46 protein-coding genes are annotated in these 57,671 nt (G+C 68.7%); 25 read left to right on the top strand and 21 right to left on the bottom strand.

The features are described from left to right. Positions 1–38: 38 nt before the first annotated feature. Together OG205_RS17115 and OG205_RS17110 are read left to right on the top strand one after the other, a co-directional pair. Positions 39–545 (top strand): helix-turn-helix domain-containing protein, encoded by a 507-nt coding sequence (locus OG205_RS17115; protein WP_319973068.1) that lies wholly within the window; start codon positions 39–41, stop codon positions 543–545. Then, complete coding sequence (locus tag OG205_RS17110) at positions 538–1,116, top strand: SRPBCC family protein (RefSeq protein WP_330277245.1); 579 nt, start codon at positions 538–540, stop codon at positions 1,114–1,116. The genes OG205_RS17115 and OG205_RS17110 overlap by 8 nt, the downstream gene beginning before the upstream one ends. Here the strand turns inward: OG205_RS17110 and OG205_RS17105 are convergent. From OG205_RS17105 to OG205_RS17085, 5 genes are read right to left on the bottom strand one after another with little or no spacing between them, the layout of a single operon-like run. After that, positions 1,080–2,291, bottom strand: a complete 1,212-nt coding sequence (locus OG205_RS17105; RefSeq protein WP_330277244.1) for an FAD-binding protein — start codon at positions 2,289–2,291, stop codon at positions 1,080–1,082. The two genes, OG205_RS17110 and OG205_RS17105, sit on opposite strands and share 37 nt — an antisense overlap. After that, complete coding sequence (locus tag OG205_RS17100) at positions 2,288–3,820, bottom strand: ABC transporter ATP-binding protein (RefSeq protein ID WP_330277243.1); 1,533 nt, start codon at positions 3,818–3,820, stop codon at positions 2,288–2,290. Before OG205_RS17100 ends, OG205_RS17105 begins: the two co-directional genes overlap by 4 nt. Continuing rightward, positions 3,817–5,487: an ABC transporter substrate-binding protein gene (locus tag OG205_RS17095; protein ID WP_330277242.1), complete on the bottom strand. Its 1,671-nt coding sequence runs from the start codon at positions 5,485–5,487 to the stop codon at positions 3,817–3,819. Before OG205_RS17095 ends, OG205_RS17100 begins: the two co-directional genes overlap by 4 nt. Before the next feature lie 13 nt (positions 5,488–5,500). Beyond that, on the bottom strand, positions 5,501–6,496 hold the full coding sequence (locus OG205_RS17090; protein WP_330277241.1) for an ABC transporter permease: 996 nt from the start codon (positions 6,494–6,496) through the stop codon (positions 5,501–5,503). Continuing rightward, the gene (locus OG205_RS17085) at positions 6,493–7,362 is read right to left on the bottom strand and encodes an ABC transporter permease (RefSeq protein ID WP_330278173.1); all 870 of its coding nucleotides are present in this window, start codon (positions 7,360–7,362) and stop codon (positions 6,493–6,495) included. The genes OG205_RS17090 and OG205_RS17085 overlap by 4 nt, the downstream gene beginning before the upstream one ends. Positions 7,363–7,546: 184 nt before the next feature. Here OG205_RS17085 and OG205_RS17080 point away from each other — a divergent pair, with 184 nt between their 5' ends. Next, positions 7,547–8,539 carry a methyltransferase gene (locus tag OG205_RS17080; RefSeq protein ID WP_330277240.1) on the top strand — a complete coding sequence of 331 codons (993 nt, stop codon included), beginning with the start codon at positions 7,547–7,549 and terminating at the stop codon, positions 8,537–8,539. Here the strand turns inward: OG205_RS17080 and OG205_RS17075 are convergent. Continuing rightward, positions 8,529–9,311 (bottom strand): siderophore-interacting protein, encoded by a 783-nt coding sequence (locus OG205_RS17075; RefSeq protein WP_330277239.1) that lies wholly within the window; start codon positions 9,309–9,311, stop codon positions 8,529–8,531. The two genes, OG205_RS17080 and OG205_RS17075, sit on opposite strands and share 11 nt — an antisense overlap. Then, a complete protein-coding gene (locus OG205_RS17070) occupies positions 9,308–11,566 on the bottom strand; it encodes an excinuclease ABC subunit UvrA (protein WP_330277238.1) in 2,259 nt (752 codons plus the stop codon). Before OG205_RS17070 ends, OG205_RS17075 begins: the two co-directional genes overlap by 4 nt. Positions 11,567–11,658: 92 nt before the next feature. On the opposite strand from OG205_RS17070, the gene OG205_RS17065 reads away from it, so the two are divergent. Then, positions 11,659–12,438 (top strand): TetR/AcrR family transcriptional regulator C-terminal domain-containing protein, encoded by a 780-nt coding sequence (locus OG205_RS17065; protein WP_330277237.1) that lies wholly within the window; start codon positions 11,659–11,661, stop codon positions 12,436–12,438. On the opposite strand, the gene OG205_RS17060 is transcribed toward OG205_RS17065, so the two are convergent. Beyond that, on the bottom strand, positions 12,435–13,670 hold the full coding sequence (locus OG205_RS17060) for an RNA-guided endonuclease InsQ/TnpB family protein (protein ID WP_330277236.1): 1,236 nt from the start codon (positions 13,668–13,670) through the stop codon (positions 12,435–12,437). The genes OG205_RS17065 and OG205_RS17060 overlap by 4 nt on opposite strands. Before the next feature lie 93 nt (positions 13,671–13,763). Here OG205_RS17060 and tnpA point away from each other — a divergent pair, with 93 nt between their 5' ends. The 4 genes from tnpA (at position 13,764) to OG205_RS17040 (ending at position 17,301) form a co-directional block, all read left to right on the top strand. After that, a complete protein-coding gene (gene tnpA / locus OG205_RS17055) occupies positions 13,764–13,988 on the top strand; it encodes an IS200/IS605 family transposase (protein WP_330277235.1) in 225 nt (74 codons plus the stop codon). 247 nt (positions 13,989–14,235) lie between these two features. After that, positions 14,236–14,610 carry a hypothetical protein gene (locus OG205_RS17050; protein ID WP_330277234.1) on the top strand — a complete coding sequence of 125 codons (375 nt, stop codon included), beginning with the start codon at positions 14,236–14,238 and terminating at the stop codon, positions 14,608–14,610. A gap of 45 nt (positions 14,611–14,655) precedes the next feature. Further along, entirely contained in the window at positions 14,656–15,681 is a 1,026-nt protein-coding gene (locus OG205_RS17045; RefSeq protein ID WP_330277233.1) for a hypothetical protein, read from the top strand. A 72-nt stretch (positions 15,682–15,753) separates the two neighbouring features. Next, the gene (locus OG205_RS17040; RefSeq protein ID WP_330277232.1) at positions 15,754–17,301 is read left to right on the top strand and encodes an outer membrane protein assembly factor BamB family protein; all 1,548 of its coding nucleotides are present in this window, start codon (positions 15,754–15,756) and stop codon (positions 17,299–17,301) included. Here the strand turns inward: OG205_RS17040 and OG205_RS17035 are convergent. Continuing rightward, entirely contained in the window at positions 17,281–19,887 is a 2,607-nt protein-coding gene (locus OG205_RS17035; protein ID WP_330277231.1) for an AfsR/SARP family transcriptional regulator, read from the bottom strand. The two genes, OG205_RS17040 and OG205_RS17035, sit on opposite strands and share 21 nt — an antisense overlap. 31 nt (positions 19,888–19,918) lie before the next feature. Then, complete coding sequence (locus tag OG205_RS17030; protein ID WP_330277230.1) at positions 19,919–20,995, bottom strand: epoxide hydrolase family protein; 1,077 nt, start codon at positions 20,993–20,995, stop codon at positions 19,919–19,921. Positions 20,996–21,038: 43 nt separating this feature from the next. On the opposite strand from OG205_RS17030, the gene OG205_RS17025 reads away from it, so the two are divergent. Together OG205_RS17025 and OG205_RS17020 are read left to right on the top strand one after the other, a co-directional pair. Beyond that, positions 21,039–21,977 carry a helix-turn-helix transcriptional regulator gene (locus OG205_RS17025; protein ID WP_330277229.1) on the top strand — a complete coding sequence of 313 codons (939 nt, stop codon included), beginning with the start codon at positions 21,039–21,041 and terminating at the stop codon, positions 21,975–21,977. Between the two features lie 70 nt (positions 21,978–22,047). After that, positions 22,048–22,707 carry a PP2C family protein-serine/threonine phosphatase gene (locus OG205_RS17020; protein ID WP_330277228.1) on the top strand — a complete coding sequence of 220 codons (660 nt, stop codon included), beginning with the start codon at positions 22,048–22,050 and terminating at the stop codon, positions 22,705–22,707. Here the strand turns inward: OG205_RS17020 and ku are convergent. Further along, on the bottom strand, positions 22,700–23,455 hold the full coding sequence (gene ku, locus OG205_RS17015) for a non-homologous end joining protein Ku (RefSeq protein WP_442916786.1): 756 nt from the start codon (positions 23,453–23,455) through the stop codon (positions 22,700–22,702). The two genes, OG205_RS17020 and ku, sit on opposite strands and share 8 nt — an antisense overlap. A 116-nt stretch (positions 23,456–23,571) precedes the next feature. On the opposite strand from ku, the gene OG205_RS17010 reads away from it, so the two are divergent. Continuing rightward, entirely contained in the window at positions 23,572–24,066 is a 495-nt protein-coding gene (locus OG205_RS17010) for a metallophosphoesterase family protein (RefSeq protein ID WP_330277226.1), read from the top strand. Here the strand turns inward: OG205_RS17010 and OG205_RS17005 are convergent. Genes OG205_RS17005 through OG205_RS16995 form a run of 3 tightly spaced genes read right to left on the bottom strand, consistent with a single transcriptional unit; the run spans position 24,056 to position 30,246 of the window. Then, positions 24,056–24,805 carry an alpha/beta fold hydrolase gene (locus OG205_RS17005; protein ID WP_330277225.1) on the bottom strand — a complete coding sequence of 250 codons (750 nt, stop codon included), beginning with the start codon at positions 24,803–24,805 and terminating at the stop codon, positions 24,056–24,058. The two genes, OG205_RS17010 and OG205_RS17005, sit on opposite strands and share 11 nt — an antisense overlap. Positions 24,806–24,841: 36 nt before the next feature. Next, positions 24,842–27,703 (bottom strand): discoidin domain-containing protein, encoded by a 2,862-nt coding sequence (locus tag OG205_RS17000; protein WP_330277224.1) that lies wholly within the window; start codon positions 27,701–27,703, stop codon positions 24,842–24,844. Continuing rightward, a complete protein-coding gene (locus OG205_RS16995; protein WP_330277223.1) occupies positions 27,697–30,246 on the bottom strand; it encodes a glycoside hydrolase family 97 catalytic domain-containing protein in 2,550 nt (849 codons plus the stop codon). Before OG205_RS16995 ends, OG205_RS17000 begins: the two co-directional genes overlap by 7 nt. A gap of 118 nt (positions 30,247–30,364) precedes the next feature. On the opposite strand from OG205_RS16995, the gene OG205_RS16990 reads away from it, so the two are divergent. The 5 genes from OG205_RS16990 (at position 30,365) to OG205_RS16970 (ending at position 35,443) form a co-directional block, all read left to right on the top strand. Further along, entirely contained in the window at positions 30,365–30,649 is a 285-nt protein-coding gene (locus OG205_RS16990) for a hypothetical protein (protein ID WP_330277222.1), read from the top strand. Between the two features lies 1 nt (position 30,650). Beyond that, the gene (locus OG205_RS16985; RefSeq protein ID WP_330277221.1) at positions 30,651–31,946 is read left to right on the top strand and encodes a sensor histidine kinase; all 1,296 of its coding nucleotides are present in this window, start codon (positions 30,651–30,653) and stop codon (positions 31,944–31,946) included. After that, a complete protein-coding gene (locus tag OG205_RS16980) occupies positions 31,943–32,596 on the top strand; it encodes a response regulator transcription factor (protein ID WP_093587879.1) in 654 nt (217 codons plus the stop codon). The genes OG205_RS16985 and OG205_RS16980 overlap by 4 nt, the downstream gene beginning before the upstream one ends. A 64-nt stretch (positions 32,597–32,660) precedes the next feature. After that, positions 32,661–34,301, top strand: a complete 1,641-nt coding sequence (locus OG205_RS16975) for an SLC13 family permease (protein WP_330277220.1) — start codon at positions 32,661–32,663, stop codon at positions 34,299–34,301. A gap of 8 nt (positions 34,302–34,309) precedes the next feature. Then, on the top strand, positions 34,310–35,443 hold the full coding sequence (locus tag OG205_RS16970) for a glycerate kinase family protein (protein WP_330277219.1): 1,134 nt from the start codon (positions 34,310–34,312) through the stop codon (positions 35,441–35,443). On the opposite strand, the gene OG205_RS16965 is transcribed toward OG205_RS16970, so the two are convergent. After that, positions 35,436–36,050, bottom strand: coding sequence for a hypothetical protein (locus OG205_RS16965; protein WP_330277218.1), 615 nt, complete (start codon positions 36,048–36,050; stop codon positions 35,436–35,438). The two genes, OG205_RS16970 and OG205_RS16965, sit on opposite strands and share 8 nt — an antisense overlap. Before the next feature lie 19 nt (positions 36,051–36,069). Here OG205_RS16965 and OG205_RS16960 point away from each other — a divergent pair, with 19 nt between their 5' ends. Continuing rightward, positions 36,070–36,228 carry a hypothetical protein gene (locus OG205_RS16960; protein ID WP_319973040.1) on the top strand — a complete coding sequence of 53 codons (159 nt, stop codon included), beginning with the start codon at positions 36,070–36,072 and terminating at the stop codon, positions 36,226–36,228. On the opposite strand, the gene OG205_RS16955 is transcribed toward OG205_RS16960, so the two are convergent. Then, positions 36,179–36,433: a hypothetical protein gene (locus OG205_RS16955; RefSeq protein WP_442916785.1), complete on the bottom strand. Its 255-nt coding sequence runs from the start codon at positions 36,431–36,433 to the stop codon at positions 36,179–36,181. The two genes, OG205_RS16960 and OG205_RS16955, sit on opposite strands and share 50 nt — an antisense overlap. A 20-nt stretch (positions 36,434–36,453) precedes the next feature. Next, positions 36,454–36,594: a hypothetical protein gene (locus tag OG205_RS16950; RefSeq protein WP_330277217.1), complete on the bottom strand. Its 141-nt coding sequence runs from the start codon at positions 36,592–36,594 to the stop codon at positions 36,454–36,456. Positions 36,595–36,882: 288 nt separating this feature from the next. Between OG205_RS16950 and OG205_RS16945 the strand changes: the two genes are divergently transcribed. The 4 genes from OG205_RS16945 to OG205_RS16930 all read left to right on the top strand — a co-directional run bounded on the left by OG205_RS16945 (position 36,883) and on the right by OG205_RS16930 (position 45,569). Further along, complete coding sequence (locus OG205_RS16945; protein ID WP_330277216.1) at positions 36,883–38,493, top strand: glycoside hydrolase family 27 protein; 1,611 nt, start codon at positions 36,883–36,885, stop codon at positions 38,491–38,493. Positions 38,494–38,634: 141 nt separating this feature from the next. Beyond that, positions 38,635–42,570 carry a family 43 glycosylhydrolase gene (locus OG205_RS16940; RefSeq protein ID WP_330277215.1) on the top strand — a complete coding sequence of 1,312 codons (3,936 nt, stop codon included), beginning with the start codon at positions 38,635–38,637 and terminating at the stop codon, positions 42,568–42,570. A gap of 268 nt (positions 42,571–42,838) precedes the next feature. Then, positions 42,839–44,038 (top strand): S8 family peptidase, encoded by a 1,200-nt coding sequence (locus OG205_RS16935; protein ID WP_330277214.1) that lies wholly within the window; start codon positions 42,839–42,841, stop codon positions 44,036–44,038. A 160-nt stretch (positions 44,039–44,198) separates the two neighbouring features. Then, positions 44,199–45,569: an alpha/beta hydrolase gene (locus OG205_RS16930; RefSeq protein WP_330277213.1), complete on the top strand. Its 1,371-nt coding sequence runs from the start codon at positions 44,199–44,201 to the stop codon at positions 45,567–45,569. A 50-nt stretch (positions 45,570–45,619) separates the two neighbouring features. Here OG205_RS16930 and OG205_RS16925 read toward each other — a convergent pair whose 3' ends face one another. Continuing rightward, on the bottom strand, positions 45,620–45,880 hold the full coding sequence (locus OG205_RS16925) for a hypothetical protein (protein ID WP_330277212.1): 261 nt from the start codon (positions 45,878–45,880) through the stop codon (positions 45,620–45,622). Positions 45,881–45,920: 40 nt separating this feature from the next. Next, a complete protein-coding gene (locus tag OG205_RS16920; RefSeq protein WP_330277211.1) occupies positions 45,921–46,766 on the bottom strand; it encodes a Dyp-type peroxidase in 846 nt (281 codons plus the stop codon). 46 nt (positions 46,767–46,812) lie between these two features. Between OG205_RS16920 and OG205_RS16915 the strand changes: the two genes are divergently transcribed. The 4 genes from OG205_RS16915 to OG205_RS16900 all read left to right on the top strand — a co-directional run bounded on the left by OG205_RS16915 (position 46,813) and on the right by OG205_RS16900 (position 56,019). Then, positions 46,813–48,027, top strand: coding sequence for a right-handed parallel beta-helix repeat-containing protein (locus OG205_RS16915; protein WP_330277210.1), 1,215 nt, complete (start codon positions 46,813–46,815; stop codon positions 48,025–48,027). Then, a complete protein-coding gene (locus OG205_RS16910) occupies positions 48,024–48,695 on the top strand; it encodes a hypothetical protein (RefSeq protein WP_330277209.1) in 672 nt (223 codons plus the stop codon). The genes OG205_RS16915 and OG205_RS16910 overlap by 4 nt, the downstream gene beginning before the upstream one ends. A 575-nt stretch (positions 48,696–49,270) precedes the next feature. Continuing rightward, positions 49,271–49,456 (top strand): hypothetical protein, encoded by a 186-nt coding sequence (locus OG205_RS16905; protein ID WP_330277208.1) that lies wholly within the window; start codon positions 49,271–49,273, stop codon positions 49,454–49,456. Positions 49,457–49,809: 353 nt separating this feature from the next. Further along, entirely contained in the window at positions 49,810–56,019 is a 6,210-nt protein-coding gene (locus OG205_RS16900) for an SdrD B-like domain-containing protein (RefSeq protein WP_330277207.1), read from the top strand. A gap of 470 nt (positions 56,020–56,489) precedes the next feature. Here the strand turns inward: OG205_RS16900 and OG205_RS16895 are convergent, their stop codons facing one another. Then, the gene (locus tag OG205_RS16895) at positions 56,490–57,092 is read right to left on the bottom strand and encodes a hypothetical protein (protein ID WP_330277206.1); all 603 of its coding nucleotides are present in this window, start codon (positions 57,090–57,092) and stop codon (positions 56,490–56,492) included. Between the two features lie 14 nt (positions 57,093–57,106). Beyond that, the gene (locus OG205_RS16890; RefSeq protein ID WP_330277205.1) at positions 57,107–57,550 is read right to left on the bottom strand and encodes a hypothetical protein; all 444 of its coding nucleotides are present in this window, start codon (positions 57,548–57,550) and stop codon (positions 57,107–57,109) included. Positions 57,551–57,671: the final 121 nt, after the last annotated feature.

Raw genomic sequence — 57,671 nt, 5'->3', positions numbered from 1 at the left:
CGTTCCGGTATTGACAAATGATTTTGTCAAATGGGACCGTGCTGGGCGTGGAGCTGTCGCCGTTGCGCAGATCGTTGCTGGAGCTGCTGAGATCGCCCGCCTCGGCGACGCAGCTCGCGGCGGTCCTCGACCTGCCCCGGCAGCGCGTCAACTACCACGTGCGAGCCCTGGAGCAGGCAGGACTGGTCGAGCTGGTCGAACAACGCCAGCGGCGCGGCTGCGTCGAACGCGTGCTGCGTGCGAAGCCCGGCCGCGAGATCGCCGCCGACGTGCAAGATCAGTTCGCCGCCACGCACCTGGTGTCCGTCGCGGAGGACACGGCCCGCGACGTCGAGCGGATGTCGACCGCCGCGGCCGACGCGGGAAAGCGCTTGCTCACGTTCACGGTGGAGACGACGGTCCGCTTCGGCGCGCCCGGCGACGTCCACGAGTTCACCAGCGACCTGGCCGAAGCGGTGCGGCAGATCGCGCTGAAGTACGACACCGAGTCAGGCCGCCCGTACCGGGTGGTCGCCCTGGGCCACCCCGGAGTAGCTGATGAGTGACGAAGGCGTCCAGATCGAGATCACCGTGGCCGCACCGGTCGAGGAGGTGTGGCAGTCGTTCCGCGACAAGGAGAAGCTGCGCCACTGGCACGGCTGGGACCTCCCGGAGCTCGACGCCGAGATCGACCAGATCTTCTTCACGAACGCCGAGGAGGACGGCACCACGCTGATCGTCCACGGCCACGACACGTTCGCGCTGAGCGCCGTTCCGGAAGGCACCCGTGTCGTGCTGACCCGTGCGCCCCTGGGCACCTCACCCGAGTGGGACGACTACTACGAGGACATCACCGAAGGCTGGATCACGTTCCTGCACCAGCTGAAGTTCGCGCACGAGTACCACCCGGGGGAGAAGCGCCGGACGCTGTTCTGGCCCTCCGAGGTCGATCTCGGCGTGAGCGGCAAGCCGTTCTTCGAGTCGGCGAACCAGCGCGGTGTGGTGGTCGAGGAGTTCGGTCCGGGTCTGGTGATCACCAGCGCGAAGATGACCATCGTGACGACGTACGGGTTCTCCGACGCCGAGCTGGAGGTACTGCGTCAGAGGGGACCCGCCGAGGTGGCCGACCCGAAGTAGGTCGTCAGGAAGTCGTTGCGGAAGACGCCTTTCGGGTCGTGCTCGCGCAGCAACGCCCGGAAGGCGTCCCACTGCGGGTAGCGGGCGGCCAGCAGCGCCGGCGGCACGGTGAAGAGCTTGCCCCAGTGCGGCCGCGGCGCGATGGCCTCCTCCAACCTGGGCAGGATCCTCAACACGGCCGGGGTGTTCGGCACCCAGGTGAAGTGGATCGCCAGGCTGTCGCGGTCGTAGGCGGGGCTGAGCCACTGCGGTTCGCCGTTGATCGTGCGGATCTCGCAGGTCTGCACCAGCGGCGAGATCACCGTGGACATCTCGGCCAGCGCCCGCAGCGCCGTCACCGCGCGGGTTCGGGGCACGAAGTACTCGGTCTGCAGCTCCTCGCCGACCGACGGGGTGAACTCGGCGCGGAAGTGCGGCAGCCGCTCGTGCCACGGTCCCGGCACGCCGCCCTGGACCGTGCAGGAGGACGCGGGCTGGCCGGGCACCGGGTGCGCCGGTTCGGACGCGGGACGGCCGGGGAAGCGGAACTCCTCGTCACCGACGCGGTGCTTGACCCACAGGGTCGCACCGCCCTGCCAGTCGACGAACGCGCTCACGCTGTACGCGCCGTCGAAGATCTGCTCGAGCTGGACGAGCAGGGTCGTCCACGCGACGTCCTGGTAGACCGTCTGCGCGACCTGGAACGACGGCACCACGTCCAGCGTCACCGTGGTGATGACGCCCAGACCGCCCAGCGACACGGCCGCGCCACGGGAGGCAAGCTCGACGACCGAACCGTCCCCGCGCAGCACCTCGACAGACCGCACGGCACCGGCCAGCGAACGGGACCCCGAGCCGTGGGTGGCGGTCGCGACCGCGCCGGCCACGGTGATGTGCGGCAACGACGGCAGCGTGTGCAGGGCCAGGCCCGCCGCCTCCAGCCGGACGGACAGGTCGGCGAGCGTCATGCCCGCGCTGACCCGGACGGTCTGGCCGGACACCTCGAAGATCTCCGGCATGGCCGACAACGACACCAGAGTGCCGGTCGTGTCGGCGATCGTGCTGAACGAGTGCCCCGAACCGACGACGTGCACGGCAGACGAACCGCGCACGAGCGCACGCAGGTCTTCGGCCGAGGTGGGGGTCACGGCCTGGGCCGCGGTGAACGTGACGTTGCCAGCCCAGTTGGTCCTCATACAGACACGGTAAGCGCCGACGCCAGCAATCGTCGTGTGTAGGGGTCCTGCGGCGCGGCGAACACCGACGTGCCTTCCTCGACCACGCGCCCCTGATGCAGCACCGCGACCCGGTCCGCGAGGTGCTGCACGACGGCCAGATCGTGGCTGATGAACAGGCACGCGAACCGCAGATCGCGCTGCAGCGAGCGGACCAGGTCCAGCACGCGCGCCTGCACCGTCACGTCCAGCGCGGACGTCGGTTCGTCGGCGATCAGCAGGTCCGGATCCAGCGCGATGGCACGGGCGATGCCGACCCGCTGGCGCTGCCCGCCGGACAGTTCGTGCGGGTAGCGGTCGCGCAGGGTCGGCGAGAGCCGCACGGCGTCGAGCAGCGAGTCGACCTTCGCGGCCAGCTCCTTGCCCCGCAACGAGGTGTGCAGCTGGAGCGGCTGCGCGATCGACCGGGCGATCGTGGCGCGCGGGTTCAGCGACGACAGCGGGTCCTGGAACACCAGCCCGATGCGGCCGCGGCCTGCCTTGCGGAGGGTGGCGGCCTCCTGGCCGGCGACGGTGATGTGGCCGGTGTAGCGGGTGAGGCCGGTGATGGCGCCGGCGAGAGAGGACTTGCCGGATCCCGACTCGCCCACGAGACCGAGGGTTTCGCCTTGGCCGATGTCCAGCGACACCTCGGAGACGGCGCGGAACTTGCCGTAGGTGACCGACACGTCGGACAGCCGCAGCACCGGTTCCTCGGGTTCGCGCGCGGCCAGCTCGCGGGAGTCCAGCCGCAGCACCGAATCCAGCAACGTCCGCGTGTACTCCTCTGCGGGCTCCTTGAAGACCTGCTTCACCGGACCGGTCTCCACGACCCGTCCGGCGTTCATCACGACCACCCGGTCCGCCAGGTCCGCGACCACGCCCATGTCGTGCGTGATCAGCAGGATCGCGACCCCGAGCCGGTCGCGCAGGTCCCGCAGCAGCCCGAGGATCTCGGCCTGCACGGTCACGTCCAGCGCGGTCGTCGGCTCGTCGGCGATCAGCAGCGACGGCTCGTTCGCCACGGCCATCGCGATCACCACGCGCTGCAGCTGGCCGCCGGACATCTCGTGCGGATAAGCCTTGAACCGCTCCTCGGGCAACCCGACGAGCCGCAGCAGTTCCACCGCCCGTGCTCGAGCCTCGGCCCGCGAGACCGCGCGGTGCACCCGCACGGCCTCGACGATCTGGTTGCCGATGGTGAAGACGGGGTTGAGGGCGCTCATGGGTTCCTGGAACACCATGCCGACCGCGTTGCCCCGCACCTCACGCAGTTCGGTGGCGTTCAACGAGTACAGGTCGCGGCCGTTCAAGACCGCGCGCCCGGACACCGTCGCCGTGGCGGGCAGCAACCCCAGCAACGACATCGCGGTCACGGTCTTGCCGGAACCGGACTCGCCGACGACGGCGAGGACCTCCCCGGCGGTCAGCGAGAACGAGACCTCGCTGACCGCCGGGGAGCCCGAGCCGAAGTCCACCGAGACGTTCTCGACGGACAGCAGCGCACTCACTTCGAGATACCCACCTGGAGGTAGTTCGGGTAGGCGGGGAAGTCGGCGATGTAGAAGTTGCCGACCTTCGAGCCGCGGATGAACGAGTTGCGGGTGTAGATCAGCGGCACGACCGGCGAGTCCTGCAGGATCCGCTTGTCGATCGCGGCCCACTTCTTCCCGGCCTCTGCCGGGTCCACAGTGGACTGCGCCTCCTCGATCAGCCTGTCCACCTCGGGGTTGGAGTAGCGCGAGGTGTTGTAGCCGCCCTTGCCGATCTCCGAGGTCGCGAACAGCGGCTGGATGTTCGAGTTCGCGCTGGGGAAGTCCGGCTGCCACGACGACAGGATCAGGTCGTACGTGGGGTTGTCCGAGAGGTTCGTCTCGGTCTCGAACGCGTCGGCCTCCAGCGACCGGATGGTCACCTTGATGTTCGCGCGAGCCAATGCGGCCTGGATCGCCTCGGCCTTGTCCGTCTGGTTGTTGGACTTGTTGAGCACCAGCGACAGGTTCTCGACGCCGTTCGGGAAACCGGCCTCGGCGAGCAGTGCCTTGGCCTTGTCCGGGTCGCCCTCGGGCTTCGAGGGGTAGAGGTCGAACTGCTCGCGGCCCTCGATGCCCTGCGTGATCAGCGTGGAGGCGGTGTCGCCGGCCAGTGCGGCCGTGCCCGCCGACGCGACCTGGTAGGCGGCCTTGTTGACCGCGTACTGGAACGCCTGGCGCACCTTGACGTTGTTGAGCGGCGCCTTCTGCGTGTTGAGCGAGAGGAACGCGACCGCGCCCGACTTCGACGTCACCACGCGGGACTTCGCGGACGGGTTGCCCTGCAACTGCGCGAGCTGGGCGGGGGAGACGAACGACGAGGCGAACGCCGTCTGGTCGTCGCCGGAGTCGGCGGCCAGACGCTGCGAGACGACCGAGGCCTCCTGGCCGAGCTGGAACACGACGCCGTCGGGCAGGCCGGCGCGGACCTGGTCCTTCGCGGGGTCCCAGTTGGTGTTGCGCTTGAGCTTGACCTCGACGCCCTTGGTGTACGTCTCGACCTGGTACGGGCCGGACGCGACGGCGTGCTCGTGGTAGTCGGCCTCGGCGCCCTTGCCCTTCGGCACCGGTGCGAACGCGGGCGTGGAGGCGATCCACGGCCAGTCGCCGTACGGGCGGGTCAGCGTGAAGACGATGGTCTTCTCGTCCGGGGTCTTGATGGAGTCGAGCTCCTTGCCCTCGAACGGGCCCTTGTAGTCACCGCCGCCCAGCAGGTCCTTGTGGTAGCCGAGGCCACCGCCGAACGCCGGTGCGAACGAGCGCTCGACGCCCCACTTCACGTCCGCGGACGTGATCGGCGTGCCGTCGCTGAACTTCAGCCCGTCCTGCAGCACGAACGTCCAGGTCTTGCCGCCGTCGGAGGTATTGCCGGTGTCGGAGAGGTCGGGCACGACCTTCGCGGGCTGGCCGACGGCGTTCTGCCAGCCGGTCAGTCTGCGGTGCACCAGGCCGAGCGTCGTGATCGCGAGGCTCTGCGACTTGGCGGGGTCGAGGTTGAGCGTGCGCGACTCGGACAGGATGCGCAGCGTGCCGCCCTTCTCGGGCTTGGCGGCGGCGTCACTGGACGGCTTCTGGTCGTTCGCGCCACACGCCGCGACCCCCAGGGCACCGACGAGTACGACGGCAAGAAGTTTCTTGCTGTGCAACGGACTTTCCCCCTCAGGTGAGTCGTGCTCGCGGATCGAGCACGCCGTAGGACAGGTCGACGACGGCGTTGGCGACGACTACGAGAAAACCTGCGAACAAGGTGCAGCCGAGCAGGGTCGGCAGGTCGCGGGCGTGCACGGCTTCGATCAGCAGGCCGCCCAGGCCCGGCAGGCTGAACACCCGCTCGGTGATGACGGCGCCGCCGAGCAGCGACCCGAACTCGATGCCGGTCAGCGTCACGACGGGCAGCAACACGTTGCGCAGCGCGTGTTTGCCGACGACGGTCCGTTCCGGCACGCCCTTGGCCCGTGCGGTGCGGATGAAGTCCTCGCTCATCGTCTCGAGCATCTGCGAGCGGGTGAGCTTCACGTAGTGGGCGCCGTGCGCGAACGCCAGCACGGACCACGGCAGCACCAGCCCCCACGCCCAGCGCACCGGGTCCTCGCTGAACGCCGTGTAGTTGCCGACCGGCACCACGTTGAGCTGGAACCCGAGCACGAGAATCCCGAGCAGCCCCACGAGATACACCGGGGCGGACACGCCGATCACGGACCCCGCCAGCGCGGCCCGGTCGAACCAGGAGTCCTTGCGCAGCGCGGCGTACACGCCGATGGCCACGCCCACGCCGACCCACAGCACGGCGGCGCCGATCGCGAGCGAGAACGTCACCGGCAGCCGGTCGCCGATCAGCTCCAGCACGTCGGCGTTCTGCCGGAACGAGTAGCCGAAGCACGGTGCGGCGCAGTGGATCGCCGTCGCGCCGGTGCCGAACGTGCGGCCGGTGAAGATGCCGCCGAGGAAGGTGAGGAACTGCTGCCACCACGGCTCGTCGAAGCCCATGAACTCCCGCGCCAGCGCGAGGTTCTCCGGCGTGCACGGCTTGCCGCACGCCAGCAGCGCCGGATCCGACGGCACCAGGTAGAACACGACGAACGTGCAGAAGGCGACGATCAGCAGCACGAGCACCATGCCGCCGAGCCGTGCCAGGGCGTACCGGAGGGTCCTCATCGGCGGGTCACCGATCTCGGGTCGAGCGCGTCCCGCAGCCCGTCGCCGGCCGCGTTGAACCCCCACGTGACCGCGAACAGCGCGAGGCCGGGGAACAGCAGGTAGGCGGGATCGACGCGGACCCAGTCGATCGCGGCGCTGATGGACCGGCCCCAGCTCGGCGTCGGCGGCAGCACCCCGACGCCGAGGAACGACAGCGCCGCCTCCAGCCCGATCTTGCCCGGCACCGACAACGTTGCCATGACCAGCACCGGACCCCAGAGGTTCGGCAGCAGCTCGGTGCGGAACACCTGCCACGGCGACGCCCCGAGCACCCGTGCGGCCTTAACGAAGTTGCGTTCTTTCAACGTGAGCACCTGAGCCCGCACGATCCGCGCGGTCGACGGCCAGCCGAAGAACCCGATCACCACGATCAGCAGCAGCGCCCGCGGGAACTCAGGCGGCACCACGGCGCCGATCGCGATCATGAACACCAGGTACGGGAACCCGAGGAAGACGTCGGCGCTCCAGGTGATCACCCGGTCGATCCAGCCGCCCAGGTACCCGGCGGCCGCGCCGATCAGCACCCCGAGCCCGATGGACACCAGGGTCGCCGCGAGGCCGATCAGGAACGACGTCCGCGCGCCGTGCACGACGATGGCGAACAGGTCGCGCCCAGTCAGCGGCTCGACGCCGAACCAGTGCTCGCCGCTGACCCCGCCGAACGACCCCGCGGGCAGACCGCTTTCCGGGTCCAGCGCGGTCGCGTCGTAGGTGTACGGGTCGTGGCCCTCGATGGCGGTGAGGACGTCCGCGAAGATCGCGACCAGACCGATCACCAGGACGGTGACGGTGCCGGCGAGCGCCCAGCGATCCCGGGCGAGCACCGATCTGATCGCGGCGGGCACGGACCGCGCGACGGGAGTGGACAACGGCGTGACCTGCTTCTCGGGCGTGATGATCTGTCGCGGCGCACAGTAAGCCGATCGAGTGACTGAGTCGTCCACGTCCACTGGCTGAGAATGTGTTAACACTATTGCTTCAGTGTTGACCGAAATTAGGTTGCCCGCGGTGGCAGGGTGGATCTACGTGGACACCGACGTACAACGGCTCCGAGAGATGTCCGGGCTGATCACGCCGATGGCGCTCCGGGTCGCCGTGACCCTGGGACTGCCGGACCGCCTGCGTGACAACCCCGCCACCGCCCACGAACTCGCACCCGAACTCGAGGTCGACCCGCTCGCACTCGACCTGCTCCTGGCCCACCTGACGACTCTCGGTGTGGCCGAACGAACAGACGCCGGCTACCGCACCACCGGCTTCGGCTCGTTGCTCGGCGCTGACGCTGGCAACGGCCTGAACAACCTGCTGCACCACGACTCCGCCGCCGGGCGCGCCGATCTGGCGTTCATCGACCTGATCCACAGCGTCCGCACCGGCGAGCCCGCCTATCCGGTGCGCTACGGCCAGGACTTCTGGACCGACCTGGCCGAGCAACGGCATCTGCGTGACGCGTTCGACCGGCAGATGACCGACCGCATGCGGAACTGGATACCGCAGGTCGTCAGGAACTACGACTGGTCGCGGTTCAGCACGCTCGTCGACGTCGGTGGCGGGCACGGCAGCCTGCTCGCCGCGATCCTCACCGCGAACCCGGCGATGCGCGGCCACCTCGTCGAGCTCGAGGACACCGCGGCGGGTGCGCGTGCGGTGCTCGGCCTGTACGGCCTCGAAGATCGCATCGAGGTGACCGGGGCCAGCTTCTTCGACCCGTTGCCAGCCGGGGCTGACGCCTACCTGCTGTTCGACATCCTGCACGACTGGGACGACGAGCAGGCGCACCGGATCCTGGCGCGCTGCGTCGAGGCGTCACCGGACGGGCGGATCCTCGTCGTGGAGTCCCTCGGGGAGAGCACGGAGTTCGACCTCGTCATGCTCGCGCACTTCGGCGGGCGCGACCGAGGGCTCCACGACTTCGAACGGCTGGCGTCGGCGCACGGGCTCCGGTTGGAGTCCGTGACTCAGGTGACTGAAGGGCGCAGCCTGCTGGAGTTCACTCGCTGAGAGCGGCGATCCGTTCCTGGGCCTCGGCGAGGTCGTCGGTGGTCGGTGCGTCGTCCTGGGTTAGGGCGCGCCGCCAGTAGCCGGCGAACTCGATGTCCTTCTTGGACACTCCGAGGCCGACGAAGTGCCTGCGCAGCGCGCGAACGGCGGAGGCCTCGCCGCCGATCCACACCCAGGCCGACGACGGCACCTGCGCCGTCGTCACCACCGAGACCAGGTCCTCCCCGGCGCTGCGGTGAATCCATCGCACGCCGGGGATGTCCTGTTCCTCCATCGGATCCGCGACCTCGACGAACACGCGTCGTTGCTGGGAAGCAGACAGCAGTTCCAGCAGCGAGCCGATCGCGGGCAACGCCGTCTCGTCGCCCGCGAACACCAGCAGGTCCGCCGTGCCGAGCGGGCGGGCGTAGTCCCGGGACGGCCCGAACCGTCCGATGACGTCGCCCACCTGAGCGGTGGCGGCCCACCTCGACGCGGGGCCGTTGTCGCCGTGCAGCACGAAGTCGACGGTCAGCACGCCGTCGATCAGCGACCGGACGGTGAAGCTGCGCATCCGCGGCCGTTCGGACTCGGGCATGGCCAGGTAGGCCTGGTGCCAGGTGCCGACGTCCTGGGCGTCCGACACGTGCGCCGATCCGCCGGGCCGCGGGAAGAGCAGCTTGAGCTGCTGGTCCGGCCAGGTGCCGATCTCGTGCAGGCCCAGGCCGGTGAACGTCATCCGCGTCATGCGCGGGGTCAGGGGCGCGACCGAGGTGACGGTCAGCAGGCTCACGACAGGTACTCCTTCAGGTGCCGGGCGGTGAGGGTGTCCGAAGTGGACACCAGGTCGCCGGGGGTGCCGGAGAAGACGACCTGGCCGCCGTCGTGCCCCGCGCCGGGACCCATGTCGACGATCCAGTCGGCGTGCGCCATCACGGCGAGGTGGTGCTCGATCACGATCACCGTGTTGCCGGCGTCGATCAGCTGGTCCAGCAGTCCGAGCAACTGGTCGACGTCCGCGAGGTGCAGGCCGGACGTGGGTTCGTCCAGCACGTACGTCGAGGCCTTCTCCGCCATGTGGATCGCGAGCTTCAGCCGTTGCCGCTCACCGCCGGACAGCGTCGTGAGCGGCTGGCCGAGCGACAGGTACGACAGGCCGACGTCGTGCAGGCGGCTCAGCACCGCGTGGGCCTGGCCGGACGGGAAGAAGTCGCGGGCCTCGGCGACGGACATGCCGAGCACCTCGCTGATGTTCTTGCCCCGCAGCGTGTAGCGCAGCACCTCGGGCGTGAACCGCTTGCCCTCGCACTTCTCGCAGACCGTGGCGACGCCGGCCATCATCGCGAGGTCGGTGTAGACGAGCCCGATGCCCTTGCAGTTCTCGCAGGCGCCTTCGGAGTTCGCGCTGAACAGAGCGGCCTTCACGCCGTTGGCCTTGGCGAAGGCGGTCCGGACCGAGTCGAGGAGACCGGTGTAGGTGGCGGGGTTGGACCGGCGCGAGCCGCGGATCGGCGACTGGTCGACCGTCACGACGTCCGGACCCTTGCGCAGCGAGCCGTGGATGAGCGACGACTTGCCGGAGCCCGCGACGCCGGTGACGACGGTCAGCACCCCGAGCGGCAGGTCGACCGAGACGTCCTTGAGGTTGTTGGTGCGGGCGCCGCTGATCGTCAGGAAGCCCTTGGGGGAACGGAACTCCGGCCGCAGCTTGGCCCGGTGGCCGAGGTGGCGGCCGGTCAGCGTGCCGGACGCGCGCAGGCCCGCCACGTCGCCGGAGTAGCAGAGGTGGCCGCCGTTGACGCCCGCGCCGGGGCCGAGGTCGACGACGTGGTCGGCGATCTCGATGGTCTCCGGCTTGTGCTCCACGACGAGGACGGTGTTCCCCTTGTCCCGCAGGCGGAGCAGGAGGTCGTTCATCCGCCGGATGTCGTGCGGGTGCAGGCCGACGGTCGGTTCGTCGAACACGTAGGTGATGTCGGTGAGCGAGGAACCCAGGTGCCGCACCATCTTCACGCGCTGCGACTCGCCGCCCGACAGCGTGCCGGACTCGCGGTCGAGCGACAGGTAGCCGAGGCCGATCTCGACCAGGGAGTCGAGCGTGTCGCGCAGGGTGGCGAGCAGCGGCGCGACGGACGGGTCGTCGATGGCGTGCACGAACTTCGCGAGGTCGCTGATCTGCATGGCGCAGCAGTCCGCGATGTTCACGCCGCGGATCTTCGAGTTCAACGCTGCCTGGTTGATGCGCGCGCCCTTGCAGTCCTGGCAGGTCGCGAAGGTGACGGCCTTGTCGACGAACGCGCGGATGTGCGGCTGCATGGACTCGCGGTCCTTGGACAGGATCGTGCGCTGCAGCTTCGCGATCAGGCCGTCGTAGGTGACGTTGGTGCCGTTGACGTTCAGCTTCGTGGTCGGCTTGTAGAGGAAGTCGTCGAGCTGCTGCTCGGTGAACGTCGAGATCGGCTGGTCGGCGGGGTAGAGGCCGGAGTTCGCGAGGACCTGCCAGTACCAGGTGCCGACGCCGTAGTTCGGGGCGTCGATCGCGCCGTCGTTGAGGGACTTGCTCCGGTCGACGATGGCGTCCACGTCGATGGTGGTGACCTTGCCCAGGCCCTCGCAGGCCGGGCACATGCCTTCCGGCAGGTTGAAGCTGAACGCGCCGGACGTGCCCACGTGCGGCTCGCCGAGGCGGCTGAACACGATCCGGAGCATGGTGTGGGCGTCGGTGGCGGTGCCGACGGTGGAGCGGGAGTTCGCGCCCATGCGTTCCTGGTCGACGATGATCGCCGCGCTCAGGTTGTGCAGCGCGTCGACGTCCGGGCGGCCGATCGACGGCATGAACGACTGCAGGAACGCGGTGTAGGTCTCGTTGATCATCCGCTGGGACTCGGCCGCGATCGTGCCGAAGACCAGCGAGGACTTGCCGGAACCGGACACGCCGGTGAAGACGGTCAGGCGGCGCTTGGGGATGTCGAGCGACACGTCCGCGAGGTTGTTCCCTCTCGCTCCGCGGACCTGGATCACGTCATGGCTGTCGGCGACAGCGTTCAAGGCTGCTTCCCCCGTGTTTGATTCAAAACTGCTTCTTTATGCCGTAAAGTATCGACCGGCAAGGTTACTTTACGTTGTAAGGAGTCGCAACCGTGGTCGTCTACGCAGGTCAGGGCGACCCGCGCCGTTCCATTGAGCTGCTCTGGCGGGCGTCGGTCGCGGAGAAGCGTTCCGGTCCGAAGCCTGGACTGAGCGTGGACGCGATCGTCGACGCGGCCATCGCGGTCGCCGACGAGCACGGCATGGCGTTCTCGATGCGCGCGGTGGGGGAGCGGCTCGGACGCACCGCCATGGCGCTCTACACGTACGTGCCGGGCAAGAACGAGCTGGTCGACCTGATGTACGACCGGGCGATGGCCGAGCTGCCGACGTCGTACGAGCTGGACGACGGCTGGCGTGCCGCCGTCACGCGGTGGGCGACGGACATGTGGGAGTTCTACGGCCGCCACCCGTGGGTGCTGCAGGTGTCGCAGGCCCGTCCGGTGCTCGGCCCGCACGAGTTCGCGGTGATCGAGGCGCTGGCCGCGATCCTGGTGCCGACCGGGCTGCCCGGCCGGGAGCTGCGCGGCATCGTCGGGGCCGTCAACTACTTCGTGCGCGGCGCGGCCCAGACCGTCGCGGAGGCCCGTGCGGCCGGTGGCGCGACCGGGGAGGCCGACGAGGAGTGGTGGTACGCGCGGTCCGCCGTGCTGCTGGAGATCGAGCCTGACCTGGCGAAGAAGTTCCCCATGCTGCATTTGCTGGAGAACGATAGAGAGCCTATCGATCCGGAACTGCCGTATCTGGAGAACGACGCCGTGGAGAACTTTCGTGGCGGATTGAAAGTGTTGCTCGACGGCGTCGAGGGCGCTTTGACATCCTCTCCGCCCTAAGAGACGGAGATTCCCTCTACGCTGCGCGGGAGCCGCGCGGCGTCCAGGTGGGTTACCGCTTCGCAGCGCGGTGCCAGCACGGATGCTGGTCTTACCTGCGCTCCACGGTCGTTTGAGTTGTCCGCCTGCCCGGCGGCCAACACGTTCCTGGCTGCGTTGATGTCCCGGTCGTGAGTGGCACCACACAGACATGTCCACGTCCGCACGGACAGCGGCTTCGGCCCGTCGATCCGTCCGCACTCCGAGCACGTCTGCGACGTGGGCGCGAACCGGTCGATACGGGCGAAGACGCGTCCGTATCGGGCCGCCTTGTACTGCAGCATGCCGGTGAAGCTGGCCCACCCGGCGTCGTGCACGGACTTGGCGAGCCTGGTGCGGGCGAGACCAGCTACGCACAGGTCCTCGACGTAGACCGCTTGGTTGTCGCGGATGATCGCCGTGGACAGCTTGTGCTGCCAGTCTCGCCGTGTGTCGGCCACCTTCGCGTGCGCGCGGGCGACCTTGATGACGGCTTTCTTGCGGTTGTTCGAGCCCTTGACCTTGCGGCTCAGCGACTTCTGCAAGCGCCGCAGCCTGCGTGCCGCCTGGCGCAGGAACCTCGGCGCCGTCACCTTCGTGCCATCCGAGAGCACCGCGAAATGGGTCAGGCCCAGGTCGATGCCGACCTCGGACTCGACGGTCGGCAGTGCCTCGTGTTGCTTCGTCGTGACGACGAACGAGGCGAAGTACCGGCCTGCCGCGTCCTTCACGATCGTCACTGAGGACGGTTCGGCGGGCAGCTCACGCGACCAGCGCACGTCCAGGTCACCGATCTTCGGCAACCGCAACCGACCGTTGCCCAGCAGCGCGAACCGGGCGTTGCGGGTGAACCGAGCAGTCTGCCGGTTGTCCTTGCGGGACCGGAATCGGGGCGGCGCCACCTTCCGGCCCTTGCGTGTGCCCGTGACCGAGGTGAAGAAGTTGCGGTAGGCGGTGTTCAGATCCGCTAGGGCCTGCTGGAGTACCACGGCCGACACCTCACTCAGCCACGCCCGTTGCGACGTCGTCTTGGCCAGCGTGATGACCTGTTTGGAGAGCTCGCCGTCCGACAGGTACGGCTCGCCGTTCTCGTGGGCTGTCCGACGTGCGTGCAGTCCGTCGTTGAACACCACCCGCGCACACCCGAACGCCCGCGCCAACGTGTCCCGCTGACCTGGTGTCGGGTAGACACGGAAGTTGTACCGCAACTGCACAGCACGATCATATTCTGTTGGTTCCATGGAGAATCCAGCCGGTGTTCGTACTGGCTGGCACTGTGTTTTCGCGTTTTACGCGCACTGGTCTTCGTGACGAAGTACTGGCACACGATGTTCGGCAATCGGCACCTGACCCGGCTGGAAGAGATCATGCGGGCGGTCTGCGCCGATTTCGACACGGAGCTGGTCGAGTTCAACGGCGGGACCCACCACGTGTACCTGCTGGTGAACGTCCCGCCCAGGGGCGCTGTCTCGAAGCTGGCCAACTTCCTCGAAGGTGTCTCCTCCCGCCGGATGCGGCAGGAATTCCCTTAAGTCGGTCGCCACCACTGGCAGGCACAACGCCTCTAGCCGGGCTCCTGCTTCGCCGGTTCGATCGGCGGCGCCCCGATCTCCGTGCTGCGCCAGTACATCGAGCAGCGGAACGGCCCGGCCTAGAACACGCACGACCATGACCGGCATCCCGCGCAGGCCTTTGTCACCGGGCTGGAGCCGGGCGCTGTAGCAAAACCGTGACATAGTCCGGACGTTCAGCGCACACGGACTCGATGAGATCGTGCTCATGGTTTTCGGCAGAGTCCTTGTTGCCGTCGCGTGCGCCCTGGTGCTGACGGCGCAGAGCACGGCGGCCGCACCCTCGCAGGACGACGACTACCGCCCCGCGACCACGTCCACGCGCTACGAGGCCGGTTCGCTGACCGGCGTGGTGCACGCGCCGCGCACGATCGTCGGTGTGCGGCCGCTGGTGTTCCACTTCCGCGGATCCGATGTGTACGCGCAGGAACTGGCGCGGCAGGGGTTCGTGGTGGTGCTGGTGGACGACCGGTTCTCCCTCGATGGGCACCTTGAGCTGTGGCGCGAGGTCGTCGCGGGCAAGGGACCGCTGGCGGAACGGTTCGCCAGGTTCGCCGGCCATCTCGCTGTGGCAGAACCGTGACAGCTCCCTCACAGGATGACCACAAGTTCCCGATGAGATCAGCGCATGGCAATCGGAAAAGCCGCGGCCGCCGTCGTGATGGCGATGGTGCTGGCCGCGCCGACCACCTCCGCGGCCCCCGGCTCCGGCATCAGGAAGGTCGAGTACTCGCTCGGTGACCGGGCTTTCCAAGTGCCCGGCTTTCACACCGGACCGGACGGACCTCTCGCGGATCTCGAACTCACCGCGGTCGTGCACGCGCTGCGCACGCTCGTCGGCAAACGCCCGCTGGTGCTGCTCGCGCACGGCTACTGGAAGCCGTGCGCCGACGACCAGTGGAAGTGGCCGTGTCCTGGCGGGGACGCGTTCCCGAGCTACCGCGGGTACGACTACCTCGCCGAGGAGTTGGCGCGGCAGGGTTTCGTGGTCGTGTCGGTGAGCGTGAACGGCGTCAACGCGGGCGAGATGGGCGAGATCGCGGACGTGGCCAGGGCGGCGGTGATGAGCAGGCACCTGGAGTTGTGGCGCGATCTCAACGACGGCAGGGGTCCGCTGAGGCTGCCGGGGTTTCGCGGGCACGTCGATCTCACCAACGTCGGCACGCTCGGACACTCGCGTGGCGGCCGTGGCGCGGTTTACCAGGCGTCGGACAAGCACGCGGCCGAACTGCCCGCCGGTGTGAAGATCAAGGCCGTGCTGCCGCTCGCGCCCGCCGACTACTACGCGCCGGACCCGCAGGCGCCGGAGAACCTCGACTACCGCATCACGAAGACCCCGTTCGCGGTCATGACCGGCAGCTGCGACGGCGCGGTCGACGGTGGCACGTACATCGACAACGCCAAGGGCCGCAACGTCGTCCCGATCCACGCCGTCACGCCGAAGAACGCGAACCACAACTACTTCAACTCCGAATGGTCCTACGACAACGACAGCACCTGCCCGGCCACCGCGCTGACCCCTGAGCAGCAACGTGGGATCGCGACCACGTACATCCCGGCGTTCTTCCAGCGGTACCTGAACGGCCGTCAGAACCCCGTCGTCGGTCGCGGTTTTCCGGGCGTCGCGGTCGTGACGCATCAACCGATCGGCTAATTTCCACGAGACCTTCTTTGGGTGTTTCCCCCTTCCTCCGCTGACAAGGTTGGTGGTGGAAGGGGGAAACTCATGCTCAAGACCACAGCGCTGCTCACGACGGCGCTTGTAGTGCTGACCGCGTCACCCGCGACGGCGCACGCCAACGGCGACTGGGCGGGGTGGCAGAAGGACCTCAACGGCTCCCGGCACAACGCCGCGGAATGGCGGCTCCACGCGGGCAACGCCGGAAAGCTCAAGCTCAAGTGGGCGTTCGCCTATCCGAAGAGCGAGCTCAACGGCGTCCGCAGCCAGCCGGCGGTCGTCGGGGACACCATCTACTTCGGTGGCCCGGACCGGAAGTTCTACGCCAGGGACGCGCGCACCGGCAAGGCGAAGTGGGAGTTCGCGCTCCCGTCGGCCGACCGGTACGCGTACAACTCCGACGGGCCGACGGTCGCCGAGGGCAAGGTGTTCTTCGGGGACAACGCCAGCCGTCTCTACGCGCTCGACCAGCGCACCGGCCGGCTCAGGTGGCAGGTGCAGATGGACGATGGCATCGCCTCGACCACGACCAGCTCGCCGATCGTCCACAACGGACTGTTGTACGTGGGCACGTCCAGCGCCGAGAACACGCTGCCGAACTCGCACGCGTGCTGCACGTTCCGCGGCCACATCGACGCCTACGACATCGACACCGGTGCGCTGGTCTGGCGTCACTACACGGTGCCGGAACCGGTCGAGGTCGGCACGTGGCCCAACGGTGCCAAGCGGTTCGAGCCGTCCGGTGTCGGTGTGTGGAGCTCGCCGGTGATCGACCGCAGGACCGGCACGCTCTACGTCGGCACGGGCCAGAACTACACGGGCAAGGGCGGCGAGTTCGACTCGCTGCTCGCGCTCAACGCCCGCACCGGCGCGGTGAAGTGGACCAACCAGGTCACCGCGGCCGACACCTGGCGCGACGCGTGCAACCAACCCGACGCCGAGGGGTACTGCCCGGGGCTCAAGGACGGCACGAACCTCGACTACGACATCGGTGCCACGCCGAACCTGTTCGTGGTCAACGGCCGCCAGCTGGTCGGTGTCGGCCAGAAGTCCGGTGTGTACCACGTGTTCGACGCCTCGACGGGGCAGGTCGTGTGGCGTCGTCAGCTCGGCGTGCCGCTGCCCAGCGGTGGCGTGTCCGGCATCCAGTGGGGATCGAGCTACGACGGCAAGCGGCTCTACATCGCCACCTACTACGCCGAGCCGGGCACGCTCTTCGCGGTCGACCCCGGCACCGGCAAGGTGCTGTGGGAGACCCCGGCGCCCGAGGACGGTTGCACGACGGGCGGGGCCGCGGGCCAGCCGAGCTGTGCACGGGCGCACGGCCTGCCGGTGTCCAGCACACCGGGCGTGGTCTGGCTCGGCGCCGCGGACGGCAAGTTCCGCGCTTACGAAGCGAAGACCGGCCGGATCATCTGGACCTACGACACCGTGCAGGACGTTCGCGGTGTCAACGGGCTGACCGGGCGTGGCGGCACGATGTCCGGTCCCGGCACGGGCGCGGTGGTGTCGGACGGCATGGCGTACGTGCAGTCCGGCTACTACCCGGAGTTCACCAGCCCGAACGGCTCAGTGCTACTCGCGTTCGGCTTGTAGCTTTGCGCGCACGAGGTCGGTCGGAAGGCCGGCCTCGGTGCGCAGTTCGACGGCCTTCCGCCAGGCCTCTCGAGCCGGCTCGGCGTCACCCGCGGCCGCGTGGGTGTCGCCGAGCTGTTCGTGCGCACCGGCTTCGTGCGCGAGGTCGCCGCCGAGCCGGAACATCTCGGACGACCGGGTGAACGCCTCGGCGGCCTTCGCGTGCTCGCCCAGCCCGAGGTGGCCCATGCCCAGGTTGTCCCACGCCTCGGCCTGGCCGATCAGGTGGTCCATCGCCCGCCACATCCGCATCGCGCGCTCCGCGTACTCCACGGTCCTGGCGTACTCGCCGAGCTTGGCGTGGCCCCACGCGAGCCCGGTCAGCGCGTTGGCCTGCCCGTAGGAGTCGCCGCACTCCTCGAACAACGCGAGCCCGCGCCGCGTGTGCTCCAGCGCCTCGGCGATCCGGTCGTCCGGGGTCAGCATCGCGATGTTCAGCAGCACCCCGGCCTGGCCCGCCGGGTCGCCCTCGTAGACGTCGAACGCGCGGTGCAGTGCGGCCGTGGCCTCGTCGGGTCTGCGCATGCGGCTCAGGCTGCGACCGAGGTTGATCAGCGTGCGGCCCAGGCCGTCGGCGTCGTCGAGATGTTCGACCGCGGCGACCGCGAGTTGTTGGGACGTCAGCAGATCGCGGTAGCGGGCCTGGCGGTCGAGTGCGTCGGCGAGCGACCAGCCCATGAGCCACGTCTGGGTCGCGGTGCCGTGGGGCATCGCCGCCATCAGCGTGGGGTGCTCGGCCATGAGCCACGCCAGCGCTTCCTCGTGCGTGCCGAACCGGTGGACCACCACGCCCGCGGCCGGTTCCGGCGTCGCCGGGCGACGGCGGCTGGGCGTGTAGGTGACGGCCGCCTCGACGCTCGTCAGCGCGAGGTGGTCGAGCAACCGGTGCAGCGCCTCGTCCCGTTCGCCGGCGAGGGCGAGTTCGGCCGCGTAGTCGCGGAGCAGGTCGTGGCAGGTGAACCGGCCCGGTTCCGGTTCGTCGAGCAGGTTCGCCCGTGCCAGTTCCGCGAGCAGCGTGCCGGTCTCCCGCTCGTCGAGCCCGGCGAGCGACGCGGCGCCGGCGAGGCTGATGTCCGAGCCCGGCATCAGGCCGAGCAGCCGGAACAGCCGCAGTGCCGCGGGGCTCAACGCCTTGCAGGAGTGGGAGAACACCGAACGCAGGTCCGCCGTGACGTCATCGTCGTCGGCGAACGCGTCGAGGTCGGCCAGCTCGTCCGCCAGCGTCGCCAGCGGGAACTCCGGCTGCGTCGCCGCCCGCGCCCCGGCCACCGCGAGCGCCAGCGGCAGGCGGGCACAGCGGCGGACCACGGTGTCGACCGCGTCCGGTTCCGCACGCGCGCGGTCGTGCCCGATGCGGGCGGCCAGCAGTTCGCGGGCGTCGTCGGGCGGCAGCAACCCCAACGGCAACGCGTGCGAGTGCGCGGGTTTCAGCGTCGTACGGCTCGTGATCACCACATGCGCGTTCGGCGTGCGCGGCAGCAACGGCTCGATCTGGTCGGAGTCCGTCGCGTTGTCCAGCAGCATGAGCACCCGCTTGTCCGCGAGCGCGTCCCGCAGCAACGCCGACTGCCCGGCGAGGTCGTGCGGCACCTGGGCGCGCGGCACGTCGAGCGCCGAGAGGAACCGCAGCAGCGCGTCGCCAGGGCTCACCGCCGCGCCGCTCGGCCCGAACCCGTGCAGGTTCACGTAGAGCTGGCCGTCCGGGAACCGGGCCGCCGCGCGGTGCGCCCAGTGCACGGCGAGCGAGGTCTTGCCGACGCCGCCGGTACCGGTGATCACCACGACGCCGTTCGGTTCCCGGTCGAGCTCCGCGAGCTCCAGTGCCCGGCCGGTGAACGGCTTGGTCGCGGCCGGCAGCTGCCGCGGTGCCGACGCGGTCTGCAGCCGGCGGTGCAGGGTCGCGAGGTGCCGGGACGGTTCGGCGCCCAGCTCGGCGGCCAGTCGGGCGCGCACGATCTCGAAGTGCCGCAACGCCTCCGCGGCGCGTCCGCTGCCGTGCAACGCCTCGATCAGCTGGGCCGCGATCCGTTCGTCCAGCGGGCGTTCCGCCGCGAGGGCCTGCAACTCGGGTACGAGCGCCGAGTGCTCGTCCTGGGCCAGCCGGGCGTCGGCGTGGTCGAGCCGGGCGGCGAGCAGCTCGTCCGCGAAGCCCGCGCGTTGCTGCCGGGCCCACGGTGTGTCCAGTGTGGACAGGAGAGGCCTGCCGGCGAGGGCGAGCGCCTCGGTGGTGCGGCCGGTGCGCACGAGGTGCCGGAACAGGTGCAGGTCGATCTCCAGCGGATCGACCCGCACCAGGTAGCCGGCTCCGTCGCGTTCGACCAGGCCGGGCAACGAGTGCCGCAGCCGGGTCAGCCACGTCTGCATCATCGCGCGGGCACGGGGTGGCGGCGCGTCACCGAGGACGCGCTCGACCAGGTCGTCGGCGCTCACCACCCGGCCCGCGTCGACGAGCAGGACGCCGAGCAGAGCCCCCAGCCGGGTCGGGCCGAACTCGGTCACGCGGTCGCCCGTTCGTGCCGAGACCCCGCCGAAGACCGTGAACCGCACGGTGATCACCGTAGTCGGTCCAGCGGAGGCCTCACAAAAGAAACACCTCTCGCAGTTCCGCGACCATCAGCTCCGGCACCTCCAACGCCGCGAAGTGCCCGCCGCGCGCCATCTCCGTCCACCGCACGATGGTGTGGTTGCGTTCGGCCATCCGCCGGATCGGCACGCCCACGTCGTGCGGGAACACCGCGACCGAGGTCGGTGTCGCCGACGGCGGTTCCAGCTCGCCCCACGTTTCGTCGCCCTCCTGGTAGTAGCGCGCCGACGAGCCCGCGGTCCGGGTGAACCAGAAGATCGAGACGTTGGTCAGCAGCGCGTCGAGGGGTACCCCGATCTCCGGGTCGCTCCACGTGTGGAACGCCCATTCGATCCACTCCAGCTGCGCGACCGGCGAGTCGGTGAGCTGGTGGGCCACCGACTGCGGCCGCGTGCTCTGCATCGACACGTAGCCGAACTGTTCGTAGTCGTACCGGAAAGCCTTCTCCACGGACCTGCGCTCGGCCTCGATCTCCATGTCCGCCGTCTCCTGGGTGACGCCGGCGGAGAAGATCTGGTTGACGTGGATGGCTTTGACCTCGTCGCGCATGCCGAGTTCGCGCGTGAGCTTGGCGCCGAAGTCGTAGCCGTGCGCGAGATAGCGGTCGTAACCCAGGCGCCGCATGAGTTCCGCGAACACGTTCGCCACGCGGGGGATGGTCCAGCCGAGCTCCCGGGTGGGTCCGGAGAAGCCGAAGCCGGGCACCGACGGGATCACCAGGTGGAAGTCGCGGGCCAGCGGTTCGATCATCTCCTCGAACGCGAAACCCGTCGCCGGCCAGCCGTGGGTGAGCAGCAGCGGTTCGGCGTTCTCCTTGGCGCTGCGGACGTGCAGGAAGTGCACCTGTGCGCCGTCGATCTCGGTGACGAACTGCGGGATCTTGTTGAGCCGCCGTTCCTGTTCGCGCCAGTCGAAGTTCCGCCAGCGGTGCACGAGTTCCCGCAGGCGTCGTTGTGGCGTGCCCTGGGCCCAGCTCGCGCCCGCCGGGTCGGTCGGCCAGCGGGTCTGGTCGAGACGGCGGTGCAGGTCGTCGAGGTCGGACTGGGGGATGGAGATCTCGAACGGCTTCATGCCGGCGACGCTATTTCGCCTGTAGGACAGTTACGGTCCTACAGTGGCCTCTGCTCGTTTGCTGAAGTTGCTCGGTCTGCTGCAGTCGCGCCGTGAGTGGTCCGGCGCGGAGCTCGCGGACCGGTTGGGCGTCACCACGCGCACGGTCCGGCGTGACGTCGACCGGCTTCGTTCGCTCGACTATCCGGTGCACGCGTCGATGGGCACGTCCGGTGGTGGCTACCGGCTCGGGTCGGGCGCGCGGTTGCCGCCGTTGCTGTTGGACGACGACGAGGCCGTCGCCGTGGCGGTCGGGCTGCGCACCGCGAGTGGCTTCGAGAACATCGGTGAGACGGCCGTGCGCGCGTTGCTGAAGGTCGAGCAGGTGCTGCCTTCCGCGCTGCGGCACCGGGTCGCGGCGCTGGAGATCGCGACGGTGCCGCACACCTCTCCGGCTCCCGCGGTCGATGCCGGGCTGTTGACGTTGGTGGGGACGGCCTGCCGCGACCGGCAACGGATCCGGTTCGGCTACGTCGGGCACACAGGGGAGGAGTCGCAGCGGGAGGCCGAGCCGCATCGGCTCGTGACGTGGGGCCGGCGCTGGTATCTGGTCGCGTGGGACCTCGTGCGGGAGGATTGGCGGACTTTTCGGCTCGATCGGATGAGCGTGCGGACCCCGTTCGGTGCCCGCTTCACACCCCGTGAGATTCCGGGCGGTGACGCGGGGGCGTTCGTGGCGGCGCGCGTCGCCGACCGGTGGCCCGTGCAGGGCGTTGTGCGACTGAGCGTGCCCGCGTCGGCGGCCGTGGGGTGGCGCAGCTACGGCGAGGTTTTGGCTGTGGACGAAACGTCGTGCCATGTCCGGGTCGGAGGCGAGACCATGGACGACGTGGTGTTCATGCTCGCGAGCATCACGGTCGAGTTCGAAGTCGTCTCCCCGCCGGAACTGGCCACGGCACTGCTCCGAGCCGCGGACCGGTTTCGCAGGGCGGCGAAGTTCTAGAGAATTTCTCAGGGTCCTGACAGCAGACTCCTAGCTGCACGCGGCTTAGTGGAGGTCAGGGAGGTCCGCCATGCTGATCGATCGCACCATGCCACTGGCCACCATGCCGTTGGGCACCGCGCTCACCGTGACCCACGCGTCGGATCGTGGGCCGCGCAAGTACAACGCCGACGCCTTCGCACAGCACCGCCGCACGTTCGTGGTGGCCGATGGCGTGGGCGACTCCGCGTCCGCCGCCGAAGCCGCGTGGGCAGCCGCACGAGCCGCCGCCCTGCTGACGGACCCGGTCGCCGCGATCCTGGCCGCCCGTGACGCCCTCCAGGTGCACTCCGGCGACGCGGTGATCGTCGTCGCCACGGCCCGTCCGGACGGTGGCTTCGACGTGGCGTGGGCAGGCGACTCCCGCGCGTACGCCTCGAACGGCTCGGACCTGGTTCAGCTCACCACGGACCACACGGTCGCCGAGTACTTCCGCGAGCGCGGCATCAAGGCCGAACCGCGGATGGAACACGTCGTCACGAACACGGTCCGCCACGCCACGCCCGAGAACATCGGTCGTGCGATGACTCGTGCGCCGCGGCTCGCGCTCGTGTCCGATGGTGTGTACGGGCCGTTGGGGCACAACGGGATCGGGGCGATCATGTCCGGGCACGCCTCGGCGGAGCGTTTGGTGCGTGCGGCTCTCTACGCGCGCGGCACCGACAACGCGACGGCGCTCGTGGTCAGCTGACCTTCCGCTTCTTCTTGCTGGCCTCGACGCTGCGCTGCAACGCCTCCATGAGGTCCACGACCCCGGTGGCCTCGGCGGGCTCGTCCTCGACCTTGACCTTGCGGCCCTTCTGCTTGGCCTTGATCAGCTTGTTGACGCGCTCGGTGTAGGTGTCGCGGTAGTTCTTGGGCCGCCAGTCGTCGGCCATGGACTCGACCAGTGACACCGCCATGTCGAGCTCCTTGCCGCGCGGCGCCCGGCCCTCCGGGGTCACGTCCAGCACGTCCTTCGGCTTGCGGATCTCGTCCGCGAAGAACAGCGTGTGCACGGCGAGGATGCCCTTGTCCTCCGTCAGCGCTGTGAGGTACTGCTTGCCGCGCATGACGAACATGGCGATGCCCGCCCGGTTCGTCTTCTTCATCGCCTGCGCGAGAAGCAGGTACGGGCGGGAGAACTCGGGCTTGGCCGGCCCCAGCCAGTAGGTCTTCTGGAAGTGCACCGGGTCGATCTCGTCGATGTCCACGAACGCCTCGATGTCGAGCGTGCGGCTGCGGCCCGGCGCGATCTCGTCCAGTTCCTCCGGCTCCACGACCACGTACTCGCCGCTGTCGACCTCGTGCCCCTTCACGATCTTGTCGTAGGGCACCTCACGGCCGGTGCGCTCGTTGACGCGCTTGTAGCGGATGCGGTCGGACGTGCCGCGCTGGAACTGGTTGAAGTGCACGGTGTGGTCCACGGTGGCGCTGTACAGCTCCACCGGGATGCTCACGAGTCCAAAACTGACCGAACCGCTCCAGATCGCCCTCGCCATGCAGGTCAGGTACCCAGCGGAGGGCGCGGTTACTCGTCGAGCCGCGTGAGGCCTGGGTTGCTACGGTCGCGGCCGTGAGAGTCGTCGTGCTGTCCGACACGCACGCGCCGCGGTTCTGGAAGCGGTGCCCTGCCTCGGTGGCGTCACACCTGCGGTCGGCGGACCTGATCCTGCACGGCGGCGACGTCTGCGTGGCGCCGGTGCTGGACGAGCTGGCGCAGTACGCGCCCGTCATCGCGGTGTGCGGCAACAACGATGGTCCCGACGTGGTGGCCTGGGGCGCGCCGGACGTGGTCGAGACCGAGATCGGCGGGCTGCCGTTCGCGATGATCCACGACAGCGGCCAGAAGGCCGGCCGGATGGCGAGGATGCGCCGCCGGTTCCCGGCCGCCGAGCTCGTCGTGTTCGGACACTCGCACATCCCGTGGGACGAGCAGGAGGACGGCGTCCGGGTGTTCAACCCCGGTTCGCCCACGGACAAGCGTCGTCAGCCGCAGGGCACCATCGGGTTGCTGGACATCGAGGACGGCGTCCTGCTCGACGCCCGGATCGTGCCGGTCACGCGCTGACTTCGACGTCCTTCCGCGCCCAGGCCGCGAGTCGCGGGCCGAGTGCTTCGTAGACCTGCGGGTCGAAGCCCATGCCAGTGTGCGTGCTGCGCACCTCGACGCATTCCGCGCACGGGTCCTGGCACAGCTCCCACGGCACGATGCCGTCCAGCCGCGAGAAGATGGAGATCGCGGGGACCTTCAACGGTTCGGCGAGCGCCTTGATGTGGTCGTCGTAGCAAGGCCCGCGCATGCAGTCGTCGTCGAGCAGCCCAGGCACACCCGCGGCGGCCAGGCGGGTCAGGAACCGGGCGACGCGCAGGACGTTGGGATGCGCGCCCATCGGATCGAGCACGGGGCTGCCCAGCATCACCAGGCCGTGCACGAGGTCGGGACGCCGGGCGGCGGCGAGTCGCGCGAGCCAGCCGCCGCGACTCTGGCCGAGCAACACCACCGGACGGCCGGTGAGCTCGGCGTGCCTCTCGGTGCTGTGCAGGAGCTTCGTCAGCAGCTCCGCGGTGCAGCCGATGGTGAACCCGACTCCGGAGCGGCCGGGGTGGTAGCCGCGGGCCCGCAACCACGACCCCGCGGGGGACAGGCTGGCCTCACCGGCGCCGAAACCCGGCACGAGCACGACGCCGAGGCCGTTGCCCTCGTGCGGATCCGTGCTGCGCCACACCGGGTGGCGCAGCAGCCTCGGCACGTCCCACACCGCCCTGACCACGCTCTCGCGGGAGGCGGATCGCAATCCGTCGAACATGTATGTGGATTGCCGACTATTCGGTGGCTAAACCTTTCATGTTCGCACCACGATGGTGCGCAGCGAGGCGTGCCCTGCCCGCCAGCCGGTCGACACGGCGACGTACCGCGCGGTGGTGTCGGCGCCATAGGTCCTGCCGTCCACGCTGTACGTGACGGTGTGCGGTGGCACCGGCCCGACTGTCCACTGCAGATCGACCTCGCCGATCGCGCGGGTCGTGCCGAGGTCGACGACCATGCGGCCGTTCGGTCCCGGCTTCCACGCGGTGTGCTGCTCGCCGTCGACGGCGGCGGCCGGATCGCTCATGCCAGGTGGCAGCACGGAATTCGGGAACGTGACGCGGCCCAGCGCCAGGTCGTTGATCGGGAACGGCGTGGCGAGCGGCATGCTCACCGTGCGCTCGGCCCTGCCCAGCACGACCGGAAGGCTGCGGCCGTCGCGGTGGGTCAGCACGAACATGGCCGGGCCGCCGCGAAAAGTGACCCGCTGCCCGTCGTGCACGACGGCGGTGATGTCCGGCGGGATGCCACGGGCGGTGAACCAGGGCGCCTCGATCCGCGCGGTGGCGGAGGGCAGGTTCAGCGCGTACTCGGTGCCGTCGCGGGTGGTGACCTGCGTGCCCCGGTACAGGCGGGTGCCGCGCAGCCGGACGGTTCCGGTGACGTCGGCGCCGGACAGGTTGAACAGGCTGAGGAATCCGTCCGCGGTGCTCGCCCGCACTCCTGGAGGGCACTCCGGGGCCTGCTCCGCCGCGATCTTGCGCAGATCGGCTCGGACATACCCCTCGACGAGCCCTGCGGGGACGATGATCGTGTCGCCCTGCACCGTGATCGGCTCGGCGGACCGCGCGACGAACCCCGCCCGGCCGTCCACGTCGAGCCAGCCCGGCGTGCTGAGGTCCGGCCGCGGGTACTCGGCCACCGTCGTCCACGCGGCGCCGTCCGGCGACGTCTCGACGCGGTACGCGACCGCAGCCGCTGTCTCCCAACGCAAGCGCACGCGTTGCACGCTCGTTGCGGTGCCGAGGTCGACGGTGATCCAGCTGTCCGCGCGGCCGCGTTCGGCACGGGCGACGGCCCAGCGCGTGGCCGGGTTGCCGTCGGTCGCCTTCGCCGGTTCGAAGCCGGGATCGAACGACGACGCCGTCACCGATCCCTGACCTACCTCGAACTCGAACAACGAGTAGCCGTAAGTGGGATGCGGGGTGATGCCGACCATGCGGACGTGACGTGCGGACGTCGCCGGGAACGTCAGTTCGTCGACCCGGAACCCTTCGCGTGCCTGGACCGTGACGCGGCCCGCCGATCCCGTGAAGGTGCGGGAACCGGTGAGGCCGGGCATCCCGGCCATCGCGAGGTTGTGCACGTCGACCCTGCCGGGGCGGGGGAGTGCGCACACGATCGTGCCGGTCGGCAGGGTGGCGGTGCCGGCGAACCCGTCCGCGAACCGCAGCAGGCTCGCGGTCGCGTCAAAGCCGTCCCGTACCCGTTGGTAGGCAACGGTGTTGCGTCCGGTGACGGCCACTGGTGGCAGCAGCATCGGGGTCGCGCCGCTGATCTTGAACAGCCAGTCGTCGTGCGCGGGCTGCCAGGCGAGTTTCGTGAACCCCGGCTTGGTCACCGTGCCCGCCCACGCGGCCGCCGACTGGTGGGTCAGCAGGCCGGGGTCGGCGCCGTGGTCGATCGTGATCGCGGCGCGAGTGAAGAAGTCCGTTGCCGGGGCCACCGGTGGGCGCAGTTCGTGCAGCAGGTAGCTGATCGCGAGCTCCGCGCGTGCCTCCGGCTCGTACTTGGCCTCGCCGGAGAACTTCGCGAGCCGGTACACGGGCGGATGTGCCTGGTAGGCGAGCAGCCGCGACGCGAGCGCCGTCTCGGCCCACGCCGCCATCGGGTCGCGCAGCACCGTGGAGCGGAAGGCGAGCGGGATGACGTCACGGCCGTAGAGGTGTTCCCGGTCGTTGACCATCGGCATCAACGGCTCGCCGGCGTCGCTCATCGTGGCGAGGATGGTGCGCCACAACAGTTCCCCGTTGGGTTGCTTGGTCAGCACCTCGGGCAGCGGCCGTCCCGCGAGCAGGAAGTGCACGGCGTTGCGTCCGGAGGTGCGCCAGAGTTCTTCCTGGTAGTGCGGGCCGAACGAGCCGTGGTTCTCGACGATGAACGTGTCGTGCAGGTTCGTGGCGGTGTTGGCCGAGATCGGCGTGCCGTCCACTGTGGAGGGATTGGCGAGGTCGGCGGCGGGCAGTCCCGCCTCGTTGCGGCTCCAGCGGCCGAACGCCTCGCGCCAGCCAGGTCCGTCGCCGTGCCAGGCCAGTCCGGGCGCGAGCGCTTGGGCGTAGACGCCCATCTCCTCCAGCTTGGTGTCGCCGCGGTGTCCGCCGGTGAGGCCGTTCGGCGTCCAGCTGCCGGAACGCGGGTCGTTCGCGGTGCCGAGCGAGGTCGTGTAGTCGGCCTGGCCGCGTGCGATCGCCTCCACGTTCACGCGGGTCTGCGCGTCGAGGTCCGGCCAGAGCAGCCGGGCGGCCAGCACGAAGTAGGACTGGAACGTGGTGTCCCAGAACAGGGTCTTGCCCCACTCGGTGCCGCCCGCCAGCACGTTGCTCGCCGCGAAGTGCTTGATCGTGGCGAGCGTGTGGTCGCGCAGAACGTCCTTCTCGACGCCTGCCAGGGACGCGTCGTAGCTGCCTCGGGTGAGCAGGACGGCGTTGCCGAGCACGACCGCGAACCCGAAGTCCGTGCGCCGATACCGTCCGGCTGTGGCGTCGTACTGGGTCTCGGCCCACCTCGTGTGCCTGAGCAGCACCTCGTAGTAGGTGTCTCTGAGCTGTGCGAACGAGACTTTCGGCGCGACCGCCAGCACACCCGTGGCGTAGAGGAACGTTCTGCGGTTGATCAGCACGTCAGCGCCGCCTCCGCCCAGTCGGCGTGGTCGAAGTTGCGGCCGTCGCCGCCGTCGGTGACGCGAAGGCTGAGCATCCGGACGTCGCTGACGTCGACGTCGATCGGCACCGCCGCGCCCTTGCCTGCCAGTACTCCGCTGTCGTACAACGGTTTGTCGTCGCCGTAGACCTGGAACGAGACCGAGCCCGGTTGTTCGGTCTCGTCGTCGAGGCCGATCTTCGCGGTGAGGTGCTCGCAGCCGCGGCCGAGGTAGACCGAGACCTCGGACGGCGCGTGCGTGCCGAGTCCCTTGGCGTAGGTGACGCCACCGACGGTCAGCGCGTTGCCGTCGTCCCCGGTGTTCTCGCCGTTGGACCTGTCGCGTTCCACCGGGCCCCAGCCGTTGGTCTCGCTCATGAACGGCAGATCGCTGACCTGGGCCCCGTTCGCCGGCGTCGGGGGCGGCACGAACGCCTTGACCGCCTGCTCGACGTGCACGCCGCCGAAGGTGGCGACGATCGGCACGTCCACCGGGCCGACCCGCGTGCCCGCCAGAAGCTGCCAGCTCCCGCTGATCGACTCGCCCGGCGCGAGCCTGCGGCGTTGCACGGCCGGACCGCTGACGGACCAGCCCTCGGGTGCGGTCGCGGTCAGCTTGACGTCGCGGATCTCCTTGTCGCCGTTGGTGAACGTGCCGGTCACCTCGACAGTCGACCCCGCCGGGGTGTCGACCTGGCCGGTGGGCGTGACGGTGAGCGTGGTCTTCGGGACCTGCCGGATCGGCTGGTCGCAGGTCTGCAGCCCCGGCCGGTACCGGCAGATGACCGCCGCGAAGCCGCCGTTGCGCTGGACGGGCACGCTGAGGGTGTCGGAACCGCGCAGGATCTGACCGTCGCGGACGACGTCGGCCCGGATGGCGGGATCGCGGACGGTCTCCACCAGCCACTGCCCGCCGCCGAGGAACCCGAGCGGCGCCTGGAGAGTGCGGTCCTGGGTGGCGATACCACCGACGAACCACCGGTCGCCGTTGCGGCGCGCGACCACGGCGTGCGAGTCCGGATCGCCGTTGAGCAGCCTGGTCTCGTCCCAGACCGTCGGGATCTGGTCGAGATAGCGCAACGCCTGTGGATGCCGTTCGTAGGCCTCGGGTTTGTCCGCGAAGTGCGTCCAGCCCGACTCGTAGACGACCGGCAGCGCGACCTCGTGCGCGATCGACGCCTCCTTCGTGCCGACTTCCAGCGACACCGGCGTGTAGTCCATCGAACCGGCGACGTTGCGGGTGAAGAACTGCACGGTGTTGTTGGCAGCGGGCGGATAGTTCTCGGCGCCGCGCACGGCCTCCATCGTGAGCACGTGCGGCCACGTGCGCGCGAGGCCGTGCGGGATGGTGGAGCCGTGGAAGTTGACCATCAGCTTGAGGTCGGCCGTCTTCTGCAACACCGCGTCGTACCAGCGATAACGGTCCTGCGAGTCGGACTCCATGAAGTCGAGCTTCACGCCCTTCGCGCCCCACTGCTTGATCCTGGGCAGCACGGTGTCGCGTTCCTGCGGGGTGTCGAGGTCGCTCCAGTGCAGCCACAGCAGGATCTCCACGCCCTGCGCGCGGGCGTACCGGATGAGCTCCGGCACCCACGCGGCGCTCCAGCCCTCGTCGACCAGCGCGTACTCCCAGCCGTTGCGGGCGGCGAAGTCCACGTACTGCTTCTGCCGCGCGAAGTCACTCGGACTCGAATGTTCGCTCAGCCACGACCACGCGACCTTGCCCGGCCTGATCCAGCTCTGGTCGGCGAACTTCGCGGGACCGGCCAGGTCGTCCACGAGCGTGGAGGTGCTGACCGTGCCGAGATCGCCGACGATCGCGGTGCGCCAGGGCGTGGTTCCGGTCGACGCGACCTGGGCGTCGGCCAGCACGACCTGGAAACCGTTGCCGCTCCTGCGCAACCTGCTGCCCGCGTACCGTCCGTCCACATCGGACTCGGTGAGCAGCGCGAAGTCCTGTCCCGTCTGGAACAGCGACGGGTAGCCGAAGTCGCCGGTGGCCTCACCCGCGGTCGTGCGCACGCGGTTGGCCTCGTACCAGGCGTTGTAGGGGAGCAGCCACGCCTTCGAGTCCGCGGGAACGCTGAAGCTCGACGCCTCTCCGGTGATCGTCGCCGGGGCGGGCAGCACGTAGCGGTAGGCGACGCCGTCCGCCGAGGCGCGCACGACCAGGTCGAAGCTGCCGCTCGCGTTGCGGAAGCCGAACCTGGCCTCGTTCATCCGGGTGGAGCGCTGCAGCCGTTTGCCGGTCGGCATGGTGTAGCGGTCGATGACAACGCGGTCACTGCGGCCGGTGGACGTCAGGTCCTTGGTGAGGTCCGCGGTGGTCGTCGTGAGGCCGACCGCGGCGGGCTGGAGCACCGTTCTGCCCTGCCGTCGCACGGCTATCGTCAGGTTTCCGCTGTTCAGAGCTACTTCCGCGACGACCTGGCCAGGGCCTGTCACCGTCCAGCCGGCAGGTGCGGCGACGGCGGGCGCGGCGGGCAACAGCAGGGCGAGCACGAGTACGAGCAGTCGTGACATCGTTGTCAGCTCCCGGTGTGAGACCGCTCCCATCGTGTGGGGCCGTTCGTTTCCGGTCAAGAGGCTGATAGTTATCAGTCGATTTGCGGACAGATGAGGAGATCTTCATCTTGGTCTCATGCGGGACTACTCCGGCTGGGGCATCGTCGGTCGCATGCTGCCGTCCGCCCGCACCGGCACGGTCCTCGTGGCCGTGCTTAGCGTGGTGTGCGCGCTCGCGGCCGTGCTGCTCGTGCTCACCGTGGCGCGACCGGTTCCGCCCGATGTGCGAGCACCGGAGGTCCAGATAGGACGATCGGCCCCGCCCGCTCCGTCCTCCTCCGCGGTTCCCACGACCACACCCGGCTCCGTGCTGCCCCCGCCACCGCCGGTCGAAGACGACGACGATGGCGAGGACGACTGACGTGCCCGCACGCGTGAAGATCATGTGCTGGCTCCTCGGCCTCATGACGCTCGTCCTCGGGACCGTCGTGGTCGTGGTGTGGCGCTTCCTGCTCGTCGACGTCGACGACCGCGTCAACCGCGCCCTGGAACAGGAGACCGGCGAGTTCAGCACCTACGCCGAGACGCACGCCGGCGACGCCCGCGCCGTCGCCGAGGCCCACCTGCGCCTGCAGTACCCCGACGAGCACGAGATCCACCTCGCCGTTCTCCCCGGCGGTGTGCTCGTCCAGCGTGCCGAGATGACCTACGCGCTGGAGAACGACCGCGCGGCGCTGGGCGTGATCACCTCCTCAAGCGCGCCCTGGGGAGTGGTGTCCACTCCGGCCGGTCCGTTCCGCTGGGCGAAGGTGCACACGGCGGCCCCCGCGGAGATGTGGTTCGTCACCGGCTACTTCGAGGACGGAGTGCACGCCCCGGTGCACTCGACGGTGCGCGTGCTCGTGCTGGTGTCACTGGCGGGGTTGCTGATCGCCGCCCTGATCGCCTGGTTCGTGGCCGGGGTGATCCTCGCGCCGATCCGCGTGGTCCGCCAGGCGGCGGCCGAGATCACCGAGGACGACCTCACCCGCCGCATCCCGGTCTCCGGCAACGACGACGTCGCCGCGCTGGCCCAGCAGTTCAACTCGATGCTGGACCGCCTCGACCGCTCGTTCCGGCTGCAGCGCCAGTTCCTCGACGACGCCTCCCACGAACTGCGCACGCCGATCACCATCGTCCGCGGCCACCTGGAACTGCTCGGCGACTCACCGGAGGAACGCGCCGCCGTCGTGCGGCTGTGCACCGACGAACTCGACCGCATGGCCCGCCTGGTCGAGGACCTGCTGCTGCTGGTCAAGTCCGAACGCCCGGACTTCCTGCGGCCCGTCGTGGTGAGCCTGCCCGAGCTCACCAGCGACATCGACGCCAAGCTGCGCGCACTGGGCGACCGCCGCTGGGTGCTCGAGTCGATCGCGGAGGGCGAGGCCGTGCTGGACCCGCAACGCGTGACCCAGGCCGTCCTGCAACTCGCCTCGAACGCGGTCCGGCACACGACCGAAGGCTCCACGATCCGGTTCGGATCCTCAGTGGACACCGCGGTCTCCTTCTGGATAGCCGACTCCGGCCCCGGCGTGAGCGACGAGTCGTTGCTCTTCTCCCGCTCCACGGGCCTCGGCCTGCCGATCGTCAAGGCCATCGCCGACGCGCACGGCGGTGCCGTCCAGGTACGTTCGGTGGCGGGGCAGGGAGCGACTTTTGTGGTGGAGGTACCGCGATGACCGGCCGGATCCTGATCGTCGAGGACGAGGCCCGCATCGCCTCCTTCGTGGAGAAGGGCTTGCGCGCCAACGGCTTCAGCACGTCCGTGGTCGCCTCCGGTGCGGACGCGCTGTCGTGGGCCGCGTCCTTCGACCTGGTGGTGCTCGACCTCGGACTGCCGGACCTGGACGGCTTCTCCGTGCTGCGTTCGCTGCGTGCCCAGGGCGTGCAGACCCCGGTGATCATCCTGACCGCGCGTGACTCCGTGCACGACACCGTCGCCGGTCTGTCCGGCGGCGCCGACGACTACATGACCAAGCCGTTCCGCTTCGAGGAACTGCTGGCCCGCGTGCGACTCCGGCTGCGCCCGCCCGGCGTGCCCGAGTCCACCGTGCTGTCCGCCGGGACGTTGTCGCTGGACCTGCGCACCCGCCAGGCCGTGCTGCCGTCCGGCTCGGTGGACCTCACCGCCCGCGAGTTCGCCCTGCTGGAGCTGTTCCTGCGGCACCCCGGCCAGGTTCTCGTGCGCGAGCAGATCCTGTCGCACGTGTGGGGCTACGACTTCGATCCTGGGTCCAATGTGGTCGATGTGTACGTGCGCTCGCTGCGTCGCAAGATCGGGGCGGAGCGGGTGGAGACCGTGCGCGGCATGGGGTATCGCCTCGTGTAGATGAAAGCTCCTTCATCCGGGCTTCACCGCCGGATCAGCGTGGTTCCGCAGGATCGTCCTCGTGATGCTGACGCTGGTGGTCTTCGCGGTGGCGGTGGTGCTCTGGACGTGCACGCCGCTGGACGACACGTTCGTCGCTCTCGCCGCCGTGGTCGTCCTGCTGCTGTTCGGCGTGCTGCCGGCCTCGGCCCTGGCGGTGCTGGGCGGCTCGACGACCTGGCTGCTGATCGCGGCCTTCGCGCTGGCGTCCGGCGTCTCGGCATCAGGGCTGCCGGCCCGCCTCGCGACGTCGCTGGCAGGCCGTGCCCGTTCGGTGCGCGGGCTGCTGCACCTGACGGCGTTCGCCTTGCTGCTCACCGCTTTCCTCGTGCCCTCGACCTCGGGCCGCGCCGCGCTCGCTTTGCCCGTGCACGGTGCGTTGCGGGGGCGCGTGAACTCGCGGGTGTCGCGCGCCCTCGGGGTGCTGTTCCCGTCGGTGATCCTGCTGACCGCGGTGGCGACCCTGGTGGGTGCGGGAGCGCACCTGATCACCAGCGCGCTGCTGGAGCAGGCGACGGGGGAGGGCATCGGGTTCGGGCAGTGGCTGGTGCTGGGGCTGCCGCTCGCCCTGGTCAGTGCGCACGTGACGGCCGAGGTGGTGCTGTGGCTCTTCACGACCCGCGCGGATCGGGCGGAGCGGCTCGGCGCGGAGCCGCTGGACGTGGACCAGTCCACGCTGGTGACGGCAGCGCGGAGCGAGGGTCCCCTCCTGGGGGTCCCCTGTTCTAATTCTCCCAGACAGCACCGACAATTCCGGGCGCTCTCGGGATCGCTGACCATCCCGCTGCCTGCGGAGGCCCGCCCTGCGGAGGCCCGCCCCGCTGAACCCCGCCCCGCTGAACCCCGCCCCGCTGAACCCCGCCCCGCGGAGGCCAGCCCCGACGAGGCTCACCGAACCGTGGCTCGCGTCGTCGTGGCCCGCCCCAACGATGCCCGTTCCACCGCGGCCCATTCCACCCAGGCCCGTTCCACCGCAGGCCGTCTCTCCGCAGCCCGCCCTCGCGTGGTCGCCACACCGGCACCACCGGCCGCGCCCAAGACCGTCCGCTCATCCGTCGCCGGCCTGACCAGGCCCGAACTCACCGCCCTCACGATCCTCGCCATCGTCTCCGCGGCCTGGCTCACCAAACCCTGGCACCACGTCCCACCCGAGGTCACCGCGTTGGCCGGCGCCATCGCCATCACGACCCCACGCCTCGGCCTCACCACGCTCAAGCAGGCGATGGCCGAGATCCCGTGGTCCCTCCTCCTGTTCATGGCCGCCACCACCATGCTCGGCACCGCCCTGGTCGGCTCCGGCGCGGCAGCGAGCATCGCGACCCTGATCAGTCCGTCCCACCTGCTGCCGACCGTGATCGCGGTGAGCCTCCTCGCGCACCTCGTCGTCCAGTCCCGCTCGGCCCGGTCCTCGGTGCTGATCCCGATCGTCATCCCGCTCGCGGTCGCCGCCGGACTCAACCCCGCGGCCCTGGCCTTCGCCTCCACCGCCGCGGCCGGCTTCTGCCACACCTTCACGTCGTCCGCGAAACCGGTCGCGCTCTTCGCCGACGCCTACTGCCCCAGGGATCTGCTCAAGCTCTCCGCGGTCCTGGCCCCGATCACCGGCGCGCTCGTCCTCGCCTGCGCCGTCCTCCTGTGGCCGCACCTCGGCCTCCCACTGAAATGAGGTCACCGATGCGTTTTCTGGTAGCTCCCAGCGGTTTCAAGGAGTCCCTCGACGCGTGCGAGGTCGCCGACGCGATCGAACAGGGCATTTACCGGGTGGTCCCCGGTGCGGTCGTGGACAAGGCGCCGCTCGTCGACGGCGGTGAGGGCTCGGCCAAAGCGCTCGCGGAGGCGACCGGCGGCCGGCTCGTCCCCGCCCTGGTCACCGGGCCGATCGGCGAGCAGGTGCCGGCCGGCTTCGCGTTGCTCGGCGGGCCGGGACCCCGCACCGCCGTGGTCGAGATGGCGGCCGCGGCAGGCTTGCGGCTCGTCCCGAACGGCCACCGCGACCCGGCCACGACCACCACGTACGGCGTCGGCGAACTCGTCCTCGCCGCGCTGGACCTCGGCGTCGACCGGATCCTGGTGGGGTGCGGCGACTCCGGCACGTCCGACGGCGGTGCCGGCGCGTTGCAGGCGCTGGGAGCGCGGATCACCGACGCACGGGGCCGCGAGATCGAACGCGGGGGAGCGGCCCTGCTCGGCGCCAGGGCGCTCGACCTGTCCGAAGTGGATCCCAGACTGGACAAGGTCGAGATCACCGTGGCCTGCAACCAGCACAACGTGCTGTGCGGCGACCGAGGCGTGGCAAGGGTGTTCGGGCCGCAGAAGGGCGCGACACCGGCGCAGGTCGAACTCCTCGCCGCCGCCCTGGACAACTGGGCGGACCTGCTCGGCCCGGAAGTCCGCACCATCCCCGGTGGCGGCGCGTCGGGCGGGCTCGGTGCCGGCCTGCACGCGCTCAACGCCACGCTCGTGCCGCGCTTCGAGGTGATGCTCGAGCACTCCGACCTCGACGCCCGCCTGCCGCACGCCGACCTCGTCATCACCGCGGAAGGCGCCATCGACGGCCAGACCCCGCACGGCAAGGTGCCCGCGGAGGTGGCGCGCCGGGCCAAGAGGCACGGCAAACCCGTCATCGCGCTCGCCGGCACGATCGGGGAGAACGCCCGCGCCACCCACGACGTCGGCATCGACGCCTACGCCAGCATCATCGCCGCCCCGGTCGCGCTGGACGTCGCGATGGCCACCGCCGCGGCACTCCTCACCGACGCCACGGAACGGACGCTGCGACTGGTCCTGGTCGGCGCGGCGCTCACATGACGACGATCTCGATCTCCCTGCCGAGCTTCGCGCCGCCCAGCAGGTCGAGGTCGTCGCCGCTCCAGAACTTGCCGGGGTCGTACCAGTTGGGCCTGCGCCGGGGCAGCAACCCCATCTCCTCGTACGTCACGGCCACGATCTCCGCGCAGAACGCGCTCTCGATGGTCGAGTCCCCCTTGGGTCGCAACGGAATCCGCCCGCGCGCCCACCGCGAGGCGAGCTTGGCGGTGGACGGGAACGGCGTGCCGTCCAGCCGCGCCACCGTCCTGAGCGCCGCGTCCTCCATCTCGCGCGTCACCTCGTGGTCGAGCTGCCGCAACCAGGCCCGCTGCCCGTACTTGTCGTGCCACGTCACGACGGCGTCGCGCAGATCGTGCAGCTGGGCGCCACGCTGATGGGTGCCCGACCACATGTCCTTGAGGGACTTGCCGAGCTCGGCGTGCCACATCAGCGGCGGCATGTCGTCGATCACGATCGCCATGCCGACGTGGTTGACCGGGCTGTTGGTCATGGCCTGGATCGCCCGGTCCGCCGCGCTGCGCCCGCGGAACACCCACACGTCGCCGGTGCGGGTCATCTCGACGGCTTTGTCCAGTGTTGTCGCCATGACCGACTAGCCTAGGCACATGAAGCTCTGGAAGCTGCTCGGCATCGCCGCTTTCGCGGGTGTCGCTGCCAGCGGCGCGGTCGTCGCCCGGAACCAGCGCCGCCGCGAGGCCTACACGCCGGACCAGATCAGGGAACGGTTGCACGAACGGCTGGCCGAGGCGTCCCGCTCGGAATGAGCCGGTAGGCCACGAAGGCCGCCACCGCGAGCAGTGCCGCCGCCACCAGTGCCGTGCCCTGCATGGCCTCCGTGAACGTGCCGGTGGCGGCCCACGCCGACAGCACGGTCCCGAGCACCGCGATGCCCAGCGCCGCGCCCAGTTCGTACGCGGTCTCGGACACCGCTGATGCCGCGCCCGCCTTGTCCGCCGGGACCGCCGACACCACGGCGTCCGTGGTCAGGGTCAGCGCGAGCCCGACACCGGTCCGATCACCGCGATCGCGAGCATGCCCGCGACACCGAGCGGCAGTTCCCGCAACGGAGACAGACTCCAGCGGCGTCGCCGTTCTTCATCGTCGAATTGTTCGATTCGAAAGTCGCTCATTTCGCCGGTCGGTCCCCGGTGGTTGCTGTGAGAATCCTGTACATCCTCTGAGCGAGAACAAATCTCCGAGTCGGCAATCTCTTGACGTGTGCACGGCGAGGGAGTCATCATCTGGAGCGATTTCACGCCCAAGTGGGCGGTGTGCTCGCGATCAGCGCCGGACGGGTGTCCAGGCTGCTGCCTGGTGTTCGCAATGACGCGAAGGGAAACGCCATGTCCGGTCATCGTTCGCCGCCAATTGTTAACGTTAACAATTGGTCGCCGTTCGGGCGTGGCCGGATCACAGCTGTGCTGGCGGCGGCCTGCCTGCTCCTGGCGGGAGTGGTCGCGGCGACCGGGCCGCTGCCGGCGCGGGCGGTGGAGAACGGGGCGGCTCGAACCCCGCCGATGGGGTGGAACACCTGGAACACGTTCGGCTGCGACATCTCCGAGTCGTTGATCCGGCAGACCGTCGACGCGTTGGCGGGCAACGGTATGGCCGCACTGGGTTACAGGTACGTCGTGGTGGACGACTGCTGGTTCGATCCCAGTCGTGATGCCCAGGGCGATCTCCAGGCACATCCGGCGCGCTTCCCCAGCGGGATGAAGGCGCTCGGTGACTACATCCACAGCAAGGGCTTGAAGTTCGGCATCTACCAGGTGCCCGTGGACAAGACGTGTGCGCAGTACTTCAACACGTTCCCCGGCGCCACCGGCAGCCAAGGCCACGAGGAGCAGGACGCACGGCAGTTCGCCGCGTGGGGAGTCGACTACCTCAAGTACGACTGGTGCTCGCCGAAGGGCACGATGGACGAGCAGGTCGCAGCGTTCGCGAAGATGCGCGACGCCCTGGCGGCCACTGGCAGGCCCATCGTCTACAGCATCAACCCGAACAGCATCCACGACAAGACCGGCCCTCTGCGGGACTGGGGCGACGTCGCGAACATGTGGCGCACCACCGAGGACATCACCGACCGGTGGGACACGGGCAGTGACGGCAGCTCGTTCATGGGCGTGCAGAACATCATCAACGTCAACGTGCCGTTGGCTTCGTACGCCAGTCCTGGGGGCTTCAACGACCCGGACATGCTGGAGGTCGGCAACGGCGGCATGACGGACACCGAGCAGCGCAGTCATTTCGCCATGTGGGCGATGATGGCGGCGCCGCTGATCGCGGGCAACGACGTCCGGAGTGCGTCGGCCGGCACGCTCTCCATCCTCAGGAACGCCGACCTGATCGCGGTCAATCAGGACCCTCTGGGCCTGCAGGCCACCCAGGTGTCGAACGACGGCACCCGGCGCGTGATCGCCAAGCGGCTCGCCAACGGCGACGTCGCGGTCGCGCTGCTCAACCAGGGCTCCACCACGGCGACGATCTCGACCCCGGCGAACGCGATCGGCAAGACCGGTGACTCGTTCGGGCTGCGCGATCTGTGGACCGGGGCGGTTTCGGCCACCCGCGGTGGCATCACCGCCATCGTTCCCCCACATGGCACGGCGGTCTTCCGGGTCAGCGGTGGTGGCCTGGCTCCTGCGCCGGCCACCTTCCCTCTGCGTGGCGAGTCCGCCGGCCGCTGCCTGGACTCGCCGAAGGGTGCGACGGCCAACGGCACCCAGCCGGCGATCTGGGACTGCAACGGCGGGGCCCAGCAACTGTTCACCCGCAACGGCAACGCGTTGCAACTGCTCGGCATGTGCCTGGAAACGACGCCCAACGCCGTGGCAGGAACCAAGGTTCAGCTTTGGTACTGCAACGGCGGCGCGAACCAGCAGTGGAACCTGAACACCAACGGCACGATCAGCAACGTGCAGACCGGCCTGTGCCTCGACGTGGACCTCAACGGCACGGCGAACGGCACCCCGGCGATCGTCTGGACCTGTCATGGCGCTGCCAACCAGCGCTGGATCCGCAGTACCTGACCCGACCCTCTCGGCTTGGTCGTGTTAGCGCTCACCCTGCATTGTTTTCGCGAAGGGCCGGTTATGTACTCGAATTCTTCAACGGTCTGGCGTCGGTCGTTGCCGGCCATTCTCGGTGTTCTGGCCCTCACCGCGTCGGCAATGAGTGTCACGCCGGCCGCCGTCGCGGCAGCGGAGCTCGACAAAGGCCTGGTCGTCCACTACGACCTCGCCCAGAGTTCCGGCACCACCGCGATCGACACGTCCGGCAACGGCAGGGACGGCACGCTCAGCGGTGACGCCGCGTGGCAGGGCGACGCGTTGGGCCTCGGTGGCTCGAACGGTCACGTCCGCCTGCCCGACAACGTCCTGCGCGGGTTCACGGACATCACCGTGTCCGTGCAGGTGAACATCGCCACCGACCAGGGCACCCCCTACTTCGTCTGGGGTCTCGGCAACGCTTCGAACGGCGCCGGTAACGGCTACCTGTTCACCTCGGGTGACGCGTACCGGACGTCGATCGCCACCGGCAACTGGTCCACCGAGCAGACGGTGTCCGCCAACCGGAACCTCGCGCGTGGCAGCTGGCGCACCCTCACCTACACCCTCGCCGGCGGTGTCGCCGTGCTCTACGAGGACGGCGTCGAGGTGGCGCGCAAGACCGGCGTGACGATCACTCCGGGAGCGATCGGTGGCGGCGCCACGACCGCCAACTACCTCGGCCGTTCGGTGTACGCCGCGGACAAGTACCTCAAGGGCCAGGTCCGGGACTTCCGCATCTACGACCGTGCCGTGACCGCGGCGGAGGCGAACGCGCTCGGTGAGCGGACCGCCGTCGGCCGCGCCGCCGCCGACGCCGCTGCACTCGACCTCGGCGACACGTCCGCCGTGACCGAAAACCTGACGCTGCCAACGAAAGCTCCTGGTGGCTCCGCGGTCACCTGGTCCTCCGGCAACCCGGCAGTGGTGTCGGCGACGGGGGTGGTCACCCGGCCGTCGCCAGGCTCGGGCAACGCGATCGTGAAGCTGACCGCGACGGCCTCCTACGCCGGTTTCACCGCCACGCGCACGTTCTCCGTGACGGTGCCCGCCGACATCACTGATCGGCAGAAGGTCCGGAACGCTTTGCGGGACATCGTGATCTGGGATCAGAACGCGGTCCGGGGCAACATCACGCTGCCGGCGAAGGGTGCCCGCGACGTCACGTTCACCTGGCGCAGCGACGACAAGAGCGTGGTCTCGGCGTCTGGTGTGGTGACGCGGCCGCCGTACGGTTCCAAGCCACGCAAGGCACACGTGAGTGTCCGTGCGACGAAGGGGAAAGCGAGCGACGTCCGCGACTTCCTGCTCACCGTGCTGCCACTGCCCAAGCAGGAAGCGCGCGAGGGTTACACGTTCGCGTACTTCACGGGAGAGTCCACACAGGACACCGAGCAGGTGCACTTCGCGGTCAGCAAGGGCAACGACCCGCTGCACTGGGAGGAGCTCAACGGCGGCCGCCCCGTGCTGGAATCGCAGTACGGCGAGACCGGGGTGCGCGACCCGTTCATCATCCGCAGCCCCGAAGGCGACAAGTTCTACCTCATCGCGACCGACCTGCAGATCAACGACGGCCGTGGGTGGGGCGAAGCGCAGCAGCACGGCAGCAAGTACCTGGAGATCTGGGAGTCCACCGACCTCGTGACCTGGTCGGAGCAGCGGCACGTCCGCGTCTCGCCCGACACGGCGGGCATGACATGGGCACCCGAGGCCACCTACGACCCGGCCATCGGCGCCTACGTCGTCTACTGGGCAAGCATCCCGTTCGCGGCCGACGACCCCGACCACACCAACTGGTCGTACCCGCGGATGTGGTACTCGACCACCCGCGACTTCCGGACCTTCACCGAGCCGAAGGTGTGGAACGACCCGGGACAGGGCGTCATCGACTCGACCGTCATCAAGGACGGCGACTACTACTACCGCCTGACCACCGACGAGAAGGTCATCGGGTCGTGCACCCGCGACATCGTCCTCGAGCGGTCGAAGGACCTGCGGGCCGTCGACCTGCCGACCACGAGGCCGCGCAAGTGGGAACTGGTCGACGACTGCATCCGCACTCCGCTGGGCACGGACTGGGTCGAGGGCCCGACGCTGTTCAAGTCCAATGACGGCACCAAGTTCTACGCGTTCATGGACGAGACGCCGAACCGCGGATACATCCCGTTCGTCACCGACTCACTGGCGAACCCGAACTGGCAGATCCCGGCGGAGTACTCGTTGCCGCGCGCTCCGCGGCACGGCACGGTTTTGCCGGTCACGAAGGCCGAGCTGGAGCGGCTGCGCAAGGGTCCGCTACCGGTGACGGCCAACAGGAATGGCGTGGTCGCCGACTACGACCTCACCGGAGGCTCCGGCACGACCGTCGTGGACCGCTCCGGAAAGGCCCGCAACGGTGTGCTGCACGGTGCTGTCACCCGCTCGCCGGACGGCCTCACCTTCGGCGGCACCGACGGTTACGTGCACCTGCCGAACAACATCATGACCGGACTCGACGCGATCACCGTGTCGGCACGGGTGTGGGTCGATCCCGGCCAGCAGACGCCGTACTTCCTGTACAACCTCGGCAACAGCACGAACAACGCCGGTGACGGCTACCTCTTCTCCACCGGGGACAGCTATCGGGCGGCCATCGCGGCCGGAAACTGGACGACCGAGCAGAACGCGAACAGCGGGCGAAATCTGGCTCGCGGTACCTGGCACACGTTGACGTACACGCTGGCCGGAGGAACGGCGCGCCTGTACGACAACGGGGTCGAGGTGGCCCATGTGGACGGTGTCACGACGAAGCCGGGCGATCTGGGCGGCGGCATCACGACGTCGAACCAGATCGGCCGTTCCGCCTACGGTTCCGACAGGTACTTCAAGGGCAAGATGAGTGGCTTCACCGTGTGGAACCGCGGTCTGACCACGCAGGAAGTCCTTGCCCTGCCGGGCAACGAGACTGCCGTCGCGTCGGTGAGCCTCGACGCGCTGAAGGTGCCGGCGGTCGTCGACAGCCAGGCCGGGACCATCCTCCTGCCGGTCAAGCCCGGCACGGACCTGAGCCGCCTGGCGCCCCGGCTCGTGGTCGCGGACGGCGCGAAGGTGTCGCCGGGCAACGGATCCAGGCAGAACTTCACCAAGCCCGTCGCCTACACGGTCACCGGAGCCGACCGGAGCAAGCGCACCTGGACGGTGCGCGCGGCGGTCATGAACAGCCCGGTGCTCCCCGGCTACAACGCGGATCCGAACATCGTCCGGTTCGGCGACACCTACTACATCTACGCCACGACCGACGGCTATCCGGGTTGGTCGAGCACGTCGTTCGACGCGTGGTCGAGCAAGGACCTCGTGAACTGGACCAAGCATCCGAAGATCCTCGACCTCGGGCCCGGTGTGTCCTGGGCGGACAGCCGTGCGTGGGCGCCGGCCATCGCGGAGAAGAACGGCAAGTACTACTTCTACTTCTGCGCCGACGCCAAGATCGGCGTCGCGGTCGCCGACTCGCCCACCGGCCCGTTCACCGACGTGCTCGGCACACCCCTGATCGCGTCGAACCCCAACGGCGGCCAGGCCATCGACCCGGCGGTCTTCACCGACGACGACGGCAAGAGCTACCTGTATTGGGGCAACGGCGAGGCCTACGTGGTGCCGTTGAACGCGGACATGACGTCGTTCGACGCCTCGAAGATCAAGCACATCACCGGGTTGGACGGCTTCCGGGAGGGGCTGTTCATGACCAAGCGCGGTGGTACCTACCACCTCACCTGGTCCATCGACGACACCGGCAGCGAGAACTACCGGGTCGGCTACGCCACGGTGACCGGACCCATGATCGACGGTCTGGTGAACCGGGGCGTCATCCTGGAGAAGAACCCGGCACTCGGCATTCTCGGCACCGGACACCACAGCATCGTCCAGGCGCCGGGAACCGACGACTGGTACATCGCCTATCACCGCTTCGCCATCCCCGGCGGCGACGGAACACACCGCGAGGTGACCATCGATCGTCTCCGGTTCAACGCGGACGGCACCATGGCCAAAGTCGTGCCCACGCTCCAAAGCATCACCCGCTGACAAACCATGTTTTGTTTGGGCGCGTCACTCACAGTTGATTCACAGAAAGTGCACAGGATTGTCGGCTTCAGCTGTTCACGTGATGAGAAACAGCAGTTCGCGTAACGTTTGACACTCGTCAGAACTGGCAATTTCCGTGTCTTTCCATCGGGCGGGTCGATTATTTACGCTCGGCGAACGAAACCCGAACAAGTGACGGATCGCGCCCTACCCTGTGCAGACTTCCGTGGGCGCGCTTCTCGTCACTGTCCGAGAATGGAAACCCCTGATGCAAGAGTCACGAAACGTCCGGTTCCTGGCCGGAGTCGGAATTGTGAGCACCGTCGCTGTTTCCCTGCTGGCCGTGCCCGCTCAGGCCGCGGAAGGCGAAATCCGTTCCGCCGACGCCGCGGAAAAGGTGCCCAACAGCTACGTCGTGAAGCTGAAGGACACTCCGGCATCGATGTCGGCCACCGAAGCCACCGCGAACGCCGTGGCGGCCCGCAACGGCGGTGGAGTGGACCGGGTGTTCGGCAGTGCCCTGCGTGGTTTCACCGTGAAGCTGTCCGAGCGGCAGGCCAAGCGCCTCGCCGCCGACCCCGCGGTGGAGTACGTCGAGCAGGACCAGGTCTTCCACGCCGACACCACCCAGGCCAACCCGCCGTCGTGGGGCCTGGACCGGATCGACCAGGCGTCGCTGCCGCTGAGCAGTTCCTACAACTACACCTCGACCGGCAGTGGCGTGAACGTGTACGTGATCGACACCGGCGTGCGGATCAGTCACTCCACGTTTGGTGGCAGGGCGAAGAACGGGTACGACTTCGTTGACGGCGATGCGGTCGCGCAGGACGGCAACGGTCACGGCACCCACGTGGCGGGCACCATCGCCGGCAGCACCTACGGTGTCGCGAAGGGCGCCACCGTGTACGGGGTGCGGGTGCTCGACGACGCGGGCAGTGGCACGACCGCCGGTGTCGTCGCGGGCATCGACTGGGTGACCGCGAACGCGATCAAACCCGCCGTGGCGAACATGAGCCTGGGTGGCGGTGCGTCGACCACCATCGACGCCGCCGTGAACCGCTCGATCGCCGCCGGCGTGACCTACGCGGTCGCCGCCGGCAACAGCAACGCCAACGCGTCGAGCTACTCCCCGGCCCGTGTCGCCGCCGCGATCACGGTGGGCGCGACGACGAGCACCGACGCACGCGCCAGCTACTCGAACTACGGTTCGGTGCTGGACATCTTCGCCCCCGGCTCGTCGATCACGTCCTCCTGGAACACCAGTGACACCGCGACGAACACCATCAGCGGTACGTCGATGGCGACCCCGCACGTGGCAGGTGTGATCGCCCGGTACCTGCAGAACAACACGTCGGCGACGCCCGCCCAGGTGTCGAGCGCGCTGACCTCGGGCGCGACCACGGGCAAGGTCACCAGCGCTGGCTCGGGTTCGCCGAACCGCCTGCTGTATCTGGCTCCCAGCGCCTGACCGAATCCGAAAAGGGGGTCGTCGTGCCGCCCAGGCGGAACGACGGCCCCCTTTTCATGAAGTTGGTCGTTCTGTTGACGGCCGCCACAAATGTGCCTAACTTTCGTGTCGACGCTCTCCGCTGAGATTGCTCGCCATCCCCACAACGAAGGGGCGGAGCATGATGAAGGCTGTCCGACGACTGTTCACCGCCGCGGTGGTCGCCTCGCTGGCCGTGCTGGGCCTGGTGCCCACCGCGGCGCTGGCCGCACCGGCGACCCGGTACGACGGGGTGCTGCCGAACGGCGCGACCTGGATCGCCGACGTGCCGGCGAATTGGAACGGCACGCTGCTGCTCTACAGCCACGGCTACAACCCCACCCCGAACAACCCGCCGGTCAACAGCCCTGGTCCAGCCGTGGCGGAGGCCCTGCTGGCCCGCGGTTACGCGCTGGCCGGCTCGTCGTACTCCCGCCCTGGCTGGGTCGCCGACACCGCGGCGCAGGACGGGCTCGACACGCTCCAGGCGGTCACCGCGATCACCGGACGCCCCCGCCGCACCATCGCGCTCGGCACGTCGTTCGGCGGCATGATCACCGGACAGCTCGCGGAACGAGGTGGCCGGCAGCTCGACGGTGCTGTCGCCACCTGCGGTCTGATGGGCGGCGGGATCGACCTGCACAACTACCAGCTGGACGGGTCACACGCGATCGCGCAACTGCTTCTCGCGGGGGAGCAGGTCACACTCGTCCGGTTCACCGGCCCCGCGGAGGCCACCGCCACGTCGAACCGGATGATCACCGCTCTGGATCAGGCACAGGCCAGCCCGGCCGGACTGGCCCGGCTCGCCCTGATCACGGCCCTGTACCAGGAGCCGACGTGGGTTCCCGGGCAGCCGAAGCCGGCAGCGGGCGACGTCGACGCGCAGGTGGCGGGCCAGTACCAGAACCTGCGCGCGATCCTGCCGTTCATCCAGCTCGGCCGCTACGACATGGAGCGAAGTGCGGGCGGCAACCCGACGTGGAACAAGGGCGTGAACTACTGGCGGCAGCTCGCCGAGTCCGGACGCCTTTCCCAGGTGGCGCAGCTGTACCGGCGGGCCGGCGTCGATCTGCAGACAGACCTGAACCTTCTGACGCGCACGGCGAACGTGACGGTCGATCCCGCGGCGTACCGCTGGATGGCCAGAACCTCCACATTGGACGGACGGCTGGACGTGCCCGTCCTCACGATGCACACGACCGATGACCCCCTCGTCCCGGTGCAACACGAGGAGGAGTACGCCGAAGACGTTCGTGAGGGTGGTTCCGCCGCGCTGCTGCGTCAGGCGTACACCGATCACGCGGGACACTGTGCCTTCACGACCGCTGAGCTGGTGGCGGCGGTGATCACCATGGACAAGCGCATCGAGACCGGGCGCTGGGACCAACTGGCCGATCCGCGCCGGATGCAGGCCCTCGCCGGCTCGCTCGGGCTCGGCTCCGCCACCTTCGTCGGGTTCCGGCCGCCGGAGTTTCTCGGCGACCGCCCCACGTCACCACAACACCGCTAGGCCGGAGTTGTACGGACGGGATTGATCGGTCCCGCCCCGTGACCATCGCGTCAGCTGGTCGGGGACTGGCCGTTCTGGCTCGGTGCGGCGTTAGCGTCGGCGATCGTGGAGGCCGTGGTGCCGTCCTCGGACACGATGGTCACGGTGTCACCGGCTTGGATGTTCTGAGCGGTGCTGACCACGTCGCTGGGGATGGTGCAGGTCTTCGTGTAGCCGTCGTCGAACGGTACGGAGCCTTGGCTCGTCTGCTCGCTGGCCTCGGGGTTCTGCGACTGCTGCGCGCCCCACCACACGCACCGTGACCCGACCACCCACCTGAGTGCACGCGCGGGTCGGAATCAGCCGGTGGGGTCAGTTCAGCGTCGGTATGCGGAACGCCGCGGAACTCGTCGTCGTGGCGTAACGCAGAAGTGCGTCTCCGTCGGCCATCCGGTGCATCGTGTTGACGAAGGTCTTCAGTTCGCGCTGGTAGGAGATGAAGATCAGGCCTTCGTCGTAGTTGTAAGAGCGGCGCAGCATCAGGCCGGCGCCGGCGGTCAACGGGTGCGCCCGCCGGACGTGGGCGTCTGCCGGGATGACGTACTCGCCGTCGGGGGTCTTCGCCGACAGATCGACCTCGTCTCCGCCGGACAGAGGCACGGCGTCGTGCTTGCGGCGCCCGAAGACCCGCTCCTGGTCCGCCACGGGCATCGCGGTGAAGGCGGCCACGTCCAGCTTCATCCGGCGCACGACCGCGAAGGTCGACCCGTCCGGCCGCCAGACCTCCTGGGCGAACTCCCGCGGGGTCTTCGGCACGACGATGCCGTCCTTGAAGCCCAGGACATTCGTGCGGCCGGAATTGCAGGAGCCCTTTTCGCGCCACCGCAGCCTGCCGTCGGGCCGCAACCGGGACGCCGCGTCTCGTACCGCGTCGGGGTCGTCACCGCAGATCTGCAGGAACAACCCGCCGCCCAGGTCCTCCGGCCGCACGGCGTCACCGGGAAACTCCGGCAGGCCCTCGATCCCGTGCCCGTAGGTGACCGTCACCGAGGAACTGACGTGCGCGGACGGCAACGTCACGGCGTCCCAGACGGAGATGTCGGCGTGCAGCTGCTGCGGAGTGGCGATGCCCGGCTGCCGCTGCGGGGAGCCACAGCCGCCCAGTAGTCCGATCGCAGCGGTACCGGCGATCAGACGACGCCGAGAGATAGGGCTCACCGGGCGAGTGTGACATAGGCCGAACGGAGTAGTACGGTCACCGGCTGTGCGCGCTTCGTACATCTTCGCAGCACTGCTCCTGGTCGCCGGTTGCTCGTCGGCGGCAGGGGCGAAGCTGGGACCGGAGATCACCGTTCCAGGGCAGTTCGGCACCATCCAGGCCGCGGTCGACGTCGCCAGGGAGGGTGCGACGATCGTCGTGTCACCCGGTGTCTACAAGGAGTCGGTTCGGGTCGGTACCAGGGGTGTGACGATCAGGGGTGCCCAACGCGACGGTGTGATCATCGACGGCGAGGTCAAGCGCGCCAACGGGATCGTCGTCACCGCGCCGGAGGTGTCCGTGCAGAATCTGACGGTCCGCAACCACACCCTGAACGGCGTGCTGGTCACCGGGGTGAGCGAGAACGGCGGGATGGGCCGCGGCAGCAACGGCTACACCAGGCTGGACACGCAGAAGTTCCCGCCACTGCAGGGGTTTCGCGTCTCGTACGTCACCGCGAGCAACAACGCGCTGTACGGCATCTACGCGTTCGACGCCCAGCACGGCGTGATCGAGCAGAGTTACGCGAGCGGTAGCGCGGACTCCGGGTTCTACGTGGGCCAGTGCAAGCCGTGCGACATCGTCGTGCGCGGCAACGTCGGCGAGCGCAACGCCGTCGGTTACGAGGGCACGAACGCGTCCGGGCGGATGTTCGTGCTGGGCAACAGGTTCAGCGGCAACCGTGTCGGCATGACCTCGAACTCCGACTATCAGGAGGCGTTCGTGCCACAGGAGGATGCCACGTTCATCGGCAACCTGGTGTCCGGCAACTCCGAAGCGCGATCGCCCGCACAGGCGGACGGCGCGTTCGGTCTCGGTGTGGGCATCGCGGGCGGCACCGGCAACCTGTTCTCCCGCAACCTGGTCACCGGTAACCCCGGTGCCGGTGTGGCGCTCGGATCGAGCGAGGACCTGGCGCCGCTGGACAACCGCTTCGAGGGCAACGTGATCGCCGGCAACGGTCAGGACGTGGTGTACGCGGCCTCGAAACGCGCGCCGGGCAGGAACAACTGCTTCGACCGCGAACGCTGCTACGAAGGTGTCGGTGATCCGCTGCCGAAGGCCTCGGCGCCGGGCGGGATCCCGTTCAACCAGGTCGCCGCTCCGCCGCCGCAGCCGGAGATGCCGAGCGATCCGTTGCCGGACAAGGCGCCTGACGCCGAGAAGTACGAGGTGCCACGCGAGGACCTGTTCGACGACCGCGCGGCGGTGCGGTCGTGAAGCGCGTCCTGGCTCTGCTTCTGGTGCTGACGGCCTGCGGTTCGACCACTCCGCGACCGCTGTCGATCCAGGAGGCGGAACGGCTGGCGCTGGTCCGGTTCTCGAACTACACGACCGGCATCAGCGCGTTCACCGCGTCCGTCCCGTCGCCGGGTGGCAGGATCGTGCTGGACGGCCGTGTCGACTTCGTGAACCACCTCGGATATGCGGGCATGCGCACGGACGGCCGTGAAGACGCGGTCTCCCAGGGCCTGCTCCAGTGGAACCTCGGCCGGATGGCGTTCGCGACGTCGCCGTCCACCACGGCGGTCGAACCGGTGCCGGTCGTCGACTGGCGGGTCAGGGCACTGCGGGAACGTGGTTCCGAACTCGACGGCGCGCTGCGGCTGCTGGTGAACCTCGGCTCCGACAGGCCGGAGAATCCTCAGCTCCTGCTGCAGAGCACGGCGCGCTGGCTCCGGCCGGACAAGATCGGAGACGCGGCCGTGGACGTGTTCGAGGGTCCCAGGCAGAAGGACGCGGCGGACGCCAGGCTGCGCTACTGGCTCGACCAGGACGGCAAGCTCCGCAGACTGGAAGCCAGGCTGGGTGCTCAGGAAGACCTCGCCGTCTTCGACTTCGCCGACTCGAAGCAGCCCGTTCAGGTCATTCCGCCGCTGGCCACCTGAGGCGTCCGCTGCCCCGGAGCGGACCCATGCCCGGACACGGTGCCAACGAAACGCACGGTACTCGACTCGGGGTCGACAGCTCACTGCCGGGTTCTTCCGTGTTCGTGACCGATCCTGCGGGCAAGACCGCGATCGGGATCACGGGCGTCGACGGCAGCATTACGGTCGGGCTCGACCCGTTCGGTAGCGACAAGTACCGCGTGCAGGTGACTCCGCCTGTGGGCAGCGTGCTGGAGCCAGCCCCCGCAGGTGCCGGCCTCGAGAGCAACGGCCTGTCAAGCGGGCGACCGCAAAACAGGACGGCAGCAGTAACGTCGACGGCTCCTCGCGGTCGTTGGTGACCTTGCCGTTCACCTCGCGCGGCACAGCGGACGCGCCGACGCAGGTCGCGAGCCAGGCCGACCGGCTCGGTGTACGGCATCGCGTATCGCAAGCAGGACAGGCGGATCTAATGCGGCGCGTTCGCGAAACGGCCCACCGACCATGGCTCCGGTGGGCCGAGTGCCGGCACCGCCGCGTACGACCACGCGGACAACGTCGGCGGTGCCTTCGCCGACGTTGTCGGCAAGCAGTCGTTGGGCGACGTCAACATCTCCGAGGACGGCGGCGAGCTCTACGTCAACCTGAACGACAAGAAGCTCTACGTCTATGAGGCCACGGCTCCGGTGTGCTCAACGGCTTCCCTTCAGCGTCCGCTCGGGTCCTTCACCGCCAGAAGGCGACCTTCGCCGGTAACAGGCGCTGAAACCAGGAAAAGCTGAGTACAGAACCCGGAACCACCAGTTCAGCCTCATAGGCGTGCGGTCAAACTGTGACACCTGCCCGAAAGTTGACCTGGTAGAGCGAACCTCTCATGTGGACAGTCGCGGACGGCGACGGCCTCAGTTAAACCTGAAACCACGATCGTGCGCGCAATCCCCCCAATGCGGTTGGGGTGCGCTACTAGGTGCCACGGAAATAGCTCATCAAGCGGCCAATCATGTGAGACAAGTTCACCAGGAAGAGCGACAAGTGATCTCAGGACGGTGATCGAAGTTGGGCGGACCTGTGGAAACAGTGGCATTTTCCAGGTTCTCGCAGCGTGCCCCGATCCTGCCCGTCTAGGAGCGATCTCGTGAAACGTCCGCTCGCTACCGCGCTCGCCGCGCTGGTGGCCGCCTCGTCCGCCGTGGTGATACAGCCAGCGAATGCCGGTCCCGGCGACGGCACGCTGACCGTGAATGTCATCCGTGACGTCAACGGCAACGGCACGTATGAGGCCGCGCTGGAAGGCGGCGTGGCGGGTTCCTCCGTCCTCGTGACCGACCCCGCCGGCCAGACCGCGACCGGCACGACCGGTGCGGACGGCAACGTCACCGTCGGACTCGGTCCGGTCAGCGGTGGCAAGTACCGCGTCCAGGTGAACCCCCCGGCCGGAAGCGTCCTGCAGCCCGCCCCCGCGGGCACCGGGCTCGAGAGCAACACGATGTTCGTGGATGTCTCCGGTAGCAAGGACGTCAGTGTCACCACGGCGTTGTGGAACCCGGCCGACTACTGCCAGTCGAGCCCCGCGCTCGTCACGGCCTGCCAGCGGGCGACCCGCAAGCAGGACGGCAGCAGCAACGTCGATGACGCCGCACGATCGTTGGTGACCTTCCCGTTCACGAGTCGTGGCACGGCCTCCGCGCCGACGCAGATCGCGAACCAGGGCACCACGGGCGCGGTGTACGGCATCGCGTACCGCAAGCAGGACAAACGGATCTTCTCCGGCGCGTTCGCGAAGCGGCTCGCCGACTACGGCACCGGTGGTTCCGGCGGCGTCTACGTCACCCCCGCCGGGGGTGGCGCGACGACGTTGTTCACCACCGTTCCCAACACGGGAACCACCGCGCACGACCACGCGAACAACTTCGACGCCGGTTTCGCCAACGTGGTCGGCAAGGAGTCGCTGGGCGACATCGACATCTCCGAGGACGGCAGCGAGCTCTACGTCGTCAACATGGGAGACAAGAAGCTCTACGTCTACGACGCCACCGCGGCGACGGCGGGTGCGGCCAAGGCCTCCTACGCGATCCCGTCGCCCTGCGCCAACGCGGCCGACTGGCGGCCCGGCGCACTGGCGGTCCGCGACGGTCTGGTCTACGTGGGCGGTGTCTGCTCTGGCGAGTCGACGCAGAACACGGCCGACATGCGGGTCGTGGTGCGGACGTTCGCCGCTGGCGCGTTCAGCGCGCCGGTGGTCGACCAGCCGTTGAACTACCTGCGGGGCACCGCCCTGTGGCAGGGCAGCGGCACCGACCGCTGGCTGCCCTGGCAGACCACCTACAAGCAGCCGACCCCGTTCGGCGGGCTCGTGGTGAACCCCGAGCCGTTGCTGACCGACATCGGTGTCGAGGCGGCGGGCGACCTCGTCCTGGCGTTCCGCGACCGCTTCGGCGACCAGGGCGGCAAGAGCCTGTCCCCGGCGGACGGATCGTCTGGGCAGTGGGACACCGTCAGCGGCGGCGATCTCAACCGGGTGTGCCGGCAGGCTGACGGCAGCTACGCCTGGGAGGGGACCGGAACGTGTCCCAACAACAACAATTCCGCCAACAACGGTAACGGCCAGTCGGGCGACGTGGTCGAGTACTACGCTGGCGAGTACTACAGCGACTCACAAAGCAGCCCTCACAACGAGACCGCACAGGGAGCGCTCGCCGTCGTGTACGGGGAGACCCGGATGCCGGACACGGTGATGGACCCGACGGCACTGAACACCGGTGGCGTGGGCTGGTTCGACCGGGCCGACGGCACCATGACGGCCGCCGGTTACCCGAATGCCTACCAGATCAGCGACGTGAACACCGAGGGCTGGGGCAAGGCGAACGGCCTGGCCGACCTCGAGGCGCTGTGTGATCTCGCGCCCGTCCAGCTGGGCAACCGCGTCTGGTTCGACACCGATGGTGATGGCACGCAGGACGGTGACGAGCCGGCGGTCGCCAGTGTGAAGGTCACTGCGACGCCGTGCGCCGGTGGTCCCGCCCTCCCGGTGAAGACCACGAACGCCAAGGGTGAGTACTACTTCGGCGCGGCGGATGGCCTGAAGCCGGACACCTGCTACAACCTCGCTTTCGACTACAGCGGGGTGAACGCGGGGGCCTTGCCGGGTGCGCCCAGCCAGGCCGATCTGAAGTGGACGATCAGCCAGGCCGGTCCCGACCGGGTCATCGACTCCAATGTGGACGCCGCGGGCAAGGCCCAGGCGACCACGGGCAAGGCCGGTACGGCGGATCACACGATCGACGCCGGTATCAACGCGAAGATCACGAACAAGCTCGGTGACTTCGTCTGGTCCGACACCAACCGCAACGGCCTGCAGGACGCCGGCGAGCCGGGCGTGCCCGGCGTGACCGTCGTGCTGAAGAAGGGCGATGGCACCCAGGTCGGCCAGCCGAAGCAGACGGACGCGCAGGGCAAGTACCTGTTCGACCAGCTGGAAGACGGCGTCTACAAGGTGTGCTTCGACCTGTCGACGTTGCCCGCGCAGTACGCCGGGTACACGTTCACCGGCAAGGATGCTGGTGATGACGCGAAGGACTCCGACGCCGATCCGGCCGATGGCTGTACCGCGACGACGACGCTGGGTGCCGCCAAGCGCGAGGACCTGAGCCTCGACGCCGGTATCTCACCGCCGAACAACAAGGTCGGTGACCTCGTCTGGAAGGACACCAACCGCAACGGTGTCCAGGACGGCGACGAGCCGGGCGTTCCCGGCGTGACCGTGACGCTGAAGGACGGCACGGGCGCGCCCGTGGGCACCCCGAAGCAGACGGACGCACAGGGCAAGTACCTGTTCGACAACCTGCCTGACGGCACCTACCAGGTGTGCTTCGACATCTCGACCGCTCCGGCCGAGTACGCGGGCTACCTGCTGACGCGGCTGAACGCCGGTGCCGACGACGCGAAGGACTCGGACGCCGACTTGGCGACCAAGTGCACGCACACCACGACGTTGGGCCCCGACAAGCGCGAGGACCTCTCGCTCGACGCGGGCATCCGGCCGCCGAACAAGCTCGGCGACTACGTGTGGATCGACACCAACAAGAACGGTCAGCAGGACGACGGCGAACCGCCGGTGTCCGGTGTGACCGTGAAGGTCGGTGACCAGACCACGCAGACGGGTCCGGACGGCAAGTACGTCTTCGACAAGCTGCCCGACGGCGAGTACACCGTCTGCTTCGACAAGACGAACCTGCCGCAGCCGGTCGCGGACTTCATCCCGACGACGCCGAACGCCGGTTCCGACGACGCGAAGGACTCCGACGCGGCCGCCGACACCTGGTGTGCTCCGCCGACGAAGCTCGACATCGACCGGCCGGAGGACCTGACGATCGACATGGGTCTGATCTCTCCGGTGAACCGCCTCGGTGACTACGTGTGGATCGACGTCAACAAGGACGGTCTGCAGGACGCCACCGACATCCCGGTCGAGGGCGTGAAGGCGACTCTGTCCAACGGCGCGACCGCGACGACGGACGCGCAGGGCAAGTACCTGTTCGACAACCTGTCCGACGGCACCTACAAGGTGTGCTTCGACGTCACGAACCTGCCTGCCGCGGTGAAGGACTACAAGGTCACGACGCAGAACGCCGGTGACGACGCGAAGGACTCCGATGCGGGTGCGGACGGTTGCACGGCGGAAACCACGCTGGGCACCGGGAAGCGCGTCGACCTGACCCTCGACATGGGTCTGGTCTCGCCGCCGAACAAGCTTGGCGACTACGTCTGGGTCGACACCAACCGCAACGGTGTCCAGGACGGCGGCGAGCCGGGCGTACCTGGCGTGACCGTCAAGGTCGGTGACCAGACCACGACGACGGACGACCAGGGCAAGTACCTGTTCGACAACCTGTCCGACGGCACCTACAAGGTGTGCTTCGACATCGCGAACATGCCTGCGCCGTACCAGCAGTACCTGGTGACCAGGCCGAACGCGGGTGGCGACGACACGAAGGACTCCGACGCCGGAGCCGACGGTTGTACGCCGGAGACCTCGCTCGGCAGCGCCAAGCGTGAGGACCTGACGCTCGACCTGGGCATCAGGCCGCCGAACAAGCTCGGCGACACGGTCTGGATCGACACCAACAAGAACGGTGTCCAGGATCCGGACGAGCCTGGTGTGCCCAGGGTGACGGTCAAGGTGGGCGACAAGACCACGACCACCAATGACCAGGGCAAGTACGAGTTCCCGAACCTGCCCGACGGCAAGTACAAGGTGTGCTTCGACATCGCGAACATGCCGGGGCCGGTCGCTGACTACCAGGTCACGAAGCCGGACCAGGGTGGCGACGAGGCGAAGGACTCGGATGCCGACGTGGCAACGGGTTGTGCGCCCGAGGTCGAACTGAACGTCGACAAGCCGGAAGACCCGACGATCGACATGGGTCTGATCTCTCCGGTGAACCGCCTCGGTGACTACGTGTGGATCGACGTCAACAAGGACGGTCTGCAGGATGCCACCGACGTTCCGGTCGAGGGCGTGACGGTGAAGCTGAACACCGGCGCGACCACGACGACGAACGCGCAGGGCAAGTACCTGTTCACCGACCTGGCGGATGGCACCTACAAGGTGTGCTTCGACCTCGCCAACCTGCCTGCCGCGGTGAAGGACTACAAGGTCACGACGCAGAACGCCGGTGACGACGCGAAGGACTCCGACGCCGGTGCGGACGGTTGCACGGCGGAAACCACGCTGGGCACCGGAAAGCGTGAGGACCTCACGCTCGACATGGGTCTGGTCTCCCCGCCGAACAAGCTGGGCGACACGGTCTGGCGTGACGACAACAAGAACGGCGTGCAGGACGACGGCGAGCCCGGCGTTCCCGACATGCCAGTGAAGTTGTCGAACGGTGACACCACGAAGACGGGGCCGGACGGCAAGTACGAGTTCCCGAACCTGCCTGACGGCAAGTACACGGTGTGCTTCGGCCCGATGCCCGACGCGGTGAAGGACTTCTTCTACACCTTGCCGAACGCGGGCTCTGACGACGCGAAGGACTCCGATGCGAACGTCGACACCGGCTGCACCCCCGAGGTGACGCTGGGCATCGGCAAGCGCGAGGACCTGACCGTCGACGCCGGCATCCACCCGCCGATCAACCTGCTCGGCGACCTCGTGTGGATCGACGCCAACAAGAACGGTCTGCAGGACGAGGGCGAGAAGTCCGTGGCCGACGTGACCGTGAAGCTGAACACCGGTGCCACCACCAAGACCGACGAGAACGGCATCTACCTGTTCCGGGATCTCCCGGACGGCGAGTACAAGGTGTGCTTCGACATCGCCGACCTGCCGGCCGCGGTGAAGGACTACACCCTCACCAAGGTCAACGCGGGCGACGACGCCAAGGACTCGGACGCCGATCCGGCGACGGGCTGCGCGTTGCCCGTGGTCCTCGGGGTGGGCAAGCGCAAGAACCTGACGCTCGACGCGGGTCTGATCGCACCGCCGAACAAGATCGGCGACCTGGTGTGGTCGGACCAGAACCGCAACGGCGTGCAGGATCAGAGTGAGCCCGGCGTTCCCGATGTGCCGGTCAAGCTGTTCGACGACAAGGGCAAGCCCGTCGGCGACCCGGTGAAGACCGACAAGGACGGCAAGTACGAGTTCCCGAACATCCCGGACGGCACCTACAAGGTCTGCTTCGAGATGGGTGCTCTGCCTGGTGCCTACGCCGGATACCTGGCGACCAAGCCGAACGTCGGCGACGACGCCAAGGACTCTGACGTCGACCCGGCGACGGGGTGCACGCCGCCGGTGAAGGCCGGTGTCGGGAACCGCGTCGACCTGACCCAGGATCTGGGTCTGGTGCCGCCGACCAACCGCGTCGGTGACTACGTCTGGTACGACAACAACTCCAACGGGGTGCAGGACGCCGGCGAGCCCGGCGTGCCCGAGCTTCCGGTGTTCCTGCAGGACGGCACCGGCAAGCCGGTGGAGCAGAGCAAGACCGACAAGGACGGCAAGTACCTGTTCACCGATCTGCCGGACGGTGAGTACAAGGTCTGTTTCAACGCCGATCCGCTGACCGGTCTGGTGGCTGGTCGCAAGCTGACCACGCCGCACGTCGGCGACGACGCGAAGGACTCCGACGCCGACCTGGTGAACGGATGCACCCACGTCGTCAAGCTGGGCAAGGACAAGCGTGTCGACCTCACCCTCGACGCGGGTCTGCTGCCGAAGCCAGTGGCACCACCGCTGGCTTCCACGGGTGCTGCTGTGTGGGGCTTGCTCCTCGCGGCGCTCACGATGATCGCCGGTGGTGCCTTCCTGCTGCTGCAGGGCAGGCGTCGGCGGTCGCAGAGCTAGTCGGCAAGTGAACAGGCACGGCCCCCGGTCTTCGTCGCCGGGGGCCGTGCCTGTTCGAGGCTGGCGGCCAGGACTGTCTGCACTGCTCATGCCCCGAGATGACGGCCGTCCCGGTATTGACTTCGGGGACGAGGGGGCCGTTCGGGCCAGGACATCGCGCACTCCGTCGACTACGTGGCCTACGCGGACGTCGACTTCGGCGCCACACCACCGACCTCGCTGACCACGCGCCTTGCGTCCCGCAGATCGTCGGCCGGCTCCATGTCGTGTGTCGCCACGAAAGCCGTGTACCCGCCAGTTGTCCGCTCAACGGATTCGAGTTCCTCGGCTGAGTGGACGACTGACGGGCACCGGAAGAGCTGGGACGCGACGAAGTCGTGGATCAATCTCGGCAGGATCGCGGATGGGCCCGCACTGGAGCGTCGTGGGTGGTTGTGGTCGCTACCGCAGCCACCCACGGTCTGGCGGGTTCAGCAATCCGCCCGCACCTGCTCCGAACGGATGTCCCACGGCTGGCCCTTGGTCTGGCCGTCGACAGTGCCGTTGACGTACCAGTAGTAGTGCCCCTTGTAACGGCTTCGGAAGTTCAGCTCGTAGGTGCCGCTGACCCGCGACCGCTGCTTCGCGGCGTAGATGATCACGCGTGCCCTCGGCCCGACGTCCTGGCGAATCTCGTCGGACGTCGTGTCGAGCCACGACCACTCGCGGTTGTAGGACACGGTGATGCCGTACTCGTACGCTTTGCCGATTGTCGTCTTGGCGCTGAGTTCCACGCCGAACGAGTGGGTGGTGCCCTGGGCGGCCTCGTACCGGATGACCCGGGTCTGGTTGAAGTTCGTGCAGTTCGTCGAGCTGCCGGCGAGCATTCGGGAACCGTTGTAGACCGAGATGCCGCCGCTGGGACGGAAGTCGCACTTGTCGGTGCGCCCCTCGTTGCACTTCTGCAGCAGTTCGCGGGTCGTTGCCTGACCCTCGTGGTTCGCCGACGCCGTGCCGGGAGCGGCGAGGCCGATGCCGACGCACATCAAGGAAGCCATCGCGACCGCACTCGCGCGGTGAGAGAACTTGGTCATCGTGTTTCTCCGATTCAGCTCAGTCCGACTGTGACGGCCCGGTCGTTGGCCCATGTCCCGACGTCCGGATCGTTGCCCTGGTAAGGCCCGTCACGCGAGCCGTCTTCGAAGTACAGCCACGTCCAGCAGGTCGACCACGCCTGGACCGAGGTGACCTTCTTGCGCATCGCGCTGCCGAGGTCGATCGTGTAGTCGACGTAGTTGTTCTTCGGGCACGGGCGGTCGACCCAGATGGTCAGCGAGTCGCCGGAGTAGTCGTAGCCTGTGAACAGCTTCGAGCCGATGACGTCGTTGGGGCCGCGGACGCTGTTGCTTCCGCTGCAGCTGTACCTGCCCGTGGTGTTTGAGAAGTGGCAGTGCGAGGCCGCTTGTGCCGGCGTCGCGGTGAGCAGTGCCGCGGCACCCGCCGCGATGACGCCGAGTGCGGCGGCTTTGCTGAGCCTTTTTGAAAATCCCACAACAACCTCCCTCGATGCGGCGAGTGCCGCTAAAACAAGGAATGATTTCCAGAAAACCAAGGTTTCGAGATTTGGTGACGCACCGAAAGCTTGCGTGCACTGTCGGTTGATCGTCTATCCA

It is taken from the genome of Lentzea sp. NBC_00516, from assembly GCF_036346835.1.
Lineage (GTDB): Bacteria > Actinomycetota > Actinomycetes > Mycobacteriales > Pseudonocardiaceae > Lentzea > Lentzea sokolovensis.
Note: the sequence above shows the minus strand (reverse complement) of the source record. Positions and strands in the feature narration are given on the sequence as shown.

Bases quoted from the DNA above. Each gene is read 5' to 3' on its own strand.
- OG205_RS17110 (WP_330277245.1), top strand. From the start codon at position 538: ATGAGTGACGAAGGCGTCCAGATCGAGATCACCGTGGCCGCACCGGTC.
- OG205_RS17105 (WP_330277244.1), bottom strand. From the start codon at position 2,291: ATGAGGACCAACTGGGCTGGCAACGTCACGTTCACCGCGGCCCAGGCC.
- OG205_RS17090 (WP_330277241.1), bottom strand. From the start codon at position 6,496: ATGAGGACCCTCCGGTACGCCCTGGCACGGCTCGGCGGCATGGTGCTC.
- OG205_RS17050 (WP_330277234.1), top strand. From the start codon at position 14,236: ATGGTTTTCGGCAGAGTCCTTGTTGCCGTCGCGTGCGCCCTGGTGCTG.
- OG205_RS17045 (WP_330277233.1), top strand. From the start codon at position 14,656: ATGGCAATCGGAAAAGCCGCGGCCGCCGTCGTGATGGCGATGGTGCTG.
- OG205_RS17040 (WP_330277232.1), top strand. From the start codon at position 15,754: ATGCTCAAGACCACAGCGCTGCTCACGACGGCGCTTGTAGTGCTGACC.
- OG205_RS17030 (WP_330277230.1), bottom strand. From the start codon at position 20,995: ATGAAGCCGTTCGAGATCTCCATCCCCCAGTCCGACCTCGACGACCTG.
- OG205_RS17020 (WP_330277228.1), top strand. From the start codon at position 22,048: ATGCTGATCGATCGCACCATGCCACTGGCCACCATGCCGTTGGGCACC.
- OG205_RS17005 (WP_330277225.1), bottom strand. From the start codon at position 24,805: ATGTTCGACGGATTGCGATCCGCCTCCCGCGAGAGCGTGGTCAGGGCG.
- OG205_RS16995 (WP_330277223.1), bottom strand. From the start codon at position 30,246: ATGTCACGACTGCTCGTACTCGTGCTCGCCCTGCTGTTGCCCGCCGCG.
- OG205_RS16990 (WP_330277222.1), top strand. From the start codon at position 30,365: ATGCGGGACTACTCCGGCTGGGGCATCGTCGGTCGCATGCTGCCGTCC.
- OG205_RS16980 (WP_093587879.1), top strand. From the start codon at position 31,943: ATGACCGGCCGGATCCTGATCGTCGAGGACGAGGCCCGCATCGCCTCC.
- OG205_RS16975 (WP_330277220.1), top strand. From the start codon at position 32,661: ATGCTGACGCTGGTGGTCTTCGCGGTGGCGGTGGTGCTCTGGACGTGC.
- OG205_RS16970 (WP_330277219.1), top strand. From the start codon at position 34,310: ATGCGTTTTCTGGTAGCTCCCAGCGGTTTCAAGGAGTCCCTCGACGCG.
- OG205_RS16965 (WP_330277218.1), bottom strand. From the start codon at position 36,050: ATGGCGACAACACTGGACAAAGCCGTCGAGATGACCCGCACCGGCGAC.
- OG205_RS16960 (WP_319973040.1), top strand. From the start codon at position 36,070: ATGAAGCTCTGGAAGCTGCTCGGCATCGCCGCTTTCGCGGGTGTCGCT.
- OG205_RS16950 (WP_330277217.1), bottom strand. From the start codon at position 36,594: ATGAGCGACTTTCGAATCGAACAATTCGACGATGAAGAACGGCGACGC.
- OG205_RS16940 (WP_330277215.1), top strand. From the start codon at position 38,635: ATGAGTGTCACGCCGGCCGCCGTCGCGGCAGCGGAGCTCGACAAAGGC.
- OG205_RS16935 (WP_330277214.1), top strand. From the start codon at position 42,839: ATGCAAGAGTCACGAAACGTCCGGTTCCTGGCCGGAGTCGGAATTGTG.
- OG205_RS16930 (WP_330277213.1), top strand. From the start codon at position 44,199: ATGATGAAGGCTGTCCGACGACTGTTCACCGCCGCGGTGGTCGCCTCG.
- OG205_RS16895 (WP_330277206.1), bottom strand. From the start codon at position 57,092: ATGACCAAGTTCTCTCACCGCGCGAGTGCGGTCGCGATGGCTTCCTTG.